Annotated in this window: 48 protein-coding genes, 1 tRNA gene, 3 pseudogenes and 1 riboswitch (1 of these 53 running past the window's edge); of the genes and pseudogenes, 40 read left to right on the top strand and 12 right to left on the bottom strand. The window is 36.6% G+C overall.

The annotated features are described in order from the left end of the window. Positions 1-227: 227 nt before the first annotated feature. Genes BCR22_RS00005 through BCR22_RS00015 form a run of 3 tightly spaced genes read right to left on the bottom strand, consistent with a single transcriptional unit; the run spans position 228 to position 3,498 of the window. Complete coding sequence (locus tag BCR22_RS00005) at positions 228-1,397, bottom strand: FtsW/RodA/SpoVE family cell cycle protein (RefSeq protein ID WP_069652954.1); 1,170 nt, start codon at positions 1,395-1,397, stop codon at positions 228-230. Further along, a complete protein-coding gene (locus tag BCR22_RS00010) occupies positions 1,394-2,575 on the bottom strand; it encodes an FtsW/RodA/SpoVE family cell cycle protein (protein ID WP_069652955.1) in 1,182 nt (393 codons plus the stop codon). Before BCR22_RS00010 ends, BCR22_RS00005 begins: the two co-directional genes overlap by 4 nt. Beyond that, entirely contained in the window at positions 2,572-3,498 is a 927-nt protein-coding gene (locus BCR22_RS00015; protein ID WP_069652956.1) for an LCP family protein, read from the bottom strand. The genes BCR22_RS00010 and BCR22_RS00015 overlap by 4 nt, the downstream gene beginning before the upstream one ends. Before the next feature lie 291 nt (positions 3,499-3,789). Beyond that, positions 3,790-3,959: riboswitch (M-box (ykoK) riboswitch) on the bottom strand. Positions 3,960-4,406: 447 nt separating this feature from the next. Here BCR22_RS00015 and alsS point away from each other — a divergent pair. Then, a complete protein-coding gene (gene alsS / locus BCR22_RS00020) occupies positions 4,407-6,068 on the top strand; it encodes an acetolactate synthase AlsS (protein ID WP_069652957.1) in 1,662 nt (553 codons plus the stop codon). A gap of 13 nt (positions 6,069-6,081) precedes the next feature. Then, complete coding sequence (gene budA, locus BCR22_RS00025) at positions 6,082-6,795, top strand: acetolactate decarboxylase (protein ID WP_069652958.1); 714 nt, start codon at positions 6,082-6,084, stop codon at positions 6,793-6,795. 100 nt (positions 6,796-6,895) lie between these two features. Here the strand turns inward: budA and rnhC are convergent, their stop codons facing one another. After that, complete coding sequence (gene rnhC / locus BCR22_RS00030; RefSeq protein WP_069652959.1) at positions 6,896-7,834, bottom strand: ribonuclease HIII; 939 nt, start codon at positions 7,832-7,834, stop codon at positions 6,896-6,898. 358 nt (positions 7,835-8,192) lie between these two features. Here rnhC and rimP point away from each other — a divergent pair, with 358 nt between their 5' ends. The 23 genes and pseudogenes from rimP to BCR22_RS00135 all read left to right on the top strand — a co-directional run bounded on the left by rimP (position 8,193) and on the right by BCR22_RS00135 (position 32,451). Beyond that, complete coding sequence (gene rimP, locus BCR22_RS00035; RefSeq protein WP_069652960.1) at positions 8,193-8,666, top strand: ribosome maturation factor RimP; 474 nt, start codon at positions 8,193-8,195, stop codon at positions 8,664-8,666. Between the two features lie 124 nt (positions 8,667-8,790). Continuing rightward, positions 8,791-9,972: a transcription termination factor NusA gene (gene nusA, locus BCR22_RS00040; RefSeq protein WP_069652961.1), complete on the top strand. Its 1,182-nt coding sequence runs from the start codon at positions 8,791-8,793 to the stop codon at positions 9,970-9,972. Between the two features lie 18 nt (positions 9,973-9,990). After that, on the top strand, positions 9,991-10,287 hold the full coding sequence (gene rnpM, locus BCR22_RS00045) for an RNase P modulator RnpM (protein ID WP_069652962.1): 297 nt from the start codon (positions 9,991-9,993) through the stop codon (positions 10,285-10,287). Continuing rightward, positions 10,280-10,582 carry a YlxQ-related RNA-binding protein gene (locus BCR22_RS00050; RefSeq protein ID WP_069652963.1) on the top strand — a complete coding sequence of 101 codons (303 nt, stop codon included), beginning with the start codon at positions 10,280-10,282 and terminating at the stop codon, positions 10,580-10,582. The genes rnpM and BCR22_RS00050 overlap by 8 nt, the downstream gene beginning before the upstream one ends. 12 nt (positions 10,583-10,594) lie before the next feature. After that, on the top strand, positions 10,595-13,153 hold the full coding sequence (gene infB, locus BCR22_RS00055) for a translation initiation factor IF-2 (RefSeq protein ID WP_069652964.1): 2,559 nt from the start codon (positions 10,595-10,597) through the stop codon (positions 13,151-13,153). A gap of 33 nt (positions 13,154-13,186) precedes the next feature. Next, positions 13,187-13,537, top strand: coding sequence for a 30S ribosome-binding factor RbfA (gene rbfA / locus BCR22_RS00060; protein ID WP_069652965.1), 351 nt, complete (start codon positions 13,187-13,189; stop codon positions 13,535-13,537). A gap of 196 nt (positions 13,538-13,733) precedes the next feature. After that, positions 13,734-14,987 carry a PcsB-like coiled-coil domain-containing protein gene (locus tag BCR22_RS00065; RefSeq protein ID WP_069652966.1) on the top strand — a complete coding sequence of 418 codons (1,254 nt, stop codon included), beginning with the start codon at positions 13,734-13,736 and terminating at the stop codon, positions 14,985-14,987. A gap of 240 nt (positions 14,988-15,227) precedes the next feature. Then, the gene (truB, locus tag BCR22_RS00070) at positions 15,228-16,148 is read left to right on the top strand and encodes a tRNA pseudouridine(55) synthase TruB (protein WP_069652967.1); all 921 of its coding nucleotides are present in this window, start codon (positions 15,228-15,230) and stop codon (positions 16,146-16,148) included. A 17-nt stretch (positions 16,149-16,165) separates the two neighbouring features. Beyond that, entirely contained in the window at positions 16,166-17,113 is a 948-nt protein-coding gene (gene ribF / locus BCR22_RS00075) for a riboflavin biosynthesis protein RibF (RefSeq protein WP_069652968.1), read from the top strand. A 221-nt stretch (positions 17,114-17,334) separates the two neighbouring features. Continuing rightward, positions 17,335-19,125 (top strand): glycerophosphodiester phosphodiesterase family protein, encoded by a 1,791-nt coding sequence (locus BCR22_RS00080; RefSeq protein WP_069652969.1) that lies wholly within the window; start codon positions 17,335-17,337, stop codon positions 19,123-19,125. 614 nt (positions 19,126-19,739) lie between these two features. Beyond that, positions 19,740-20,891, top strand: coding sequence for a radical SAM family heme chaperone HemW (hemW, locus tag BCR22_RS00085; RefSeq protein WP_069652970.1), 1,152 nt, complete (start codon positions 19,740-19,742; stop codon positions 20,889-20,891). Between the two features lie 249 nt (positions 20,892-21,140). Next, positions 21,141-22,184 (top strand): heat-inducible transcriptional repressor HrcA, encoded by a 1,044-nt coding sequence (hrcA, locus tag BCR22_RS00090; protein ID WP_069652971.1) that lies wholly within the window; start codon positions 21,141-21,143, stop codon positions 22,182-22,184. Between the two features lie 62 nt (positions 22,185-22,246). Next, a complete protein-coding gene (grpE, locus tag BCR22_RS00095; protein ID WP_069652972.1) occupies positions 22,247-22,789 on the top strand; it encodes a nucleotide exchange factor GrpE in 543 nt (180 codons plus the stop codon). A gap of 66 nt (positions 22,790-22,855) precedes the next feature. Then, positions 22,856-24,685, top strand: coding sequence for a molecular chaperone DnaK (gene dnaK, locus BCR22_RS00100; protein ID WP_069652973.1), 1,830 nt, complete (start codon positions 22,856-22,858; stop codon positions 24,683-24,685). A gap of 194 nt (positions 24,686-24,879) precedes the next feature. Continuing rightward, positions 24,880-26,046, top strand: a complete 1,167-nt coding sequence (dnaJ, locus tag BCR22_RS00105; RefSeq protein ID WP_069652974.1) for a molecular chaperone DnaJ — start codon at positions 24,880-24,882, stop codon at positions 26,044-26,046. A gap of 202 nt (positions 26,047-26,248) precedes the next feature. Then, positions 26,249-26,520, top strand: a pseudogene (locus BCR22_RS16060) (hypothetical protein). A 356-nt stretch (positions 26,521-26,876) separates the two neighbouring features. Then, a pseudogene (locus BCR22_RS14760) lies at positions 26,877-27,014 on the top strand (propanediol utilization protein); the annotation flags it as partial. 55 nt (positions 27,015-27,069) lie between these two features. Continuing rightward, a pseudogene (locus BCR22_RS00110) lies at positions 27,070-27,420 on the top strand (cupin domain-containing protein). 406 nt (positions 27,421-27,826) lie between these two features. After that, positions 27,827-28,714, top strand: coding sequence for an energy-coupling factor transporter transmembrane component T (locus tag BCR22_RS00115; protein WP_069652975.1), 888 nt, complete (start codon positions 27,827-27,829; stop codon positions 28,712-28,714). Next, complete coding sequence (locus tag BCR22_RS00120; protein ID WP_069652976.1) at positions 28,687-30,363, top strand: ABC transporter ATP-binding protein; 1,677 nt, start codon at positions 28,687-28,689, stop codon at positions 30,361-30,363. Before BCR22_RS00115 ends, BCR22_RS00120 begins: the two co-directional genes overlap by 28 nt. Further along, positions 30,356-31,042 carry an ECF transporter S component gene (locus tag BCR22_RS00125; RefSeq protein ID WP_083241702.1) on the top strand — a complete coding sequence of 229 codons (687 nt, stop codon included), beginning with the start codon at positions 30,356-30,358 and terminating at the stop codon, positions 31,040-31,042. The genes BCR22_RS00120 and BCR22_RS00125 overlap by 8 nt, the downstream gene beginning before the upstream one ends. Before the next feature lie 25 nt (positions 31,043-31,067). Continuing rightward, the gene (locus tag BCR22_RS00130; RefSeq protein ID WP_069652977.1) at positions 31,068-31,442 is read left to right on the top strand and encodes a DUF4430 domain-containing protein; all 375 of its coding nucleotides are present in this window, start codon (positions 31,068-31,070) and stop codon (positions 31,440-31,442) included. Positions 31,443-32,148: 706 nt separating this feature from the next. Next, the gene (locus tag BCR22_RS00135; protein WP_240485832.1) at positions 32,149-32,451 is read left to right on the top strand and encodes an EVE domain-containing protein; all 303 of its coding nucleotides are present in this window, start codon (positions 32,149-32,151) and stop codon (positions 32,449-32,451) included. A 165-nt stretch (positions 32,452-32,616) separates the two neighbouring features. Here BCR22_RS00135 and BCR22_RS00140 read toward each other — a convergent pair whose 3' ends face one another. Genes BCR22_RS00140 through BCR22_RS00150 form a run of 3 tightly spaced genes read right to left on the bottom strand, consistent with a single transcriptional unit; the run spans position 32,617 to position 35,421 of the window. Further along, positions 32,617-33,840, bottom strand: a complete 1,224-nt coding sequence (locus BCR22_RS00140; RefSeq protein WP_069652978.1) for an ABC transporter permease — start codon at positions 33,838-33,840, stop codon at positions 32,617-32,619. A 15-nt stretch (positions 33,841-33,855) separates the two neighbouring features. Further along, a complete protein-coding gene (locus BCR22_RS00145) occupies positions 33,856-34,548 on the bottom strand; it encodes an ABC transporter ATP-binding protein (RefSeq protein ID WP_069652979.1) in 693 nt (230 codons plus the stop codon). A 12-nt stretch (positions 34,549-34,560) separates the two neighbouring features. Continuing rightward, complete coding sequence (locus tag BCR22_RS00150; RefSeq protein WP_069652980.1) at positions 34,561-35,421, bottom strand: efflux RND transporter periplasmic adaptor subunit; 861 nt, start codon at positions 35,419-35,421, stop codon at positions 34,561-34,563. 207 nt (positions 35,422-35,628) lie between these two features. Between BCR22_RS00150 and BCR22_RS00155 the strand changes: the two genes are divergently transcribed. From BCR22_RS00155 to BCR22_RS00185, 7 genes are all read left to right on the top strand, one after another. After that, a complete protein-coding gene (locus BCR22_RS00155; protein ID WP_069652981.1) occupies positions 35,629-36,363 on the top strand; it encodes a metallophosphoesterase in 735 nt (244 codons plus the stop codon). Between the two features lie 116 nt (positions 36,364-36,479). Beyond that, positions 36,480-38,672: a Tex family protein gene (locus BCR22_RS00160; RefSeq protein ID WP_069652982.1), complete on the top strand. Its 2,193-nt coding sequence runs from the start codon at positions 36,480-36,482 to the stop codon at positions 38,670-38,672. A gap of 2 nt (positions 38,673-38,674) precedes the next feature. Continuing rightward, positions 38,675-39,172 (top strand): SprT family protein, encoded by a 498-nt coding sequence (locus BCR22_RS00165; protein ID WP_141706513.1) that lies wholly within the window; start codon positions 38,675-38,677, stop codon positions 39,170-39,172. Positions 39,173-39,251: 79 nt separating this feature from the next. After that, complete coding sequence (locus BCR22_RS00170; RefSeq protein ID WP_069652983.1) at positions 39,252-39,977, top strand: ElyC/SanA/YdcF family protein; 726 nt, start codon at positions 39,252-39,254, stop codon at positions 39,975-39,977. Positions 39,978-40,061: 84 nt separating this feature from the next. Beyond that, positions 40,062-40,144 (top strand) — tRNA-Leu (locus BCR22_RS00175). Between the two features lie 329 nt (positions 40,145-40,473). Continuing rightward, positions 40,474-40,671: an alpha-amylase family glycosyl hydrolase gene (locus tag BCR22_RS00180; protein ID WP_069652984.1), complete on the top strand. Its 198-nt coding sequence runs from the start codon at positions 40,474-40,476 to the stop codon at positions 40,669-40,671. Between the two features lie 343 nt (positions 40,672-41,014). Then, the gene (locus BCR22_RS00185) at positions 41,015-42,232 is read left to right on the top strand and encodes a pyridoxal phosphate-dependent aminotransferase (RefSeq protein ID WP_069652985.1); all 1,218 of its coding nucleotides are present in this window, start codon (positions 41,015-41,017) and stop codon (positions 42,230-42,232) included. A 104-nt stretch (positions 42,233-42,336) separates the two neighbouring features. Here the strand turns inward: BCR22_RS00185 and BCR22_RS15330 are convergent, their stop codons facing one another. Next, complete coding sequence (locus BCR22_RS15330) at positions 42,337-42,513, bottom strand: hypothetical protein (protein ID WP_167351490.1); 177 nt, start codon at positions 42,511-42,513, stop codon at positions 42,337-42,339. A gap of 195 nt (positions 42,514-42,708) precedes the next feature. Between BCR22_RS15330 and BCR22_RS00190 the strand changes: the two genes are divergently transcribed. From BCR22_RS00190 to BCR22_RS00200, 3 genes are all read left to right on the top strand, one after another. Continuing rightward, positions 42,709-43,536, top strand: a complete 828-nt coding sequence (locus BCR22_RS00190; RefSeq protein ID WP_069652986.1) for a helix-turn-helix domain-containing protein — start codon at positions 42,709-42,711, stop codon at positions 43,534-43,536. A gap of 103 nt (positions 43,537-43,639) precedes the next feature. Beyond that, complete coding sequence (gene nagA, locus BCR22_RS00195; protein WP_069652987.1) at positions 43,640-44,788, top strand: N-acetylglucosamine-6-phosphate deacetylase; 1,149 nt, start codon at positions 43,640-43,642, stop codon at positions 44,786-44,788. A gap of 168 nt (positions 44,789-44,956) precedes the next feature. Beyond that, positions 44,957-45,451, top strand: a complete 495-nt coding sequence (locus BCR22_RS00200; protein WP_069652988.1) for a type II toxin-antitoxin system Phd/YefM family antitoxin — start codon at positions 44,957-44,959, stop codon at positions 45,449-45,451. Between the two features lie 86 nt (positions 45,452-45,537). Here the strand turns inward: BCR22_RS00200 and BCR22_RS00205 are convergent, their stop codons facing one another. The 3 genes from BCR22_RS00205 to BCR22_RS00215 all read right to left on the bottom strand — a co-directional run bounded on the left by BCR22_RS00205 (position 45,538) and on the right by BCR22_RS00215 (position 48,534). Next, entirely contained in the window at positions 45,538-46,287 is a 750-nt protein-coding gene (locus BCR22_RS00205) for a TIGR03915 family putative DNA repair protein (RefSeq protein ID WP_069652989.1), read from the bottom strand. Beyond that, positions 46,277-47,590 (bottom strand): putative DNA modification/repair radical SAM protein, encoded by a 1,314-nt coding sequence (locus BCR22_RS00210; RefSeq protein ID WP_069652990.1) that lies wholly within the window; start codon positions 47,588-47,590, stop codon positions 46,277-46,279. Before BCR22_RS00210 ends, BCR22_RS00205 begins: the two co-directional genes overlap by 11 nt. Before the next feature lie 131 nt (positions 47,591-47,721). Then, complete coding sequence (locus tag BCR22_RS00215; protein WP_069652991.1) at positions 47,722-48,534, bottom strand: Cof-type HAD-IIB family hydrolase; 813 nt, start codon at positions 48,532-48,534, stop codon at positions 47,722-47,724. Positions 48,535-48,719: 185 nt separating this feature from the next. Between BCR22_RS00215 and BCR22_RS00220 the strand changes: the two genes are divergently transcribed. The 4 genes from BCR22_RS00220 (at position 48,720) to BCR22_RS00235 (ending at position 54,682) form a co-directional block, all read left to right on the top strand. Continuing rightward, a complete protein-coding gene (locus tag BCR22_RS00220) occupies positions 48,720-49,313 on the top strand; it encodes a DUF1361 domain-containing protein (RefSeq protein WP_069653199.1) in 594 nt (197 codons plus the stop codon). Positions 49,314-49,393: 80 nt separating this feature from the next. After that, a complete protein-coding gene (locus BCR22_RS00225) occupies positions 49,394-51,658 on the top strand; it encodes a bifunctional metallophosphatase/5'-nucleotidase (RefSeq protein ID WP_069652992.1) in 2,265 nt (754 codons plus the stop codon). A 284-nt stretch (positions 51,659-51,942) separates the two neighbouring features. Further along, positions 51,943-53,349 carry an NCS2 family permease gene (locus tag BCR22_RS00230; protein ID WP_069652993.1) on the top strand — a complete coding sequence of 469 codons (1,407 nt, stop codon included), beginning with the start codon at positions 51,943-51,945 and terminating at the stop codon, positions 53,347-53,349. A gap of 136 nt (positions 53,350-53,485) precedes the next feature. After that, the gene (locus BCR22_RS00235) at positions 53,486-54,682 is read left to right on the top strand and encodes a multidrug efflux MFS transporter (protein WP_069652994.1); all 1,197 of its coding nucleotides are present in this window, start codon (positions 53,486-53,488) and stop codon (positions 54,680-54,682) included. 128 nt (positions 54,683-54,810) lie between these two features. On the opposite strand, the gene BCR22_RS00240 is transcribed toward BCR22_RS00235, so the two are convergent. Then, positions 54,811-55,002 carry a YjzD family protein gene (locus BCR22_RS00240; protein ID WP_069652995.1) on the bottom strand — a complete coding sequence of 64 codons (192 nt, stop codon included), beginning with the start codon at positions 55,000-55,002 and terminating at the stop codon, positions 54,811-54,813. Between the two features lie 108 nt (positions 55,003-55,110). Here BCR22_RS00240 and dnaE point away from each other — a divergent pair, with 108 nt between their 5' ends. Then, positions 55,111-57,671, top strand: partial view of a DNA polymerase III subunit alpha gene (gene dnaE, locus BCR22_RS00245; protein WP_069652996.1) — the 5' portion only. It continues 772 nt past the right edge of the window; 2,561 of the gene's 3,333 nt are visible here — the first part of the coding sequence; its start codon is at positions 55,111-55,113; the stop codon falls past the right edge of the window.

Below are 57,671 nucleotides of genomic sequence, written 5' to 3' on the forward strand. Positions count from 1 at the left end.
ATAGGACATCTTGATTTCCCCTTTTGATTGGTTTTCGTCGACTTAATTCTAAAGGATATCAGGGTGTCTTTTCTAGTATTTTGCATTAAAAAAGATGCCGGTGATTGTTCACCAACATCAGAAAGTATAGAGCCATTTTAAATTGTAACAGAAGAAGGAGGGAGCATAATCGCGACCTCCTTGTTTTGTATCATGTACACTTCTCACTATAGAGTTAAAACAACAGACTAGTTTTTTTCTTTCTGATAATACATCGAAAGAATCAACCCAACCCCAATAAAATTAGCCAAATAAGCTGTACCACCTTGACTAATAAAGGGTAAAGGAATCCCAGTCAAAGGAAGTAAACCAATATTAGAGCCAATATTTTCTAATATGTGAAATAAGAAATACATAATCACACCAGTCGTAATATACGCATAAAACTCTCGTTTTGCATTGAGCGTACAGATCAGCATTTGATAAATGAGATAAAAGAACAGCAAAATCAAGGTACAAGTTCCTATAAAACCATAGGCTTCACCAATCACAGTGAAAATCATATCGGACTCTCTAACAGGAACATAAATTTGTAGATCGGTCAGTCCTTTTCCCAACATCTCTCCAGATCCGATAGCTGTTAACCCACGAGCTTGTTGAAATGAAATGGAGTCTGCATATTCGAAAGGATTCAGCCAAGCATGGATTCGATTAAACTGATAGGGCTGAAAATGAAGATAGGAAAGGATAGCTTGGCCTCGTTCCGTTAAAACCAACAAAATACCGCTAACACCAATCACACCTAAAATCCCAAATCCAACCGTTAAAATTTTCCAAGAACAACCAGAAACAAGCACCACACCAAGAAATATCGAAATAAATACTAAACTTGTACCAAAATCTTTTTGATAAAACATCAAAGCAAAAACAGGTAGACTGACAAGGGATAATTCCCCTAATAATCGGAAATCTTCTTTCAAAGTAGAAGGATTTGAGGCCTTCTGCCGTCTTCTTGTCACGACATAGGCCAACATCAAAATATAGCCAAGTTTCATGAATTCTGATGGCTGAAATGAGAGTGGTCCTAGTCGAATCCAACGTTTGGTACCAGTTGCGGCGGCCATAACTGGGTCGTGAAATTTTATCAGCAAACTCATTAGTAACAGCGATAAACCATAAAGTGTAGGAGTAAATTTCCACAAATATTTAATTGGAATAAACATCGTGATAAACATTGCCACAATGCCTAAGATAGTCCATAGAAGTTGTTTTATCATCAAAGGAGTAATTGATTCAACAGACGGATCTGCATAAAATGCGCCATACTGGGCAATAAAGCCGACAACTATCAAAAGAAAAACAGGTAAAAGAAGCGCATAATTCACAGGTTCACTATTTGGATTTACGTTTTGTCTCATGCCAGTTCTCCTTTTTGCTTCCCTATTTCTCTCATTTCCGTCGCACGGGCATTCAATGCAATACCAAGTGTAATGCTCAATATCAGCAAACTAGATCCACCATAACTGATGAAAGGGAATGTCAATCCTGTCATAGGGATAAACCCTAACAAGCTCCCTACGTTTACGGATACTTGAAGTAAAAGTAACATCCCACAACCAATATAAAGATAGGAGTAATAAAGGATTTTTGATCTTATCGCAAGTAAAAATAAACGAGCAACCATAAAGAATACTAAAAATAAAATCCCTAAAGAAGCAATCAATCCCAGCTCTTCGATACAAATGGCAAAAATAAAATCTGTATCAGCAGCTGGCAGGAACCCCTTTTTTTGAATACTATTGCCTAAACCTAAGCCCCAAAAACCACCATTATGCATGGCATAATAAGCATTTGACGTTTGAAACCCTTTGCCAGTCGGATCAATGAAAGGATTTTGCATCACTTCGAAACGGGTTACTAAATACCCGAATTTTTCAGGCATCCAATTTGTTGGAATCGACAATAAAAGAACGGTTCCTAAACGTTTTATCGCAATGAAACCAATTAAAGCTATCGACATAAATAAAGGAGATAGTCCGCTGGATAAAAACAAGACTAAAACAAGGATAAAAATCATTGACGCTCCAGCAATATTTGGTTGTAAAGCTACAAAAAACATAAAGAACATAGCCACAAATAAAGAACGTTTATGATCTTTGAACCTAAAAGGAACGAGCGTGTCTGTTTTAGCCAAGTTTGCAGCTAAATAAAGAACGAGTACTAAAGGAACTAACTCAGATGGTTGAAACAAAAGTACGCCTAGATTGATCCAGCGCTTAGCACCACCAACACTTGTTCCAATAAAGGGCAAAGCAACAATAGATAAGAACGTCATCGCCAAAATAACATACATCATTTTAGGTTTACGAAGAACGGACAAGTTAATCCGATAAACAAAACTCATACACACGATACTAAAAAGAAAATACATCGTTTGTTTGATTGCTTTACTCGACGTTCCAAGGTCACTATCTAATAATTGATAGGAACTTGAACTATAGACCATTAAAATACCTATGATTGACAAAATAAAATAAGGGATCAAAACATAAAAATCTAAATAGTGCATCTTAGAGAATCTCTTGGATTGTTTCATTTCGCTGCCCCATCATCCAAAAAGCTATGAATAGCTTCTTCATTTTGTTTCTCGTCTATTTCTAAGACACTGCCAGCATCAGTATAATCGTTAAATGACCAGCTCCCTTTAACTGGTACAGATAAAGTTTCAAGCGTTTTGACATTGCCTGATAGAAAATCTTTTGCTAAATCTATAAGAAAATCAGTGGGGATATTCGTATCTAAGTAACCGACCGCTTCGCCCGCTATTTTCGGAAGTTGTAAGAAGGAGACAGCATCTTTAGATTGTTTTGCCAGTGCGTCCATAACTTGTTGTTGTCTTCTTACTCGACCAAAATCGCCCTCTTCATCCATTCGAAAACGAGCATACTGTAATAACGTGTTACCATCCATGAGTTGTTTGCCTTTTTTGATGTCGACATTGTCTAGGTTGATATCTTTTTCTGCATCGATTTCAATCCCTTTTGGATAAAGTTCATTGATTAATTGAACAAAATGAGTAAAATCTGCCGAAATATAATAATTGGTTGGCAAACCAAATGAGTCATTGAGGACCTTTCGTGTTAATTCGGCTCCGCCGTAAGCGTAAGCAGCATTGATTTTCTCTAATCCATGTCCAGGTATTGACACATAAGAATCTCTCATGATTGATATTAATTTTGGTTGTTTTGTTTCACTGTTGTAGTGGGCGACCATTAATGTATCAGCACGTCCGCCATCTTCATCATCTTCACGACCGTCATCACCAATTAACATAATCGTGATCTCTTTCAGATTTGTCTGTTGATCACCAGAGAAGTTAGTATTCTTGCTCTTATTCACTTGGGATTGAGCCATTTTTTTTCCATTATGAAAATTTATTGCGGTGTAACTCCCAATTCCTGTAAAAATCAAGAGAACAAAAAGAATTATACAAATTAACCATTTTATTCCAGTTTTCATAGTTTATTCCTCGCTAATCATTTTAATTGATCATCAAATAAAGTTTGGCATTAGGAATTGATTTAGATGGGGGACAAAAAGATCTTTATACTAAAATAATGAATCACAGTAAGTCAAAATTAAAAGAAGTATCTCTAAACCATTAAATCACAATGAAGAGATGTTTTCTCCTTCGATTTGTATATCCACCTCCTGGAAGTAAAATTCTGTCAACATTATCTATCAAAACAAAAAACCTTCGCTTAGAATAACTCAGCGAAGGTGGATTGATTTCAGCACAAAAAGAGCTTTTCATCATTCTCATCGTTGAGTTTTAGCACTATGAAACGTAAAAAGCAGAGCTTTTAGCTACTTTGTGAAAAGCCTTAATTCGACAATTCCTGTCCTACCCATTCCTGTCTTTCGACATTTTTGAGCAGTAGCCTGTGTTTCCATAGGAGCCTCACCTAACAAGTTATTCAGATCGCCCTAAATATAGTGAATATCTTCGTTAAAGTCAATAAAGTAAATATTAATTTTTTTATAATATGTCGATCTGAAACGGATATACTTGTTATTTAAAGTAGAAAATTCCGTTTTCTAGAGGGGTATAGCGGTCGAGTTGAAAAGAGTGGAAAATGACTACGTACTATTTTCTTTACTCTTTCTTAAACATAGCCTCAAATAATTGCTATCTAATGATTTAGAAAGAATATCGGAAAGCATGAACCTTTATGTTTCGATGTTCTCTTATTTTTTGGGATCAAATGATTAAACAAATAATAGGCAACATGCTATAATTGAAATTGATACAGGTTTTGTAACTGTACTATAAAATACGGTTTTCCTTAATGTAGATTCTTTATATTCTTTTTTGTATAAGGGAATTGGTTTAATGAAACATGATTTCAGAAAGGGTGTAACACGTAATGGATAAAAGCAGAAATGGTGCCGAAGTGATTGTTGAGAGCTTGAAAAATCATCAAGTCGATTATGTCTTTGGAATTCCAGGAGCAAAGATTGATGGTCTGTTTAATGCGTTAGTCGATGATGGCCCAGAATTGATCGTAACGCGTCATGAACAAAATGCAGCCTTTATGGCAGCTGCCGTTGGTCGCTTGACTGGAAATCCAGGTGTAGTTGTTGCAACGAGTGGTCCAGGTGCGAGTAATCTCGCTACAGGGTTAGTAACGGCTACAGCAGAAGGCGATCCTGTACTGGCGATCGGTGGTCAAGTAAAACGAAGAGACTTATTAAAATTAACCCACCAAAGTATGAACAATGCTGCTTTATTCGAGCCAATCACGAAGTACAGTGCAGAAATTCAAGATCCAGAGACCATTTCTGAAGTCTTAGCAAATGCTTATCGATTGGCAAAGTCGTCAAAAAAAGGAGCTAGTTTTATCAGTATTCCGCAAGATGTAGTTGATGCTCCAGTAGAATCTGTCGGCATAAAACCATTGAGTGATCCGAAAATCGGCTCTGCTTCATCAAAAGATATCGACTACCTTTCACAACGGATTCAAGCGGCTGAGCTGCCTGTGTTATTGGTCGGGATGCGTGCCTCTACAGATAAAGAAGCAAAGGCAATTCGCGAAATCGTTGAGAAAACGAACATTCCAGTCGTTGAAACGTTCCAAGCTGCAGGAGTGATTTCTCGAAAATTAGAAGACCACTTCTTCGGACGAATCGGTTTGTTTCGTAATCAACCAGGTGATATGCTATTAAAACGCAGTGATTTGGTGATTGCGGTCGGCTATGATCCAATAGAATATGAGGCTAGAAATTGGAATGCAGAAGGAGATTCGGCGATTATAGTAATTGATGATACACCGGCTGAAATCGACCAATATTTCCAACCGGAACGAGAACTGATCGGCGACATTGCTGAGACATTAACCGTTCTTTTACCAAGTATTGAAGCGAAAGGATTATCTGATAAAGCGATAGGATATTTGGATTCATTGCATGAAAAACTGGTTAAACGAGACGATGTGAAAGAGGGGACAACAAAAGGATTGATTCACCCTCTAGAAGTGATCGAAACATTGCAAAATATAGTAACAGACGATATGACAGTCACTGTTGATGTAGGGAGTCATTATATTTGGATGGCTCGTCATTTTAGAAGTTATGAGCCAAGACATTTACTTTTTAGTAATGGGATGCAGACATTAGGTGTTGCTCTTCCTTGGGCGATTTCAGCAGCATTGGTTCGACCAAACACGCAAATACTATCAATTTCAGGGGATGGTGGCTTTTTGTTTTCTGCTCAGGATCTTGAGACGGCAGTCCGAAAAAAATTAAATATCATTCATTTGATTTGGAATGACGGACGTTATAACATGGTTGAATTTCAAGAGCAACTTAAATATCATCGAATTTCTGGTGTGGACTTTGGACCCGTCGATTTTGTGAAATATGCTGAGGCTTTTGGAGCCAAAGGATTACGCGCTGAGAATGTCCAAGAATTAAAAGCAGCAATTTTAAAAGGAATTGAAACAGAAGGACCTGTTGTGATCGATATTCCAATTGATTACCAAGATAACGAAAAACTTGGCGAAACGATTTTACCAGATCAATTTTATTAGAAAGGTGATAACAATGACAAAAGAAACAGTCTTATATCAGCACGGAACTTTAGGAGCTTTAATGGCAGGCTTGATGGATGGGACTGAAACAATCACTAATATTTTAAAAAAAGGTGATTTTGGGATCGGTACTTTATCCGGTTTAGATGGGGAGTTAATCATTTTAGAGGGGAAAGCTTTTCAAGGAAGGGAAGATGGGGCCTTGGTTGCACTAGATGGCAAACAAGAAACACCTTATGCAGCTGTGACTACATTTAAACCAACAATCACTTTTCCAGTGGCTGGTCCTATAGATTATTCAAAAACAAATAAATTAATCAGCGAACATTTAAAGAGCGAAAACCTTTTTCATGCAATCAAAATTCATGGGAAATTTAAAACAGTCCATATTCGAGTGATGCCCAAACAGCAAAAACCTTATAAACGATTGGTTGAAGTATCCAAAGAACAGCCTGAGTTTGAAAAAGAAATGGTTACTGGCACTATACTTGGCTTCTTCACACCGGAACTATTTCAAGGTGTTGCAGCAGCAGAGTTTCATTTGCATTTTATAGACGACAAGCAAACGTTTGGCGGACACCTGATAGATTTTGAATTGGAATCAGGGGTGATTGAGATTGAACCCATGGACTCATTATTTCAACATTTTCCCAAAAATGATGAAACATTTATTCATACAGCCATTGATTATGCTGATTTAGATAAAGAAATTCAAGAAGCGGAATAGAAAGGGTGTGGGACAAAAGTAAAAATCACTTTTGTTTCACACCCTAGTTGCGAATAAAAGGCGAGAGCAGAAGCAATCCCTTGGGAAATAAGCTTCTGTCTCAGGCTCTTTCATTTTGAAGCAATTTTTTCGCTTTTTCTGTATTTGCAAAATGAAGTTTCACATATTTACTTAGTAATGTCATCCCACCTTTAGCCAACACTTTCGCTGCAACTTTATCAGAAACAGCGCCCGCACCAGAAGGAACTTTCATTCCTAATTCTTTGGATTCTTTATCTAGTTCTTCTAAAAAAGCCGCTCGGCTAATGATTGAAGCCGCTGCTACTGCTACATGATATTGCTCACCTTTTGTAATGAAGAATAATTTTTCATTGACTTGATTTTGTTCACTTCGTACATACTTTTTATAATTGGCTTCAGGTGTAAATTGATCGATCAAAATACCGTCTGGTTTCGTTGGTGCGATGTCGTTCAATAATAAATGGATTGCTTGATTATGTAATGCGACTTTCATATGAACCGCATTATATTTTGGCTGGATCTGATTGTATTTTTCTGGCTCAACAATCAATAGTCTATAAGGAACCAGTTCTTTGATGACTGCTGAAAGTTGTACTATTTGCGGATCAGTCAGTTCCTTGGAATCTCGTACGCCAAGTGCTTTTAGTTTTGCCACCATCGTTTTGTCGACGTAAGCAGCGCAAACTGTTACGGGGCCAAAATAACTACCATTGCCAACTTCATCACTACCTAAGACTGAAAGTTGACTGAAATTAGCAGGTAACGCTGTTGCTTTTTTTGATGTCGATCGACTTGTTCCTTTACTTTCAAGTGAACTGCCCCATTTTGCTGCTATCTTTTCGGCATCCCCCCCTTGAAATACGACTTTACCAGAGGTATAAGCTGTAATCGTTGTATTTCCAACTCTGGCAACGAAATCTGTGTAAGGCACAGTTTTATTTAAACGATTTTTCTCATAATAGACATGCATTTTTTTCATTGTATCTTTGTTTACTTTGATTACTTGTGTTTGTGACATAGGGAGCTCCTTTCAAATCTTCTTATTCATAGTAAAACAAAAGAATGGAAAAGTGAAGTATGTTTCTTTGAGTGAAACACAAAAATAAAGCAAAGATAATAGCGGTGTAATAACGTAGATTTGAGTTTTCAGAAAATCTATGGTAGAATAGCTTATAAGTAATGATACTAGTTTGAGTGAGCGGATTTCTGCTCACTCTTTTTAATGGAATAACATAGAAAGAAAGTATGATAAAACGTCGATTTGCTTGACTTTTGTTGTCTGGTTGTATCAATCGACACTTTCTATGATTTAGCTATACGAATCAGGCTTGCTAAAAATCTAGTACGTTACATAAATCTCGAAGGAGGCGAAAATTTTGAGTAGTGTTGTGGAAACTGTTACCGAGTTAGTCACACCAATCTTAGAAAAACAAAATTTTGAACTTGTAGAAGTAGAGTTTGTCAAGGAAGGAAGAGACTGGTTTCTCCGCGTCTTTATTGATAAAGAAGGCGGTATTGATATCTTAGACTGTGCACTTGTGAGTGAGCAGCTAGATGAAAAGCTTGATGCTATGGATCCTGATCCGATTCCCCAAGCGTACTTCCTGGAAGTGTCCTCACCGGGAGCTGAACGTCCGTTGAAGAAAGAAAGCGACTATGAAAAAGCAGTTGGAGAATACATTCATGTTTCACTCTATCAAACAATCGATGGTGAAAAACAGTTTGAAGGTATTTTAAAAACAATAGACAAAGATCAGTTGACCTTGACAGTCAAAATCAAAACAAGAGTCAAAGACTATACATTTGAACGAAAAAACATTGCAAAAGCTCGTTTAGCAATTCAGTTTTAATTGAGTAAAACACGAAGCAGAACGTTCCAGTTTTGACTTATCACGAGATGCAATAAGCGACTTGATAAAAGTCGAGCAGCTCCGTTCGCCTTTCATTTAGACAGTAGGAGGAAATGATAAAAAAATGAGCAAAGAAATGTTAAATGCACTAGATGCATTAGAAGCTGAAAAAGGTATTTCTAAAGAGATTGTGATTGATGCATTGGAAGCAGCATTAGTTTCCGCATACAAAAGACATTATGGACAAGCCCAAAACGTTGAAGTTGAATTTGACGGTAAAAAAGGGAATATCCATGTTTATGCTGTTAAAGAAGTAACGGAAGAAGTCTTTGATTCACAACTAGAAGTTTCATTAAAAGAAGCGATGGAAGTGAATAAAGCATACGAAATGGGTGATAAAATCCGTTTTGAAGTAACTCCAAAAGATTTCGGTCGTATTGCAGCTCAAACAGCAAAACAAGTTATTTTGCAACGTGTTCGAGAAGCAGAACGAAACATTATCTATAACGAATTCAGTGCGTATGAAAATGACATTATGCAAGGAATCGTTGAAAGACAAGACCGCCGCTACATCTATGTGAACTTAGGAAAGATTGAAGCTGTTTTATCAAAGCAAGATCAAATGCCAAACGAGTTTTATCAGCCTCATGATCGTATTAAAGTATACGTTTCGAGAGTTGAAAATACCTCAAAAGGCCCGCAAGTTTTCGTAAGCCGTAGCCATCCAGATTTATTGAAGCGATTATTTGAACAAGAAATCCCAGAAGTGTATGATGGAATAGTAGAGATTGTCAGCATTGCTCGTGAAGCAGGAGATCGTTCAAAAGTTTCTGTTCGTTCAACTGATTCGAATATCGATCCTGTTGGGACATGTGTAGGACCAAAAGGCCAACGTGTTCAAGCCATCGTTAACGAATTAAAAGGGGAGAATATGGATATCGTTGAATGGAGTGAAGACCCAGCAGTTTTCATCAGCAACGCATTGAATCCAGCCCAAGTAGTAGATGTTATTTTCGACCCGAATAACAATAAAGCTTGTACTGTAGTCGTTCCAGATTATCAATTATCACTGGCTATCGGTAAAAGAGGACAAAATGCACGTTTAGCTGCAAAATTGACTGGCTTTAAAATTGATATCAAACCTGAATCTGAAATGGAGAGTTACTATGCAGAACATGCAGAAAACGAAGAAACTCCTGAAGAAGAAGTACATGATGAGGCGATTGTCGCATCTGATTTAACAGCTGATGAGTACGAAAATATCGAGTTTGAAGAAAAAACAGCCGAAGACGAAGAACAAGTTTAACGATTTGGAGGGAAACAAATGAAAAAAAGAAAAATCCCGATGCGTAAATCTGTTGTTTCAGGCGAAATGAAACCGAAAAAAGAATTGGTTCGAATCACGCGTTCGAAAGATGGCGAAGTCGCAATCGACCCTACAGGGAAATTGCCAGGACGAGGGGCTTACGTTTCACTTGAGCCTAAAGAAGTCCAAGAAGCTTGGGACAAGCACATTTTAGACCGTGTCTTGGAAACGAAGTTGACAGATGATTTCTACCAAGAATTATTGGATTATGTTGAACACCAAAAAGCACGTAATGAGTTGTTCGGCAATGGCTAAAGAAAAGGTACTGAATTTATTAGGTTTGGCTATGAGAGCTGGAAAACTAGTGACCGGTGAAGAGTTAACAATCGGTGATATCCGCAGTAATAAAGCGAAATTCGTTTTTGTTGCTGGCGATGCTAGTGAGAATACAAGAAAAAAAATCAAGGACAAATGTTCTTATTATAACGTTCCTTGCAGTGAGTCGTTTTTACATTCAGAATTAAGTCACGCAATCGGTAGAACGCGCATGGTGATTGGAATCAATGATCAGGGCTTTGCGACGAAATTCAAGGAACTAATCAAAGGTTAGGAAGGTGATTGCATGGGGAAAAAAAGAATTTATGAACTAGCAAAAGAGATGAATCAATCGAGTAAAGATGTTGTCGAAAAAGCACATGCTCTAGGTATGGATGTGAAAAACCATATGGGCGCAATTTCTTCTGAGGACGAATCAAAGCTTCGCAACTCATTTGGAGGAAATAAACCTGCAAATACACAACAAAAACCCGCTGCGAAACCACAAGCGCAAAGTGGTCAAGGGCAAACAAAACCAGCAAATCAAAAGCCAGCTAACCAAAATGGAAATAGACCAAACCAAAATCAAACTAGACCGCAACAACCAAATGGACAACAAAATCGTCCACAGCAAAATAACCAAAATCGTCCAGCACAACAAGGACAACAAAATAATCAAAACCGTAACAACCAAAATCGAAACATGCAAGGAAGCAGCCAAAATATGACTCAAAACCGTACGAATCAAGGACAGCAAAATCGTCCAGCACAATCAGGACAACAAAACAACCAAAATCGTAACAATACACAAAACCGCAGCACGCAAGGAAATACTCAAAACACAAACCAAAACCGTCCTGCTGCAACACAATCAGGACAACAAAATCGTCCACAACAAGGACAAAATAACAGCAACACGCAAGGAAATCAAAACCGAAACAATACGAACACTGGAAACCGCAACAATAGTTTCGGTGGAGGCGGCGGTCAAAACCGTAACCGTAATGGCTACAATAACCAAAACCGTAATAGATTCAATAAAAAAGGCAAAAAAGGCAAATACCAAGAATCAACAAAACCAGCAGTTCCAGCACGTAAATTCCGTGAATTGCCTGATGTACTAGAATACACAGAAGGAATGAACGTAGCAGATATCGCGAAGAAAATTCACCGTGAGCCAGCTGAGATCATCAAAAAACTATTTATGATGGGTGTCATGGTCAATCAAAACCAATCCCTAGATAAAGAAACGATTGAATTGTTGGCAGTAGATTACGGAATGGAACCACAAGAAAAAGTTCAAGTTGATGTCGCAGATATCGATAAATTCTTCGAACCAGAAGCACTAGTTGAAGAAAATCTTGTGACACGTCCTCCGGTTGTAACAATCATGGGACACGTTGACCATGGTAAAACAACATTGCTTGATACGTTACGTAATTCGCGTGTAACCTCAGGTGAAGCGGGCGGTATCACTCAACACATCGGTGCCTACCAAATCGATATTGATGGAAAACCAATTACATTCTTAGATACACCAGGACATGCTGCCTTTACGAGTATGCGTGCGCGTGGAGCAGGTATAACAGATATTACAATCTTGGTCGTTGCAGCAGATGACGGTGTAATGCCGCAAACAGTCGAAGCAATCAACCATGCGAAAGCGGCAGAAGTGCCAATTATCGTAGCTGTAAACAAAGTTGATAAACCAGGTGCTAATCCTGATCACGTAAAACAAGAATTGAGCGAACATGGTTTGATTCCAGAAGAATGGGGCGGAGAAACAATCTTCGTAAACATTTCAGCAAAATTCAATCAAAATATTGATGAATTACTTGAAAACATTCTTTTGATCGCTGAAGTAGAAGATTTAAAAGCAGACCCAACACAACGCGCAATCGGTACAGTAATCGAAGCACGTTTGGATAAAGGGAAAGGTCCAGTTGCGACACTGCTTGTTCAGCAAGGTTCATTACGCGTTGGGGACCCAATCGTTGTTGGGAATACATTTGGACGCGTTCGTGTTATGACGAATGATCTTGGACGTCGTGACAAAGCTGTAGGTCCAGCAACACCAGTTGAAATTACTGGATTAAATGATGTACCACAAGCAGGCGATCGTTTCGTGGTCTTTGAAGATGAAAAAACAGCGCGTCAAGCAGGTGAAGAACGTGGCAAACGTGCACAACTTGAGCAACGTTCATCTACTAATCGTGTAACCTTAGATAATTTGTTTGAAAGTCTAAAAGAAGGCGAATTAAAAGATGTTAACGTCATTATCAAAGCAGATGTACAAGGGACCGCGGAAGCTCTTGCAGCAAGCTTACAAAAAATCGAAGTTGCGGGTGTCCGCGTGAAAATCGTTCACTCGGCTGTTGGAGCAATCAACGAAAGTGATGTAACACTTGCCGCAGCAAGTAATGCGCTTATCATTGGGTTTAACGTTCGCCCAACACCACAAGCAAAACAACAATCAGATCAAGAAGAAGTAGATATCCGTTTACACCGTATCATCTACAAAGCAATTGAAGAAATCGAAACAGCAATGAAAGGGATGCTAGATCCAGAATTTGAAGAAAAAATTACGGGTCAAATGACGGTTCGTGAACTTTACAAAGTATCTAAAGTTGGAACGATTGCTGGTTGTTACGTAACAGAAGGCTCTATCCGTCGTGATAGTGGTGTTCGTGTGATTCGTGACGGAATCGTTATCTTTGAAGGCAAACTTTCTAGCTTGAAACGCTTCAAAGATGATGCCAAAGAAGTGAAACTTGGCTTTGAATGTGGTGCGATGGTTGAAAACTTCAATGATCTTAAAGTTGACGATGTAATTGAAGGCTTTGTTATGGAAGAAATCAAACAATAACACCAAATAAAGTAAGAAAGAAGGAGAAACAGTATGGCAAATTATCGTGACCGCCGAGTAGGTCAAGAAATCATGCGTGAAATCAATGATATATTGAGAAAACGTGTCAGAGACCCACGTGTGCAAGATATTACAATTACCGATGTTCGAGTAACTGGCGATCTGCAACAAGCGACGATTTATTACAGTTTGTTATCTGATCTAGCTTCTGATCACCAAAAAGCGCAACAAGGATTAGATAAAGCAAAAGGATTGATCCGTAAAGAATTAGGACAACGGTTGACATTATACAAAACGCCGGAACTGATTTTTGAAAAAGATGAATCGGTTCAATATGGGAATCACATCGATGAGTTGATTCGTAAATTGAATCAAGGGAACTAGAAAAATAATGTAAAAAAGCCGAAAGGAAGTAATCCTTTTCGGTTTTTTTTTACATTAAATTTGTCACAGAACTGCTTTTTGTAACTATATTGAAAAGAACTGTAATATTTTTATCGATTAAATTAACAAGATTTATGCTATTATTTATAGTGTAAGTTTTAGTGAAGATATGGTTAAAGAAAATGGAGGGTTAATAGTGAAGAAAAAGAATTTGTCATTATTAATAGTTAGTATGGTTACAGTTGCAGGGACAATCTTACCGATTAGTTCGTTAGCAGAGACAACTGATAAAAAAATAGAGCAACAAGACAAAGAAATTTCAGCATTAAAAGAAAAGCAAAAAGATGTAGTTGCGCAAATTGCCTCTTTAGAAGATGAAATTTCTTCAATTTTTGATGAAGGAATAACTTTAAACAAACAAAAAACAGCATTAATCAAAGAATCTGAACAATTAAAAAAAGATATTGCTGCATTAGACGTGCGAATCAACAAACGAACTGAAGCGATTCAAAAACAAGGAAGAAATGTTCAAGTTAACGGACAAGGAACTCAAATTCTTGATATAATTTTAAATTCAGAATCAATCACAGATGCAGTCGGACGAGTTCAAGCAATTTCTTCCATTATGACAGCAAACAATGATTTAATTAAACAACAAAAAGAAGATAAAGCACTGGTTGAAAGTAAAAAATCAGATATCCAAACGAACTTAGCTAATTTAGAAAAAGCAAAGACTCAGCTTGAAAAAGAAAAACAAAATCTTGTTGCAAAACAAGCAGACTTGAATGTTTTAAAAGCAGAAGTAGATTCTGAAACATCGGGTGCGGAAAGCTCAAAAAGTAAATTATTAAAAGAGCAACAAGAAGCGTTAAAAACGCAACTCGCAAATGAAGCGAAAAAGAAAGACGTAAAAAAAGCCGAGACACCTAAAAAAACAGATAAACCATCTACTCAAAGCGAAAGCACTACTGAAACAGCTACTGCTCCAGCAGAGACAGCAGAATCTAACGGGGAAAATTCAAGTAAGCCTGAGGAGAATAACAACGAAAATAATTCAAATAACCAAGGGAATGTTGAATTACCTGAAACTCCTGAAAAACCAGTAACACCGCCAGCAACTTCAGCTGACGCAACATTTCAAGCTTTAAATGCATTACGTACGGCGAACGGGCTGAATCCAGTGAGTTGGGATGCTGGTCTTGCAGCATCAGCTAGTGGAAGAGCAGCAACGATGCAGAATTTTCAAGTCCCATCTGACCATTGGAATCGAGGAGACGAAGTGATTGCATTCATGTTTGCTCCTGGTAACTCCGTAATCATGGCTTGGTATAATGAGACAAACATGCAATCACCATCTGGAACAGGACACAGAGATTGGGAAATGAACCCTAATATGACACGCGTTGGATTTGGTTATGCCGGCGATGTGATTGTAGGACACTCTGCTTAACGTTAATACAATAAACTCTTGAGCGTAAAACAAAACTAGCTAAGCGTTTTGTTTTACGCTTTTTTTTAAGATTGTATAGAGGCTAAAGCGTTTCACAGTACTATATAATCTTGAAACGGGCGCAACGATTTAAGTGAGAATCAGGTGTTTTATGAAAACCCCATTTTTTTTAAATGAATTTCTATTCTCTTCTATGCTATAATAAATCAGTTGATACTTAAATTTTGGAGGAACGATTAAATGGATGGTATTTTACCTTTATGGAAAGAAACTGGCATGACAAGTCATGACTGTGTTTTTAAACTAAGGAAAATTTTACATACGAAAAAAATCGGTCACGGTGGTACTTTAGATCCTGATGTATCTGGGGTTTTGCCGATTTGCATCGGAAAAGGGACAAAAGTTATTGAATATATGGTTGATTCTGGTAAGACATATGAAGGAGAAATTACTCTTGGTTTTTCTACGACAACAGAAGATGCAAGCGGAGAGATTGTTGAAAAAACAACATTATCACACCCTTTTTCAAACGATGAAATCGATGGCGCTATGGAGCAAATGACAGGTGTTATCACTCAAATTCCGCCGATGTTTTCAGCAGTAAAAGTTAATGGCAAACGCCTTTACGAATATGCTCGAAATGGCGAACAGGTGGAACGTCCGGTTAGAAAAGCGATGATTTATTCTTTTGATCGAATAAGTGAGCCTACATTTGATCAAGTACAAGGCACACAAAGTTGGCGTTATAGGGTAGTGTGCGGCAAAGGAACTTATGTTAGGACATTATCAGTTGATACAGGTCTTGCTTTAGGCGTTCCAGCGCACATGTCCGATTTAACACGTACGGCAAGCGGTGGCTTAAAGGCTAAGCAATGTTTGACTCTAGCACAAGTAGCGGAAAAAATGACACAAAATCAACTGAATGACATGCTATTACCGATTGAAACGGCTGTTGAACGATTTCAACGAATCGATTTATCTGATGAACTTTATCAGAAAGTCAAAAACGGAATGCGATTAAGCCCAGCTGAATTGACTTTAAGCGAAATACCTCAAGACTTAGTGGCTTTATTTTATCAAGGTCAAGTCGTGAGTTTATATATGGCTCATCCAACGAAACCCAATGTATTGAAACCTAGTAAAGTATTACGAAATAATTAATAGAAAGAAGTTTTATCATGCAAATTATTCCAATTCGTCATCCTTATAATCCAGAACAAATCCCATCAGATGATGTTGCGATGGTCTTAGGTTTTTTTGATGGTGTTCATCGAGGACATCAGAAAGTAATCGAAACAGGTAAAGCATTTGCGGAAGAAAAAGGCTTAAAATTAGCAGTAATGACATTTAATCAACACCCTTCTATTGTGTTTCAAAAAGTTTTACCTGAAAATATGAAATATTTGAATACCCTAGAACAAAAAGAACAATTGATGGAAAAGCTGGGGGTAGATATTTTGTATGTCATCGAGTTTACTTCAGCGTTTGCTTGTTTAACCCCGCAGGAATTTGTGGACCAATATATTGTCGGATTACATGCTAAAGCGGCGGTTTCAGGGTTTGATTACACATATGGACCTAAAGATATAGCGGATGTTGTGCACTTACCAGGATATGCTAAGGAGCGATTTGAGGTTGTTACAGTAAGCAAGGAAGAATTAGATGGAGCGAAAATTAGCTCTACAAGGATTCGCGAATTGATGGAACAAGGGCGAATGGAAGACGTTACTGTATTGCTCGGTTATGTATATGAAACAGATGGAACGGTTGTTCACGGGGATGCCCGAGGACGCTTGTTAGGCTTCCCTACGGCCAATATCAAAGTAAAAAGTACGGTTCGTTTACCTAGAATCGGTGTTTATGCTGTGAAAATCAAGGTCGGAAATAAATGGTACATCGGTATGGGCTCTATAGGTCATAATGATACTTTTGGTGATGGTCGTGACTTGACAGTGGAAGTTTATATTTTAGATTTCCATCAAGATATATATGGTGAACAAGTAACAGTACGTTGGAATCATTATTTGCGCGATCAAGTCAAGTTTGACGGGGCAGAAAATTTAATCGTGCAACTAAAACAAGATGAACAAGATACAGCAGATTATTTTTTAGAAATGAATCACTAATACTCGCTTTAGAAGAATGCTCATTAGTAACGAATCAGTAAACTGCATAACAGCATCTGTTTAAGAGTCTGTTCATGCAGTTTATTCTTTTAACAAGATATAAAAATAAAATACAAAGTTTATACAAAAAAATGAATTATTCCAACATCAGGTAAAAATAAATTGGTATAATAGAAGTACACTATCTAAATGAAAAGTAATGTTATTTCAAGGGGAAATATATGAAGAAAAAAGAAAAAGATGTAAAAAAAAGTAGAATTTTTAGTCTTCTGACTTTATTTATAGCTCTTATATCAGGAGGAGCCGCTGTTTTCATTTGGTTTTATATCACTATTGATTATCAAGATAACTCTAATCCCTCTTATGATGGTTATCGCGTTTCACCAGTAAGCTTCGACATGACCGCTACTAAATTTTTTAAAGAGGGTAGCCTCCAGAAAGACAATCATGTAAATCCTGAATTTGAAGACTTAGAGATCAACGCTAAAATAAAAAACGATGGAGTGAAATACCCGGCAACAAGGCCTATTTTTCGGCTAGTGAATATGGATAATAAACAGACTGTATATCGAGTAAAAGCTGATTTATCAAGTGTGAAGCATATAGCAAAAGTTGAATTTCCAGCATTTGGGGAGTTAAACGGATCGAATGATTTACAAGTATACCAAGGGGTTTATTATCCTAAAAGTAGCACATGGGAATCGGATATTTTAGTAAAAAAACACCAAGAAGCTGGACGTTATCAGATAAAAATCCTAATAACCAAAGAAAATGGAAAAACGGAACTAGCTGATTTTGGTGAATTTAACGTTGATCAACCAACAATAGAAGCTGAAGTAGATAATGCTCAAATTGGGAAAGGTCAGTTCGATGTAAAGGTGAGAACGAAAAGCATCGCTGATATCGAAAAAATAAACGTTCCAGTTTGGTCAAAAGAAGATCAAAGTGATAAAAAAATATACGAAGGAATCCGACAAGCTGATAATTCTTATAAAGTTCACGTTGATTATGAAGACTTTGATTATAGGAATGGACTTTATCACGCAAATGCAGAACTAATTGCTAAGAATGGTTTAAAAGCTAAATGTGACGCAGGTACAGTAGAAATTGCGCTTAGACGTCCTGTTCGAATTCGGCTTATGCAAGAAACATCTCTTTTTAAAGATAGAAATTTATCAAAAAATGTCCGACTGTTGCCAGCGAATAGCATGGCCTACGTCAAAGGAATCGTCTTTAACTCTGACAAAAAAGTGTATCGAACGACTGAAGGATACATTTCTGCTGAGAATATAGAAATTAGTGAAATGATGGATGATATTCGTTATGTCGCACATCGTGGCAATCACAAGGTGGCACCTGAAAATTCAATCCCTTCTTTTCAGCAATCGGATAGTTGGGGGATCGAGACAGATATTTGGCTTACTAAAGATAAAAAATGGGTCATCATGCATGACAAGACAGTTGACCGCATGACAAATGGAAAAGGAAAAATAAGTGATTTAACATTAGATCAAATAAGGGCTTTGCGCATCGATCAAGGATCCAATAAAGAAAAATATTCTCAAGAACAATTAATTATTCCAACATTGGAAGAGTTTCTTACAATTATGAGTAGTAAAAAAAGTATTCCGTTTATCGAAATGAAAGCAAAAAATCTTGAACCAAGTGATTACGATGATTTAGCCAATATAATTAGTTCATTTGGTATAACGAATAAGGCTATAATCATTTCATTTGATTTTACGAATTTGGTCGAAATGAAAAAGCGTCTTCCTGAAACGCAGGTTCAGTTTCTAGCGAAAACTTTAGATGAACAAATGATTGATCAGGTTAGCAATCTTGGTGGGAATGCTGGGTTAGCTATTAAGTATGAAAGTGTTTTAGGTCGAGCAGACTTGATTGCTAAAGCTCAAAGTAAAGGTTTAACCGTTAATTTATGGGGGGTTCCTCAAAGTGAGTTTAAGAAGATGGAAGCATTAGGCATTAATAATCTAACTACTGACTATGATTAAGCTGTTTTTTTGAAAGGAATAATGTTATCAATGATTTAGAATGGTGCATACTCTTTATTCTGTCATATAGGATATGGGAAAAATACGGAAATGAATAAAAGTAAATTTGAAGGATGCTCTTTCTCTCAAGTCGAAAGAAGGAGTACTTCTTCAAATTTGCTTCTAGTAAACGTTATTAAAAAATGTGAATTGGCAAGTACAAAGAGCATTTATAGGTTAAAAGTAGAAATAAAACATAAACAAGTTCGGAGAGAAAATTTCTTGGACTTGTTTTTATTTCTAAACAGGATAATTCCCGATTCTCATTTTATTCAGAGTTTTATTTACAGCGAGAAAGAGTTTTTTACTAGCTCGTAGTTAAGCAAGAAAGCGATATGATTTAGTCTGTTCAACCATTCGTTAGTTGGTCATTATAGAAGCTTAAAAATATTCAAGAGAGTAAACTAGACAATTTTAGTAGGGGATATGTTAAGATAAGAGACGTGTCCCAAATGAATTACAAGTTTTGGAACAAATAAGTTGATACAATGAAATCTTAAAATAGAAGTGAAATACTTTGGTAAGCTTCCTATAATAAAATCTGTAGCAACTTCGTTTAAACTGGAGGAAGAAAATTGAAAAACGATAAAACATCAGCCTATATACATATCCCTTTTTGTGAGCACATTTGTTACTACTGCGACTTTAATAAAGTCTTTTTAGAAGGGCAGCCAGTAGATGAATATATCCAAAGTCTTTTGACAGAAATTCGTTTGACAAAAGAGCAGTATCCAAGCAAAGATACAGAGACAATATATATCGGAGGGGGCACGCCTACTTCGCTTTCAGCCAAGCAATTAGCTGTTCTGTTAAAAGGGGTACGCGAGTTATTGCCGTTTGATGATAAAAACGAATTTACAGTAGAAGCGAATCCAGGCGATCTAACGCAAGAGAAACTACAAGTAATGAAAGAATATGGTGTAAATCGCTTATCTATGGGTGTTCAGACATTCGACAACCAATTATTAAAAAAAATTGGACGCAAACATACGGCAGAAGATGTCTATGAAACGATGAAATTCTTAGAAAAAGAAGATTTCCTAAATGTTAGTATCGATTTGATTTATGCTTTGCCTGGTCAAACGATGGAGGGGTTTAGAGATACACTGAAACGTGCGATTGAACTTGATTTACCGCATTACTCTTTATATTCGTTGATTTTAGAAAACAAAACAATGTTTATGAACTGGGTACGTCAAGGTCGATTACAATTGCCAGATCAAGAAGTTGAAGCGTTAATGTTTGAGGAAACAATTAGTGCAATGGAAAAGGCTGGACGTCACCAATATGAGGTTAGTAACTTCGCGCTAAAAGGGCAAGAAAGTCAACATAATTTGGTTTATTGGAACAACGATCACTATTATGGATTTGGCGCCGGTGCGAGTGGTTATTTAGGACATACTCGATATCGAAATCATGGTCCGATTCAACATTATCTAAACCCTTTAAGAGATAACCAATTACCAACTGTTGAAACAGAGATTTTGACCGTCAATAATCAAATGGAAGAAGAACTCTTTCTTGGGTTAAGGAAGATGGGTGGTGTTTCGAAAAAACGATTCGAAGAGAAGTTCAATTTACCGTTAAATCAGGTATACAGAGAAACAATCCCGAACTTGATTCAAAAAGGATTGATAAGCGAAAATGAAACACATATCCAACTTACTGAACAAGGTCTTTTTGTTGGGAATGATGTTTTTGAAGCATTTCTTATTGACCAAGAATAAACGTGCACAGTACAACAATAAGAGTGAGATTGGGAAAGAAGTGTTCAATTCCCACCGTTCACTAGGATTCCGTTAGGCTAAGATATGGCTCTTGGGGCTATGTCTTAGCCTTTTTTTGTACATTTTAGCACTCTGATGCAATGAGTGCTAAAAAAGTGAGTTTTTCTCTTGACAATTCAAGAAGAACTTGCTATATTAATAATTGTATTAGCACTTGAATGTCATGAGTGCTAATGAAGGGTGGTAATTATGATAACGGAAAGACAAAAGAATATTTTGCGACTTATCATCCAAGAATATACGAATACAGGTAACCCTGTAGGATCAAAGAAATTAATGGAAGAAGGAATTAAGTCAAGTTCTGCAACGATTCGTAATGATATGAAGGCTCTAGAAGAGAACGGACTATTATTGAAGACACATTCGTCTTCTGGCAGGATTCCTTCAATGGATGGTTATCGCTATTATGTGGATCATTTATTGAGTCCAGCTGAAATCGAACGTGATGAATTAGAAACGATTCGTCATTCATTTGGGAAAGAATTTCATGAGATCAATGATATTATTGAACAATCAGCTGAAATCCTTTCTGATTTAACAAGCTATACTGCTTTTTCGTTAGGTCCAGAAGTGAAAGAAAGACGATTGACTGGTTTTCGAATTGTTCCATTAAATGAACGTCAGATCATAGCGATCATAGTGACGGATAAAGGCAATGTGGAAAGCCAAGTATTTGCGATTCCAGCATCTGTTTCAAGCCAAGACTTGGAAAAGATGACGCAAATCATCAATGATAAATTGGTCGGACAACCATTGCTGACGGTCTATCATCGTTTACGCACCGAAATTCCGATGATTTTACATCGCTATTTCCAAACACCTGACGGCATGATGAACCTATTTGATGCGATGCTGGGACACGCTTTTGAAGAAAAAGTGTTTGTCAGTGGGCGCATGAACCTATTAGATTTTGGTGTACAAGAAGATATCAATCAACTAAAATCTGTGTATTCCTTTATGAAAAATACAGACGCAATCACCCACTTGTTGACGTCTGATGAAGAGACAGATACGCAAATAGCGATCCGTATCGGTTCAGAAATAGGAAACGATTTACTTGATAATATGAGCATGATCACTGCGACTTATGAAGTTTCTGGTCACGGTAAGGGAACCATTGCGTTATTAGGCCCTACAAGCATGCCCTATTCAAAAATGTTTGGTCTGGTAGATGTATTTCGCCATGAATTAGCTTCAAAACTCGGTGCTTACTACCGTTTTCTTGATGAGTAAGTGATGAGTTGAAAATATAGAATTCTAATAATTCTACGTAAATGAGAAGGGAAGTTGCCAGAGTGAGTAATAAAGAAGAAACGAATGAAGAATTACAAGAGGAACACATGGATGCTATCGATGAAACTGGTGTTTCAGAAGAAGAAACAGAAATGACAGAACTTGAAAGTACCAATGCTGAATTATCAGAAATGGAAGACAAGTTTTTAAGAGCTCGTGCTGAAATTGCCAATATGAGCAATCGTTTCAAAAATGAGCGTGAATTGCTTGTTCGTTATCGTTCACAAGATTTAGGAAAAAAATTGCTACCTTCGATCGATAATTTGGAACGTGCGATGGCAATCGAAGTCGATGATGAACAAGGTGCTAGCTTGAAAAAAGGGATCTCAATGGTTCTTGAAGGGTTACAAGCGGCATTAAAAGATGAAGGTATCGAAGAAATCCCGACAATGGGTGAAGTGTTTGATCCTAATTTACATCAAGCAGTTCAAACGATTCCAGCAAGTGACGAAGTCCCTGCTGATACAATCGTCGAAGTGTTACAAAAAGGGTACAAGTTACATGACCGCGTTTTACGAGCAAGCATGGTTGTTGTTGCACAATAACAGCAAGCAATGGTTGTATAATATAAATTGAAAAAAATTAAAATAGAAGATAGGAGATCATTAATTATGAGTAAAATTATTGGTATTGACTTAGGAACAACAAACTCAGCAGTGGCAGTATTAGAAGGCGGAGAAGCAAAAATCATTGCGAATCCAGAAGGTAACCGTACAACGCCTTCAGTGGTATCATTTAAAAATGGAGAAATCCAAGTCGGTGAAGTTGCAAAACGTCAAGCAGTAACAAACCCACACACAATTTCATCAATCAAACGTCATATGGGCGAAGCTGGCTATAAAGTAGAAGCTGATGGCAAATCTTATACACCACAAGAAATTTCTGCAATGATCTTACAATATTTAAAAGGTTTCGCAGAAGATTATCTTGGTGAAAAAGTAGACAAAGCAGTTATCACTGTTCCTGCTTACTTCAACGATGCACAACGTCAAGCAACAAAAGACGCTGGTAAAATCGCTGGTCTAGAAGTAGAACGTATCGTTAACGAACCAACAGCTGCTGCATTAGCATATGGTTTAGACAAAACAGATAAAGACGAAAAAGTATTAGTATTTGACCTTGGTGGTGGTACATTTGACGTATCTATCCTTGAATTAGGAGATGGCGTATTCGATGTATTGTCAACTGCTGGCGATAACGAATTAGGTGGAGATGACTTTGATAACAAAATCATCGATTACATGGTAGCAGAATTCAAGAAAGAAAACGGTGTTGATTTATCTAAAGATAAAATGGCTGTTCAACGTTTGAAAGACGCTGCTGAAAAAGCGAAAAAAGATTTATCAGGTGTAACATCAACACAAATCAGCTTACCATTTATCACAGCAGGAGACGCTGGTCCATTGCACTTAGAAATGAACTTAACTCGTGCGAAATTCGATGAATTAACAAGTGATTTAGTAGAACGTACAAAAACTCCAGTACGCCAAGCGTTGAAAGATGCTGGTTTAAATCCATCAGAAATCGATGAAGTTATTTTAGTTGGTGGATCTACACGTATTCCAGCTGTTGTTGAAGCTGTACGTAAAGAAACGAACAAAGAACCAAACAAATCAGTTAACCCAGATGAAGTAGTAGCTATGGGAGCTGCGATTCAAGGTGGCGTTATCACTGGTGATGTGAAAGATGTCGTATTATTAGACGTAACACCATTGTCATTAGGTATCGAAACTATGGGTGGCGTATTTACTAAATTGATCGATCGTAATACAACGATCCCAACAAGTAAATCACAAGTGTTCTCAACAGCAGCAGACAATCAACCAGCTGTAGACATTCACGTGTTACAAGGTGAACGTCCAATGGCTGCTGACAATAAAACATTAGGACGTTTCCAATTAACAGATATTCCAGCGGCTCCTCGTGGTGTGCCTCAAATCGAAGTAAGTTTTGATATCGATAAAAATGGTATCGTAAACGTACGTGCAAAAGATTTAGGAACGCAAAAAGAGCAAACAATCACAATCAAATCTTCTTCAGGTTTATCAGACGATGAAATCGAACGTATGGTTAAAGATGCTGAATCAAATGCTGAAGCTGATAAAGCCCGTAAAGAAGAAGTTGATTTACGTAACGACGTTGACGCTTTATTGTTCACTGTTGACAAAACATTGAAAGAATTAGAAGGCAAAGTTGATGCTGATGAAGTGAAAAAAGCAGAAGATGCTCGTGATGAGTTGAAAGCAGCTGTTGAAGCGAATGATATCGAACAAATGAAAGAAAAACGCGATTCATTAAACGAAATCGTTCAAAACTTAACAGTAAAACTTTACGAACAAGCAGCGCAACAACAAGCAGCAGAAAATCCTGAAGCTGCACAAGGTGGAGCAGATGATGTTGTAGATGCTGACTTTGAAGAAGTAGAAGGCGACGACAAATAATCCTTGATCGTTAACAAGCTGGCAAAGACCAAAGTCATCGCTTTGGTCTTTGCCTATCTTTATTTATAGGGAAAATTAAGTGAAGCGGTTTTTCTTTTACTTAATATGTGGTATGATTACAACGATGTTTTTATACAAATAAGTTGGCGTCGATCCTTTTTTTAATAAATGGAATAATAGTTGGAGGGGAACTAATGGCTACGAAAAGAGATTATTATGAAGTCCTAGGTTTAGCAAAAGGCGCTTCAGATGATGAAATAAAAAAAGCTTACCGTAAGCTTTCCAAGCAATACCATCCGGATATCAATAAAGAAGCGGATGCAGAAGATAAATTCAAAGAAGTTTCTGAAGCATATGAAGTATTGAGCGATCCTCAAAAGAAAGCGGCTTATGATCAATATGGTCACGCAGGGACAGATCCAAATTACGGCGGAGGTGCTGGTGGTTTTGGCGGCTTTGGCGGTGGAGGATTCTCTAGCAGCGGTTTTGGTGGATTTGAAGATATTTTCGATTCATTCTTTGGTGGCGGATCTCGTAGTGTAGATCCAACTGCGCCAAGACAAGGTGCTGATTTGCAATATACGGTGAATTTGAAGTTTGAAGAAGCTATTTTCGGCGTGGAAAAGGAAATCAAGTACAATCGTGAAGACAATTGTGCCACTTGTGGTGGAAATGGTGCCAAACCAGGGACACATCCTGAAACGTGTCATAAATGTCATGGATCAGGTTCCATTAATGTGGAACGTCAAACACCACTTGGCCGTGTAATGAGTCGTCAAACGTGTGATGTTTGTCATGGAACAGGGAAAGAAATCAAAGAACCGTGTCCAACTTGTCATGGAACAGGACATGAGAAAAAAGCGCACAAAGTGAAAGTCAACGTTCCTGCTGGAGTGGAAGACGGACAACAAATGCGTTTAGCGAATCAAGGGGAAGCTGGCATGAACGGTGGACCATATGGTGATTTGTATGTAGTATTTAGCGTAGAAGAAAGCGATATTTTTGACCGAGAAGGCTCAGAAATCTATTATGATTTGCCATTAAGCTTTGTTCAAGCGGCACTTGGTGATGAAATCAAAGTACCAACTGTTCATGGGGATGTAAAATTAAAAATCCCTGCAGGTACTCAAACTGAAACGAATTTCCGTTTACGAGGCAAGGGCGCACCACGTTTACGTGGCGGAGCTAATGGTGATCAGCACGTGAAAGTTAAACTCATCACACCTAAAAACTTAAACGAAGAACAAAAAGAAGCCTTACGCACTTTTGCTAAAGCTGGCGGTCAAACCGTCAGTGAACAGCAAGAAGAAGGGTTCTTTGATAAGATGAAGGACGCTTTTGGCGGTAAGAAAAAGAAATAAAAATAGTAAAGCTACTCAACCTGTACTGAAATCGGTACAAGTTGAGTAGTTTTTTTGCTAGTCTGATTAGTGGTAAAGTTCGAGTACTGTTCGATACTTTTTTTAATTCGGCTCTAACATGAGATAGATAAAGGCATGCACATTGATCTCCAAAGTCTAATCTAAAATCCAACCAAATGAAGCTTACTTAGCATCTGAATTGGTGATAAGTGCGCCAAGAAATAGTACTGCTGATACAGGGATGGACGTTCTAACACGTGCGCTTGAAGCCTATGTTTCGACTAAAACCAACGTGTTTTCTGATACTTTATGTGAGAGAGTTGTTGTTCTTGTATGGCAGGCATGGCTTTTAATTTAACCTCTCTTGGTCTCAATCATGGTCTCGCTCATGCTACGGGAGCAAAATTAAACGTTCCTCATGGACGATTGAATGTACTACTATTGAGTGAAGTAATTCAATATAATACAGGATGAGATCATTTCAATCACTCTTATAATGAGCAAACTACAGAGAAGTATGCTATTTAGCTAAATTACTTGGCTATGAGAAAGCAACGACAAAATTAGGGATTAAGCATTTGATTCGAGCAATAGAGCAGTTGAAAAAACAACTAGCAATACCAAATAGCCTGAAGTAAGCTCGGAGGTTTTTGAACAATTCAAACGAGAAATTACCGAAGTCTCTTTGCTTGATGGATGTACCCAAACGAATCCTAGGGTCCCTACAAAAAAGCAGAAATCGAACAAATTTTGGACAATGTTAAATAAATTGAGTTTAATCAATCATATAATGTGACATGTAGATCAGAGAAGAAAAAGAGGTGAGCATATTGACTGAAAAACAACGGATGATTTAAGAATATGTTCCTGGAAAACAAATAACATTAGCGCATATTATTGCAAATCCTAATCTAGAAATTTATGAAAAATTAGGATTGATGGATGTGGAAACCAATGCAATTTGTATCTGAACAATTACGCTTAATGGTGGCTACTTTAGCCAATAGTATTCCAATGTTTCAAATGATGAAAGACAGAGATCCGCGCGGTATTTTGTCTATTAAGCTACCTTTGTGAAATGTGTCAGAAGAAGATTGTTTAGATACAGGAAATCCAGAGCACAAAGTATACTGTAAAGACCTAGTGACTTTAAAAGAAAGTCCACGTTTAGGCTGTGGTTTGATGGTAATGGACGATACGACCTTTGAATGGCTATTAGAATATGAAGAAGTGGATTATATTATTCAAGGTCGCTTAGATGTGATTATCGAGGGACGCAGAATTACAGCAGGTAAAGGAAGTCCAATCACGTTCTCCGTTTCTGGACATGCTCGCTTTATTTATGTGACATATCCTGCAGATTGGCAAAAGTAATCAGTCAATGAATAAAAATGGTTTTTAAAGTTAGAGGACAGCTGATTTTTTGAACTATTTTTTTGCATTAAAAAAATCCCGCTTTAAGAAAGGAAGTCCTTTAATGGTGATTGACTTTAAAGGGATAACTTTATATAATAAGAGTGGTTAAACAACAATGAAGTTGTTTAAAACGAGAGATGATTATGTCAATGAAGATATAGCAAAAATAAAAAATAGAAAGTGTCTGGAAGGCTCATGAATCTATGTGCGTATATCCTTACTTTTTATAAAGACATCTTGTATACAAAGGATGTTTGCTGTTCTGACATAATAACATTTCGTTATACTAGTTAATTCAGACAGCACACTTATACAAAAGTGACGGCTGTTTTTTTATTGTTCCAACAAGGAAGAGGAGTTTGAGATGAATCCACATTTTTTTAGGCAAAGACATCCGTTAGTCATTTCCAGCTATTATCTACTGATGTTATTGATTGCTATGAGTACTACAAATCCCTTAATCATTGGTAGCTGTTTTTTTGGAAGTCTATCTTTTCGATTAGTACATTTAAAAAAGGGGAAAAAGCATTCAATTATCTTTCCGTTGATTTTTTTGATTTTGATCACGATCACAAATCCTTTGTTTGTACATAGAGGCGGTACGATTTTATTCTTTTTTCTAGATAAACCGATGACACTTGAGGCATTTGTCTATGGCTTTTTTATGGGAATGATGATTGCTTCCGTCATTTATTTATTTCAAAATTTTCAAACGTCAGTGGATTCTGAAAAATTCTTTTATCTTTTTGGGAAACGATTTCCTAAGTCTGCCTTACTAGTGACGATGGTTTTTCGTTTTATTCCTTTATTTAAAACGTATTACCAAGAGTTGAATCAGGTACAAAAAACGATTCAGCGAACGCAAAAAAGAAGTTTTAGAGAAAAAACTTCCTATGGACTGGACTTGTTTGGCAACTTATTTTCTTGGGCACTGGAAAACGCAATGGATACAGCGAATTCGATGAAAGCAAGAGGATACGGCGTGACGACTAGAAGCAGTCGGACGGTCTATCATTGGAGGATTTTGGATTCATTTTCTTTAGTTATAATAATCAGTTTGGGTAGTCTGTTCATTATGTTGGTTATGCAGGGAAACTATCAATTCAATTTTTATCCATATCAAGAAAATCTGTTATTACTGTTAAAACAACGTTGGTTGGATTATCTAGTGATTTTAGTATTCGCTTTGATACCAACCTTGAATCGAATACGGGAGGTGATCGTATGGACTATCTTGAAATCCAAAATCTGAGTTTTAGTTATGCTGGTAGTGAAAAATTAGTGTTGAATAATGTGTCGCTCTCTATAGAAGAAGGCGACTTTGTGTTGATATGTGGTGCTTCTGGAAGTGGTAAATCGACATTGCTAAAAATGCTAAAACCACAACTGACACCTGCTGGGAAGCAGGTGGGAGACATTTATTTAAACAATGAAAAAGTCACAGTCATTCCAGCTGTTTTTTCAACGAGTAAAATTGGTTATGTGATGCAAAATCCGGAAAACCAAATCGTCACAGATAGCGCTTGGCATGAATTAGCTTTTGGTTTAGAAAATATCGGACTGGAACCTTCTGAAATAAAAAGCCGTGTTGCAGAAATGGTCAACTTTTTAGGGATTCAAGATCTAGTAGACTATCAAACGAAAGATTTATCTGGTGGACAAAAACAACTACTAAATTTAGCGTCTGTTTTAGTGATGAGACCTGATATTTTGATTTTGGATGAGCCTACCACTCAGCTTGATCCAATTGCTTCTCAGAATTTTATTGATGTTTTGATTCGATTAAATAGAGAAATGGGTTTAACTATAGTGTTAGCTGAACATGGCTTGGAATCGGTTTTCTCACTAGCGGATAAAGTGGTGCTTTTGGATAAAGGGGAATTGATTTTTTCTGATGTACCAGCGAACATAGTCGGAAAAATTAAACGTAATCAACGTGAGCTTAGTCGTTTTATAGTTAGTTTGCCAAGTGCAGTTCAACTTTTCCATGCAAGTGGTTTGACAGGACCGAGTCCAATCACTGTGATTGAAGGAAAGCGGTTCTTAGCACAACAATTTCCTAAAAGACCTGTTATAGAAGAGAAAAGAGTGCCAGATCAAAACAAAACGCAAGAAAAAGTGATTCTTCAATTAAAAAATTGCTGGTTTCGTTATGAGAAAAATAGTCGAGATATTTTAGCAGGTGTCGACCTTGATTTAGTTGAAGGAGAAATTTTCTCTCTAGTTGGGGGCAATGGTACAGGGAAAACAACCTTACTTAAAGTCATTGCGGGTATTCAGGAGTGTTATCGTGGCAAAATCACGCTTTTCAATCAACCCCTCAAAAAAAATCAACAGGTAGTGGGGTATTTGCCACAAGAACCACAAATGATGTTTAGTAGAGATTCAGTACTAGATGATTATAACAATTATCTAGAGAGCAAAAAAATGAGTGAACAGGAAAAGCGCAAGCGAATCGATTCGATTGTCAATTTACTTGATTTAAGCGAAATCTTGTTACAGCATCCATTGGATTTAAGTGGTGGCGAGTGTCAGCGTGCAGCCCTTGGAAAGCTTCTTTTGACAGATCCTAAAGTAATACTGTTGGATGAGCCGACAAAAGGGATCGACAATTATGGGAAAAAACAATTGATCGACTTATTGAAACAATTGTCTATGAAAGGCAAAACGATTTTAGTGGTGACACATGATTTGGATTTTGCGGCAGAATTATCGGATCGTTGCGGACTGTTTTTCCAAAATGATTTATTGACAACGGCTAAACCTGCTCAATTTTTTAGCCAACATACTTTTTATACAACAGCTGCTAGCCGAATTTCGCGTGAATTTTTTTCAAATTTAATCACAACTGATGAAGTGATTGCGGCTTATGTTGCCGCTAAAGGAGTGACGAATGAATAAGAAGATAAATCCAATGGTGATCAGAAGTGTTCTTGCGGGGATCTTGATCTTTATAGGAATTGCACTTTTTCAAGCAAGTCAGTATCAAGTTATTTCGATGCTGCTTGTCATAGTTGCGTGTATTCCTATTTATTATCGCTATGAGAAAAAGCAGTTAAATATCAAAGAACTAGTAATGATTGCAGTGGTAACGGCAATCGCTGTTTTAGGTCGATTCTTATTTTATATGGTTCCAGCGATTACTCCTATGACGGCGATCATTATTATTTGTGGGATTTGTTTGGGTTCGGAAGTTGGCTTTTTGGTTGGCTCGCTTTCAGCGATTACATCTAATATGCTGTTTGGGCAAGGGCCATGGACTCCTTTTCAAATGTTCTCTTGGGGGATGATCGGTTTTCTTGCTGGGTTACCGTGGATGCAAAAAGTTCTAGGGAAAAATTATTGGCTTTTAGCGTTATATGGTATTTTTGCGGGTCTGTTTTTTTCCTTTTTTATGGATGTCTGGACTGTCTTTTCAATTGACCGGACATTTTCTTGGCAGAGGTATTTAGCCTTATTACTGACAGCTGTTCCTTATACAGTTTCATATTGTTTTGCAAATGCATTCTTTTCGTGTTTGCTGTTTAGAGTAATCCAGACAAAGCTTCAACGTATTTTAACGAAATACGATATAAAATAAATTAGAGATAAAGGCGGAATGAACGATGAAAAAATTTGTAAAAGTAGCAATGGCTTTAACAGTGATCTTTTTATTAGGTGCATGTGGGAAAACAAATGATGACAAAAAAGAGCAAGATGCCGGAATGAAGGTAACGATCATCTTAAAGGAAGAGGATAAACAATTTGATAAAAAAGAAGTCAAGGTCAAAAAAGATGAATCGCTTCAAACCGTCATGGAAACAAATTTTAAAGTTGAGATGGACAAAGATTTTATCAGCGGTATCGATGGGCATCTCCAAGATGCAAAAGCAAGTAAATATTGGCTATATGATGTGAATGGCAAACAACCAGAAGTAGGTGCAGTTGAGTACTTCTTAAAAGATGGCGATACAGTGACTTGGACGTTGAATAAACTATAGGAGTGACTAGAGGACAAAGCGATTGACAATAACGGTATTGTTTATGGCAGTATCTGTCATTGAATAAAAATTAACTGGTCGATTGTTTTTGATTCACTCCCGGTTTTTGTAGGACAGTCATTTTTAATCCAATTTTAGGGTTTAGTGTGGCCAGTTTTAAGTATTTAGGTGTTATACGAGTCTTGGATCATTATTTTAATCGCGATTCAACTGTCAGGTTTTGTTTGTTAGACTGAACTTGTCAGTCAGACGAAAGAACATAACGGAGGCAAGAATTTAGGAAAACAACTGAAGCGTATGAGTGAACAGACAGAAATTGCGTTAGCTACAAGTGTTTAAGGAGTACCAAATGTTAGGATCGTCAGTTTTTTTATGATGAAGCTAAAAATGTCTATTCTTTTCCATGTTCCAAGGAAATGAAAAATGACTGAATTTCAAAAGAATCCCAAAGTTGCGTTTACAACGATTCCATCTATTACTACACATCATGTTCGGGTGCACTATGCGGATATAAAAAAAGTGAGTTAACAGTTTATGATGTAGCAGAGCAATAGATTCGAAAAATTCCTAGTTATGAACAAAATATTAAGAAAGCTGGTTCTATGCTGGAATTAGTCGAGATTCATTTTAACCACGCAATTGTGATTTTAGGGATGGACAATAGAGAAACAATCAATCTATAAAAATGAAGGAGAGTGGATATAACTTGAATTCGTGGATTGGCGTTGCCTCTAAAAATCATATAGAAATTGGGGTTGCAGGTGGTTTTTGTCAATTATGTCATGGGAAATCAGCGCCATTAAATCGAATGAAGTCTGGGGATTGGTTGATTTATTATACACCAAAACATCATTTTAAAACCAAAGAACCCTGTCAGGATTTCATTGCCATTGGGCAGATTTTACTTGGAAAAGCTTATTCATTCGAAATGGCTCCTGGTTTTATTCCAGTTAGAAGAGATATTGATTTAAAAAAATACTCAATCCGTTCCGTTACAAGCAATTGCTGATTTTCATTTGTGGCAGGAGTATCGATCACGCCTGAGATTTGGCCAATTTCAAATTCCAGAGGAGTTGTTCAACTTGATTGCATCTGGAATGAAAAAAGAAGAATAAAAAAATCAGGACAGAGAAATCACTCTAGTCCTGATTTTATTTTTGAAGTATGAAACATTTTATTCGTAACGTAATGCTTCGATTGGATCAAGCTTCGCTGCTTTTCTAGCAGGATAAACACCAAAGAATATTCCGATAGCGCTTGAAAATAAGAGTACAGCTATAATTGAACCTAGTGTAAACTGCGCAGTGATGTCTAAGACACTTGCTATAGTGACAGCCAAGATCGCACCTAACGTTAATCCAATCAGTCCACCAATTAAGCATAGAATAACGGATTCTGTTAGAAATTGAAATAAGATATTACGATCTGTTGCACCCAGAGCTTTTCTTGTTCCGATTTCTCTAGTTCGTTCAGTGACTGAAACAAGCATGATATTCATCACACCAATGCCGCCAACGAGCAAAGCAATTGCAGCAACAGCCGCAATGAAGTTGATAAACAAACCTAAGACGTTATTCACCTGATCAAGTGCTTGCAAGAAATTTGTTGCAGTATAGACTTTTTCACCAACTGTATTGTGACGCACAGAGAGAATATTTACGATTTGTTTAGAGACTGAATCAATATCATCTTTGGATTTAGCAATAACGGTCAAACTGGTGATTTTAGTTGCATCAGGATTCAAATTATCTGCTGTAGTCAGTGGGATTGAAATATAACCCATCATTTCTTCCTCGTCAAATGCCCCAACCATTTTTTCAACGGTACTTTTGGTTACTCCGATGATTCGAGCACTTATCTGTCCTTTTTGCCCGTGTAAATTGATTTTTTCGCCAACGACATTTTCACGTCCATTGAAAAAATACCGAGCCGTATCAGCGCTAATCACCGCTACTTTGCTGCCTTCAGAGTATTCAGTTGTATTGAAATAGCGTCCGTAGACGATGTCTTTATCCATTGTTTGGTTTGTATATTGTAAATCAGGTGTTCCCGCCATGACCAATGTTGCTTTTGATTTTTCATTTGCTGCACCAACAACTTGGATCGACACAACAGGGGAGAGATGGTCAATTTGCGGGATGCCATCTTTTAATGCTTTGATATCTTTACTGGTAATTTTTTCATTGTCAGTTGCGTCACGGCTAGTAGAAACAGAAATCGTAGAAGCACCTAAATCACTAAAAGTACCAGTTATTTGAGTCGTTGCACCATTTCCAACCGCAAGTATGGCGATGACTGCTGCAATGCCGATAATAATTCCAAGCATTGTCAAAAATGAACGCATTTTGTTCGCTAAAATACTATCGATCGCCATTTTGAAACTCTCAATAATTCCCATGAAAATGACTCCTTTCTATAGCGTTCTTCGTTCCAATACAGATTGGTCATCAATGATTTCTCCATCTCGAAAAGAAACGATTCGCTTTGTATACTGAGCTACATCGGGCTCATGTGTGACCATGACCACAGTTGTACCAGCATCATTTAAATCTTGGAAAATTTTCATGATTTCCAGTGTTGTTTTTGAGTCCAAATTTCCTGTAGGTTCATCAGCCATTAAAACTGCTGGATCATTTACGATAGCACGAGCTATTGCGACACGTTGTTTTTGTCCACCAGAAATCGCATTTGGTCTATGGGCGACACGGTCAGCTAAACCTACTTTTCTCAATGCTTCTAGTGCGCGTTCTTTTCGTTCCTTTGTTGGAATACCAGAATAAACCATAGGTAGGGCAACGTTATCTAGTAAAGACATTCTCGGCATTAAATTAAAGGATTGAAAAACAAAACCAATTTCCTTATTTCTGACATGAGCACTTTCATTACTACTCAAATTAGTAACATCTTGTCCATTTAAGTGATAAGAACCTTCGTCAAATCGATCCAATAAACCAAGAATATTCATCATCGTTGATTTACCCGAACCGCTAGGACCCATGATTGAAGTGAATTCTCCTTCTGCGATATGTAAGGAAACGTGTTTTAATGCTTCTAATTCTTCTCCTCCGGTCCGATAAATTTTTACGACATCTTTTAAATCAATCAATCATTTCACCTTCTATTCTTTGGTTACTTCAGCATTGTTTTTAATATCAGAACTTGGAGAAAGAATAACCGTTTCTCCTTCTTTTAGCCCTTTTTTGACTTCAATCAATTTATCTGATTGAATGCCGATCTCGATTTTTTTCTCTTTAGCAAGACCATCTTTCACGATATAGGTAATGGGTTCGTTTTTATCGTTATAGGTTAAGGCTTCAATTGGTAGGGCAAGCACATTTTCAACGGTGTCCGTAGTGATCGTTACATCAACATCAAAACCAGAAAAGAGTTTTTCTGATGCATGATCAAACGTTACGACAGCACCAAGGCTCGCACTGTTACCGGTTGCGGATTGAGTGCTTTGAGCAGTCGGATCTTTTTCAGAGACTTTTCCTGAAAATGTTTGGTTTCCACTCGTTATTTCTACTTTCTGATCAACAGCTACTGAAGAGGCTTCAGAGTTAGATAAAGCTAATTGAACGTTTAACGTAGAAAGATCATCTAACTGAATCGATGGTTTTCCTTGCTGAGCATTTGTGTCGGCTTGGTTATTCTTGATATTGACTTGCGTGATTGTTCCATCAAAGCCAGCAATTAATTGAAGTCCATTATCATATGTTGCTAAAACGTTCTCTTTTGTTACCTTATCGCCAGTTTTGACAAGCACATCCACAACATTGCCAGTACCAATAAGTGCTTGTGTTTGATTTGGGATCAAGGTTCCAGTTGTGGAAAGTGTTTCAACGATTGTTTCTTTTTTTACTTCTCCAGTTCTAACAGTAACAGCGTTTGATTTTCCTGAATTTCCTTGAACAACTAAGAAAATAATCAAGGCGACAACCAAAACGGCAAGAATACCGAAAATAGTTTTTTTCTTCATAAATTTCAGCTCTTTCCTACTAATTTTATGACATAGTGTCACTTACGCAATTTTACTCTTTTTTTCATGAAAAGTCTAAAATTAATTTCAATTTTTAAATTATTTCTAAATAAAAAATAATCGTGACTTATTTGATCAATAATCTGAAGTACCAGGTGTTTCTTGCGTTATACTAGAGAAAATGAATGGTGAGAAGGAGCTGAAATAATGAAAAAATTTATTTATGCCATCAGTGATATCCATGGCGAATATGAGTTGTTCAATGAGTTGATTCAATACTTTGATCCGAAGATACATCAACTAGTATTAATTGGTGATTTGAATGATCGCGGGCCAAAGACTAAAGAGAGTTTTTTACTTGGAAAAGAGTTAGTCGAGAAATATGGAGCGGTTTATCTTAGAGGAAATCATGAAGAGTACTTTCTTCAGTTTTTAAACAAACCAGAAGATTGGTTTACTAGTTATGTTCGAAATGGTGGCAAAGAGACGATGGAAAGCTTGCTGCACAAAGGCGCGACAGAAGAATATTCTCCAACAGAGATCAGTATGTTGATTCGTAGCCGATATAAAGAGTTAATTGAATTTTTAATGGAACGACCACTGTATTTTGAGTGGGAAGAGTATCTATTTGTTCATGCCGGTGTCGATTTAACGAAAAAAGATTGGCATGAAACAAGTCCTCATGATTTTATCTGGATAAGAGAAGCATTTCATCAAGGCAAAAATCATACTGAGAAAAAAATCGTTTTTGGTCATACCATCACACCTATGCTCCACGGGGATATGGAAACGACTGATTTATGGCAATCGGACAATAAGATCGGGATTGATGGAGGAGGAGTCTTTGGTGGTTCTGTTCATGGTGTGATTTTCGATAAAAATGGAATCGTACAAGATATTGAATATCAAAATTTAAACGGCCCTTGGCAACCTGATTTTTAAACAATTGTATTTTTACAGAACGAGTAAAGACTAGCTAAGCTTTGGACTCGTCCTATATTTCAGCAAGAAAATATGCTAAAATTAAACAGTATGTTAATGAAGAGAGGTATGTAAATATGGCAGAAGCTTATAACCAAGAAGTAGTTGATTTACTTCAGAAAGAATTGTCGGAGTATCGTCCAAAACAAATAAAAACAGTGTTGACTCTATTAAGTGAAGGAAACACTGTTCCTTTTATCGCTCGTTATCGTAAAGAGATGACAGATAGTTTAGATGAAGTGCAAATTCGTGAAATCGAAGAACGTTATATTTATTTAGGTAATTTAGAAAAGCGCAAAGAAGAGGTTCTTCGTTTAATCGACGAACAAGGAAAACTGACGGATGAGTTGGCTAAATCAATTCAAAAAGCGGCAAAAATGCAGCAAGTTGAAGATTTATATCGCCCATACAAACAAAAACGCCGGACTAAAGCAACAATCGCCAAAGAAAAAGGACTAGAACCTTTAGCAGACTGGTTAATGAGTTTTCCAATTCAAGCGGATGTTGTAGCTGAGACAGAAAAATATATTGATGCTGAAAAAGAAATAGATACAGCAGAAAAAGCATTGCAAGGAGCACATGAGATCATTGCTGAAAGAGTATCTGATGAGCCTAAATTCCGTACATGGATTCGTGATTTTACCTTTAAACATGGTCAATATGTTAGCACCGTGAAAGACGAGGAAAAAGATGAAAAAGCGGTTTACGAAATGTACTATGATTTTTCTGAACCTGTTAGCAAAATTGTTTCTCACAGAGTCTTAGCTACAAACCGTGGCGAAAAAGAGGATATCTTAAAAGTTGCTCTTTTAGTAGAAGAAGAAAAAATTAATTCATACTTAGAACGTCAGTTGATTGGCATTAACAAACAATCTCCAACTGCCGTATATGTTGAAACAGCTTATTTAGATAGCTACAAACGATTTATTGGTCCAGCGATCGAGCGTGAAATTCGTAATGAGTTAACGGAAAAAGCAGATGAGCAAGCAATCAAGATTTTTGGTGAGAACCTACGTAATCTCTTATTGCAACCACCTTTGAAAGGCAAAGTTGTACTAGGCTTTGACCCGGCCTACAGAACGGGATGCAAACTGGCGATTGTAGATGCAACGGGTAAAGTGTTAGCTATTCAAGTTATTTATCCACACAAACCCGCTTCAGGTGAAAAACGCGCAGCAGCAGGACCAGCGTTTACCAAGTTGATAGAAGAATACGAAGTTGAAATGGTAGCAATTGGTAATGGAACTGCCAGTCGTGAGTCAGAGTTATTTGTTGCAGAACAATTAAAACAAATCAAACGAGATGTTTTCTATGTGATTGTGAATGAAGCGGGGGCATCTGTCTATTCAGCAAGTGACGTGGCTAGAGCCGAATTTCCTGATTTGCAAGTAGAAGAAAGAAGTGCGGTCAGCATTGCTAGACGGTTACAAGATCCCTTAGCTGAACTTGTAAAAATCGATCCTAAGGCGGTTGGTGTCGGTCAATATCAACATGATGTTTCACAAAAACGTTTAGCAGAACAATTGGATTTTGTTGTAGAAACAGCTGTTAACCAAGTTGGGGTTGATGTAAATACTGCCAGTCCGCAACTGTTACAACATATTTCTGGTTTAAATAAAACAACTGCTCAAAACTTAATGGCTTATCGTGACGAAAATGGTGCATTTACTGCTCGTAATCAAGTCAAAAAAGTGCCTCGATTAGGACCAAAAGCTTACGAACAAGCCATTGGATTCTTACGGATTCCAAATGGAAAAAATATTTTGGATAACACAGGGATTCATCCGGAAAGCTATGACGTTGCCAAAGCAATTTTAGAAAAAGCCAAGGTTCAATTAGGAGAGCTTGGTTCGGGGCAAGCGGCTCAACAGATCAAGGGATTGTCATTGGAACAATTAGAAACGGAATTATCTGTTGGGAGTGAAACCCTAAAAGATATCGTTGCAGCATTAGTTCAACCAGGAAGAGATATGCGTGATGAAATGCCAGCGCCTCTTTTAAGAAAAGATGTCTTATCGATGGAAGACTTAAAACCTGGTATGGAGCTTCAAGGTACAGTCCGAAATGTGATTGATTTTGGTGCTTTCGTTGATATCGGTGTGAAACAAGATGGTTTAGTGCATATTTCGAAACTTAGTACAAAATTTGTTAAACACCCAACAGATATTATTGCTGTAGGAGATGTTGTGACTGTGTGGGTGGAAGCAGTCGACATGAAGAAAGGGCGCATCAGTTTAACGATGTTACCGCAAGCTGAAAGGAAAGAATAACGTTGAAACCTTTTCCTAAAGAAGGAAAACCAACAAAACAAGAGTTATCAGATACCCAACTGCAAGCAATGGTGGAATCAATTTCTTTAGCATTTTTTGACAAAAAGTTTCAGCATCACGCTTTTTTTAACCGACGTCTGAGAACAACAGGTGGTCGATATCATTTAAACTCGCATAACATTGATTTTAATCCAAAAGTTTTCGAGATTTACGGGGAAACAGAGTTGATCAATGTGATCAAACACGAGTTATGCCATTATCATCTGCATTTAGAAGGTAAAGGGTATCAACATAAAGATGCTGAATTTAAATTGTTACTAAAACAAACTGGAGGAAGTCGCTATGTAAGTCCTCTAGTGGATCAAAAACCACAGTCATACCACCAGTATGAGTGTGAAAAATGTCAAACATTGATTTTACGAAAACGGAGAATCAACCTTCAACGCTATGTTTGCGGAAAATGCCATGGTAGGCTAGTAGAAATCAATTCGAGCATATAAAAAGGATATGATGCCGCTTTTTCTTTTTAATAGAAAAGGCGGTATTGTGTTAAATCAAGTAAAAGAATAGAGGAGCATGATGATCGAACATTGGAATACAGTCATTGATTACTTAGCTGCACAAGAACAAATAACAGAAAAGTATGACCTTGCTATCTTAGCTGGCAACAGTTTTCCTTATTTGGCAGATGCGTTTATTCAATTGTATGAACAAGGAACAGCCTCTGAATTCATGATTGTTGGCGGTATTGGGCATGCGACGCTCTTTTTACAGAAAAATCTTAAAAATATCGGTATCAAGGTTAGTGAGGTAAGTGAAACTGACATGTACCTAGAGTATTTTAAACAAAAGTATCACTTCGGTAAGGAACTCTTTTTAACGGAGACGACCTCAACTAATTCTGGTGAAAATGCTCGCTTTTCACTAAATAAGATGAAAAAGGAAGGGCTGAGGCCGAAGTCTGTGTTATTATTGGAAGACCCCATTTTACAAAGAAGAATTAAAGCGACTTTTGAAAAGGAATGGCAAGAGACAAAAGCTAGTTTCACCAATTATGTTCCAGTTATTCCTTATATAAAGTCCATTGAGGACAAGATTATTTTTGAAGAAAACCAACTTAATGGATTGTGGACGAAAGACTATTTTCTTTCATTAGTTCTAGGTGAAATTCCCCGACTTAGAAATGACGATAATGGATATGGACCAAAAGGAATGAATTATATTGGATCAGTTGAAATTCCTAAAAAAGTGAGCAAATCATATGATAAGCTTTGTCAGGTATACGAGTATAGGTACAAACGATGATCATCCATTTGTGGAAAAGTAAAATTTTGAACGATTGACAAAAGCTAAAGCATATTTTATCATATACTTAGTTATGATATAAATGCGGTCATGGCGGAATGGCAGACGCGCCAGCTTGAGGGGCTGGTGGGGGCAACCCCGTGGAAGTTCGAGTCTTCTTGGCCGCATAGTTCAACCCTAAACCTTGTTATATATAGGTTTAGGGTTCTTTTTATCCACCTATTCCTATGACAAAGCATTTATTCTGTAAGGATCCACTTATTTTCATATAAAATAGATAACAGTAGAGAAGAGGGATCGTAGAAAATTTCAAAATAAAAGAAGACTAATATGATGGATTCTCAAGAAGTTTATAGTACTGGTTGTCTTTTAAAAATATGAATAATCTAAGTAAAGTACTAGGTTCTAAAAATAGTTTCTATTTAAATTTAATTTGGTAAGATAAGTTTGTACAAAGCTATTACTATTCTATGCCAAAAGAAGAAAAAAATCAGAGATGACAATCAAACGTGTATGGTGGAAAGTAGCAGTTGGTTATCAAATCTATCTAGCAAGTTTCATGGATACAAGTAACGACGTGATTGTGGACTTAAATGGAATCCGCTCAAAATTGGATTATCTCAAAGAATTAAGTATTGGATTTATCTGGGTCACGTCAATAAAATGGACAGCAGAAGAATATGCTGATTTTTAAAGAGAAAACCCTGGATGGTTATCGTCAATTTTTCAAAGAATTCCCTTTAGCAGACTTACCAAAAACGTTCAGATAGAGGAGGGACTCACAGTTGTATAGTTTGAATATCACATCATTCACCAACACACGATTTTTCTTCCTTATGAAGCAAGGGTATTCAAACATATATAAGTGGCTGTTTTTTATTTTAGTAAGAAGGTTAGTAGGAAGTTTTTCCAGACAAATAAAAATACGTCTATCGGATAGTGAGACTCTTTTTTTGAAAATTTGCAATTTTCCATTGCTTTTTTTTTCTAGGTGGCGTAACTTTAAGTATATAAATTTTGAAAATGAGGGATACAGTATGAGAAATTTTGAAAAATCTAACAAACTTGATGGAGTCAGTTATGATGTACGTGGTCCAGTTTTAGAAGAAGCGGACAGAATGCATGAAGAAGGCATTCGTATTTTGAAACTTAATACTGGTAATCCCGCCCCATTTGGTTTTGATGCTCCGAATGAAGTGGTTCGCGATATGATTATGAATGTTCGTAATTCAGAAGGCTATTCTGATTCAAAAGGAATCTTTTCAGCACGAAAAGCAATTGAACAATATTGCCAAGTGAAGGGTTTCCCAAATGTAACGATCAATGATATTTACACAGGTAATGGTGTTAGTGAATTGATTTCGATGTGTATGCAAGGACTTTTGAATAATGGAGATGAGGTTTTAGTTCCAATGCCTGATTATCCTCTATGGACAGCGTCAATTTCTTTAGCTGGTGGTAATCCTGTTCATTATATTTGTGATGAGCAAGCGGAATGGTATCCAGATATCGATGACATCAAATCAAAAGTGACGACGAATACAAAAGCAATTGTGTTGATCAATCCCAATAATCCAACCGGGGCTTTATATCCTAAGGAAATCCTAGAACAAATCGTTGAGATTGCGAGACAAAATGATTTGATCATTTTTTCAGATGAAATCTATGATCGTTTAGTGATGGATGGATTAACACATATTCCAATTGCAACATTAGCACCAGATTTATTTGTAGTTACTTTAAATGGACTTTCTAAATCACATAGAGTTGCAGGGTTCCGTTGTGGTTGGATGGTACTTAGTGGAAACAAAAACCACGTTAAGGGCTATATAGAAGGATTGAATATGTTAGCTTCGATGCGTTTATGTTCAAATGTACTATCTCAACAAATTATCCAAACTGCCTTAGGTGGCTATCAAAGTGTTGATGATTTGTTGTTGCCAGGAGGTAGAATTTATGAGCAACGGGAATATATTTACAATGCAATCAATGATATTCCAGGTCTATCTGCTGTAAAACCTAAAGCTGCTTTTTATATATTTCCTAAAATCGATACTGCCAGTTTTAATATTTATGATGATGAGAAATTCGTTCTTGATTTTCTTCATGAACATCATATTTTGCTTGTTCATGGTGGTGGTTTCAATTGGACTCAACCAGATCATTTTAGAATTGTTTATCTACCGAAGATGGAAGACTTAAAATTTACAACTGAAAAAATGCGTGCTTTTTTAAGTACTTACAAACAAAAATAACAGGTTGATTTTTGAAACTAAAAAAAGTGACTCAAAACTTTATCAGTTTTGAGTCACTCTCGTTTTAAGAATGTGTTTTGCAAAGAGACGAATAGAAACGATCGTTACTCTGCAGTTTGACAATCTTTTTTACTTATTACCATACGATTTGTGTATTTTTCCTCCATATCCGGACTTGGATCCGAAACAACAACCAAATAAGCATTCTCATATTCTTTCTCGACATAGCCATTATAACTACTTTTGTCCCAACTGAAGTTAATTCTTTTCTCTTGTGTCATAAATAACACCCCTTATTTGCAAAGCAAAATTATTTTAAATCGTCTCCATTTACTGCTAGGTAATGTTCTTGCAGTATATTATGCATTAAAGTACAATAAATGCATAATGCGAATTCGCATATTTTGAACTTTTTTTGATTAACACGATTTTTTTCAAGAAATAGCTCAATTTTAACGTAGCTTAGGAGTGAAAAAATGGATTCTTTTGGAGCAGTTATTAAAGAAATTCGTAAAAATAGAAAACTAACGCAAAAAATGTTATCAGAAGATATTTGTTCGCAAAGTGTATTAAGTAGAATCGAAAATAATGAAGAATTACCGAATGTCGTAGTAATGCAGCAAATTTGTCAACGCTTAGGCGTAACGATGGATCAAATTATGCAATTCAAATCGGATGAAGTTCGTTTGATCACACAAATATTTGAAAAAATAGCTGATTATTTTCGACACAAAGAATATGGAAAAATAATGACATATATGAATGATACTAAAATTGAAGAAAGACTTCATTTGGATACGGATTGGCAACGTTACTATTATTATCTAGGTAGTTGTAAATTTTATCTTTGTAATGATTATGAACAAGCAATACATGATTTAAAAAAAGGATTATCTTACACTTATCAAGCGAATAAAGTAAATTTGTCCGATTTTGAAATTCAAGTAATTAGCTGCATTGGCAGTACGTATAGCAGCATAGGAAAGATCGACGATGCTGAAAAATATTTAAAGTTAAGTATTCATTATTTTCATAAATTACCAAATGAACGAGTAACCGCAGAACTAACAAAGATATTTTATAATTATTCTAAGTTTTTAACAGATCAAAACCGTCTTGAAGAAGCGCAAATATATATCGACCAAGGAATTGTTTGGTCGAGACATAAAAATAGTTACTATTACTTGAGTGAATTGTTTCAGTTGAAAAGTCAATTGCTTGCATTAAAAGGAGAGCCAGATAAAGCAGACGAATATAGGATTTTGTCAGAACAAATCCTACGTATCGAAACAATTAAAATCTAAAGAAAGTTAAGTAAATTTTTCTAGAAAAGGTCTACACCATTCTTGACTTTAACTGATTTTAAGAGTACGTTTAGAGTAGAAAATTAAAGAAAGAAGGATGAAGATGAGAACGTTTATCTTTGCTGAAAAGTTCTTTTTAAAAAGTGATGTAAAAGGACCTGGATATTTAGAAATCACTGATGGTCTATTTGGAAACTTTTATAAAGAAGTTCCTGAAAGTGATGCAAAAATAATCAAAGAAGAAGGCAAATGGATTGCACCAGGGTTAGTGGATACTCATATTCACGGATTTATGAATCATGATGTAATGGATAGTGATACAGAAGGCTTGAAAGTGATGTCTGAAGGGTTATTGTCATGTGGGGTTACTTCATTTTTACCAACAACCTTAACTTCAAGTAAGGAACGCTTAAAAGATGTTGCTAAAACAATCGGAGAAGTACATCAAGAAGTCCCAGGGGCAAAAATACAAGGAATCTATTTTGAAGGTCCATTCTTTACTGAAGAACACAAAGGAGCTCAAAATCCAAGTTATTTTGGTGACCCAGATATAGAAATATTTAATGAATGGCAAGAAGCTTCAGGTGGTTTAATCAAGAAAATCGCTTTGGCACCAGAACGTAAAGGTGTTAAAGAATTTGTCAAAGCTGTAACAGATGAAGGTGTCGTAGTGGCTTTAGGTCATAGTGATGCAACATTGGAGCAAGCAACCGAGGCTGTTGAATCTGGCGCTAGTGTTTTTGTACATGCATATAATGGTATGCGTGGATTGAATCATCGTGAACCTGGAATGGTTGGTGCATTAATGTCATTGAAACATGTTTTTTCTGAATTAATTTGTGACGGACACCATGTTCATCCCAATGCAGCTGATATTTTAATGGAAAAAGCTGGACATGATCATGTCGCTCTGATTACAGATTGTATGATGGCCGGTGGTATGCCAGATGGCAATTATAATCTAGGAGAATTCCCAGTTGTCGTTAAAGAAGGGACAGCTCGTTTAGAATCTGGAAACTTAGCGGGTAGTATCTTGAAATTAAAAGAAGCAATCAAAAATGTTGTTGATTGGGAAATTGCTACACCAGAACAAGCCATTATGATGGCATCTTTAGTGCCAGCAGTGAGTTGCAAAATCGATGAAAAATGCGGTATGATCGCCAGAGGACGCGATGCTGACTTTATCGTATTGAATCCAAATATGGAATTAGATGCAACTTATTTAGACGGGGTAGAACGTTACCGCGCATAATCAAAGAGACAAAAATAGTTCGTTGATTTTAAGAGTGCTACAAAACGGTTGCTACGTTTTGTAGCACTCCTTTTTGTTCGGATTTCAGTTACAAAAAAATACTAATATTAAAAAATTCTTCACACCAAAAATCTGTATGATATAATCACTTGGAAGGGAAGTTGACGAATGAAAAATGTAGAGAAGAAAAACGCATCATTTTCAGTGACAGATGTGAAACAGTCTCCTATGACAATTTTTAAAAAGGCAAAAGAAACAAACAAAGGTGTTTATATTTACAATAGAAACAAAGTTGCTGGTGTGATGTTGACTGTTGAACAATATGAAGCGTTGATCAAGAAAAAAACAATCGAGCAAGATCAAGAGATGAAAGTAACACGATTAAATCAGGAAATTCGTCAAAAAATTGCATTTGGTTCGTTGATATCAACAAAAAATCTAGACGATCATTTAGTATCATTAGGCTTTATAACTAGAAAAAATGAATCTGATGATTATATTGAAATGATGAATGAATTAAATGAAACTGGAAAAATTGACTATTGTTTACAGAAAAAAGAAGACCGTACAACTATTTTTGCGGAAGTGATTGGTGAACAAAGTAATCAATCTCATTTGTCAGATAAATTGATAGTGAAAAAAATCCATCTTAGAGTAGACTGAAATCGTGCTTCGAATTCGAGAGGATGTATACAGAACTTGAGAAAGTTTGTATACATTCTCTTTTTTTGTCGAAATTACCAATCAATTTAGTTGAAATCAATCATATTGCCCCGATACCGCATAGGCAAATGAGAAAGTTGAGTTCGCTCATTATGTCGCTCTTGGATCGTAACAGCTTTGAGAAAGGTACGCCAATTTTCTTGGATCATTTGTTCAGATTCTTGACTGTCAACTGTTGGAGGCTCGCTATTCTCAATAAAATGTATGTGTCCCTGTTCTATAATTCCGAGTAATCGATGTGTTTCATCGTAAATCATGATCTTTTCTTGCGGATATCTTTGTGCGAAATGAGGACATAAGTAGGGCAATGAAAAATGTTTCGGTGTGATGGTACTATACAGTAATGTTCCTACTGATTCAAAACGAATAAAACCCGTAAATAAGTGAACTTCTCTAAATAAAGATTTTAAAGATTTTTCTAAGGCTAAAATTGAAGGATGACCTAAATGATTGGTCAGTAAATCTTTGGATTCCAATGCGATTTGAATTGCATCTAACAAATATCGTTCTTTTTCTTTTAACGAACAATTGAAACCATCAATGATAAACTGAACATTTTCTTTTCTTAAACGTTTGTTTAGACGTTCATACATTTTTTTCGCCAGCGGTTCATCTGTATCTATCCAACGACTGAGAAACAAGTTTTCTACAGCAATATCTTGAGTTAAGATAATGTCAGGAAACTGTTTTTTAATGAAGGCTTGGTAAACTATCGTCAGAAATCCATAAAAACTACCATCATATTCCCAAATTTCGTTGGTTTCTTCAATGTGCATAACGAGATTCCTTTCGCTTTACTGATTCAAAACGTTCGACATCAAATAAAGATAACTGTTCTTGTTTTGATTGGCTGTTTACCTTTTTTAACGTCTCATATTGACGAGATGAAATTAAAGAAGTAATGACCCATTCTGGATCATGGATCAATCCAGGCTGAATCGCACCGTTACAACTAACGAAATATTGAGCTCGTTTGATCACTACGCCTAATTTTTTTAAATCAGAGAGGTGTAATTGATAATAGTTTCTAGCCTTCAGAATATTAAGTGCGCTTTTAGGGCCGATTCCTGGAATTCGTAATAACTGTTCATAAGAAGCAGTCTGAACATCAATTGGAAATTGATCATAATTTTGAACAGCCCAATTGGCTTTGGGGTCTAGATACAAATTAAAATTCGGTTTATCCTCGGATAAAATTTCATCTGCGGAAAAACGGTAAAATCGCATTAGCCAATCTGCTTGATACAACCGATGTTCTCTTAGTAGAGGAGGATCCGTTGTGATTGCGGGTAATAAGGAATCTTGATTTACAGGAATGTAAGCAGAGTAATAAACTCTCTTTAATTCATATTTTTTATAAAGGTTTTCAGCAATTTTTACGATTGCATGATCATTTTCAGGAGAAGCACCGATAATCATTTGTGTCGATTGACCAGCTGGAACAAAGGGTGCAGGGTTTCGTAAAGCAGGAACTTGAGACATTTCATTTTTCATATGTGTGATTTGTTTCATGGGTTTGTATAAAGCAAATGGATCTTTATCAGGAGCTAAGATTTTTAAGCTTTCTCTTGAAGGCAATTCTACATTAACACTCATTCGGTCAGCTAAAAATCCTAATTCTTCAATCAATTTTTCGTCTGCTCCAGGAATTGCTTTTACATGGATATAGCCTTTGAAGCCTTTTTCATGTCGTAAAATTTTTAATGTTTTAATTAATAGTTCACTAGTGTAATCAACGTTTTTTATGATAGCTGAGCTTAGAAAAAGTCCCTCAATGTAATTTCGCATATAAAAATCCATTGTTAAATCTGCGACTTCCTGTGGTGTAAAGGTGGCTCGTGGAATTGAGTTTGATTTTCTGTTGATGCAATAATGACAATCAAAGATACAGGCATTCGTAAATAATAGCTTTAATAGGGACACACATCTGCCATCACTTGTGAAGGAATGGCAGATTCCGGCAGTTGATGTGCTGCCTACTGTGCCTTTTCTTGTGTTATTCGTCACACCACTGCTAGAACAAGAAACATCATATTTTGCTGATTCAGTAAGAATTTCAATCTTTCTTGATAATTCCATGTTTAATCCCTCATTTCTAAATAAGAACAGAACGTATGTTCTTATTTTAGCAAGAGCTTTTGTTTTTGTCAAAGGGGAAAAAATAAAATGACCGGAACACAGAGCGTACGCCTCGTTCCAGTCATTCTCTTTTATTGATTGTTTAAATCTAAATATCGCTCTAAATAATCGGCTAAACCATCTTCATCATTGGTTTTTTCAGTAATATCATTTGCTACGGATTTTATCTTATCTGTTGCATTTTTCATTGCAACGCCCCAACCAACGTAGTCTAGCATTTCTTCATCATTATGTTCATCACCGAACGCAATGATGTCTGATCGCTTCACATCCAGATAATTCGCGACTTGTTCTACACCTTTTGCTTTTTGAATACCCTTAGAAACGATTTCTAAAATAGGTGTAGGCCCACCCCAAGTTCTAACATCAACATAATCTCCATATTGCTTTATTAGCGAATCAGAAACAGATGCTGCTTGGTCTTTGGACGTTCGAACCATCATAGAAGTTGGATCTGTAATCAAATTTTTAGCAGTTAAAAGATTGCTTGGAGTAGCTTCTGAAGCAAAGAATGCTGAATCGAAGTAATCCAAACTATCAATGTAAAATGTTTCTTTATTTTCAGCAGCGACAAAATCAAGATTCAACGCCTTTTTTTGAGCCAAAATATCAAAAACTAAGTCTCTTTGGATTCCCGTTTCTTTTTCATCTGCCCATTTTTTTTCAGGCATATGAACTAGGGCTCCGTTAAAATTGACCATCGGTGTTGTCAAGCCTAATTGGCGATAAAATTGACCGCTCATTCGATAAGGACGACCAGTGACGATACTGACATAGTGACCATGCTTCATCGCTTTTTTTAACGCTTTTTCAGTTGTAGGACTGATCAATGACTGTGCATTTAAAGTAGTACCATCTAAGTCGATTGCAATTAATTTTTTCAAAATCGTTCCTCCCGGAAAACTTTCTTTAACCTAGTCTAGCATAAAAAAAAAGAATGACAAGTTTTCAAGAAAATTTTAGAAAAAAATTATTTTATGATACACTAAATGGAAAAAGGAGTGTGAGGAGTTTGACTCAAACGTATCGCTGGCCGTTACGAATAGCGACAATCATCTATTGTGTCTACATGTTGTTTTTTTCAAATATGTATCATTTTATGGCACTGAATGTCTTGTTGGCTTATATTCCACTGGAGATAAGTTTTCATTTTAAACAGGTCAGTAATCGTCTTTTTATCTTACTAGGGATGTTATGGTTATTGTTTTATCCTAATGCGCCTTATTTGTTCACCGATTTTTTTCATCTCGAAAAGTTATCGCTTTATCGGGGGATGAACCAAGTTTTTATTCTAAATCTGTCTGATTGGTTTTCTTTTAGTCTATTGACTATAGGAATTTGTGTCTATGGTCTTTTTGGGATGGCAACAATCTTTACAACATTAAATGAATGTATTCGAAGAAATAGTTTGCACAAAAAATGGCAAGAATTTTTCTTCTTGTTCCTTGTTACTATACTATCTAGTGTAGCAATTTTTGTTGGACGATTTGACCGATTACATAGTATCCATCTATTTACGAAACCAGTGCAAACGTTAAAGATTATTTTTTTTAATTGGTCTTTTGATAAGTTACTGTTTATCTTTTTATTCACTGGGCTTCAACTAATTTTATTGGCCACCATAGTAGGAATAAACAAAATGAAAACGATAGATACGTTGTAAACGCTATGTTGACAGCGTGTGAGAAAATTGTTACTCTTTAGCTAAGTGTGTTTGGAAATAACTAAAAAGGAGCTATAAAGATGAAAAAGTGGCAAATCACTTTGTTCACTATTTTAAGTACTATCGGGGGAATCAGTACTGTTTTGGAGACTAGCACGATTGCTGGTGCACAAACAGCTAATGAAATAGAGCAAAGTAGTCGAGTGGTTGCAAAAGATTCACAAGCTGAAAAAATTCCTTTTCAAATTTTGGGAATCAATGATTTTCATGGGGCGCTTAATACGACGGGCTCATTCTTTGATGATGCAAACAATAAAGTAGCAAATACAGGAACAGCTCCACTGTTGGCAGGTTATTTGAATCGTGCACAGGAGCAGTTTGAAACTGTTCATCACGGTGGTCAAACAATACGTGTACAGGCTGGAGATATGGTTGGAGCAAGTCCGGCAAGTTCAGGTCTTCTTCAAGATGAACCGACAGTCAACGTATTGAATCAAATGAATTTTTCTGTAGGGACTATAGGGAATCATGAGTTTGATGAAGGACTTCAAGAGTTTAACCGGATTATGATAGGCGAAAATCCCAAAGATGATCCTTACGGTATTTTAATGGCTTATCCAAGAGCCGCTTCAAAAACTGAGATTGTGATCGGAAATGTTGTAAAAAAGGGGACCCAAGAGATTCCTTTCGATTGGAAGCCCTATACAATCAAAGAAGTAGGAACCGCAAAAAATAAAGTAAAAGTCGGATTTATTGGTGTGGTCACTACCGAAATTCCTAATTTGGTTCTAAAGGAACATTATGAATCGTATGATTTTTTAGATGAAGCAGAAACAATTGCTTACTATTCCAGTATACTGAAAGAACAAGGCGTGAATGCGATAATCGTTTTGGGTCATATCCCTGCCACAAGTAAAGCGAATAAAGTGAATGGGGACGCTGCGGTAATTCTAGAAAAAGTTGATAAAATTTATCCCGAGCATAGTGTAGATGCCTTTTTTGCAGCACATAATCATCAATATACAAATGGTGTAGTCAACAAAACAAGAGTTGTTCAGTCTACTGCACAAGGAAAAGGTTATGTGGACCTACAAGGAACCCTTGATCCTCGAACCAATGATTTTGTCACAACCCCTGAAGCGAAGGTCATGCCAGTTGATCCAGCTGCAAAAGACGCGCCTAAAATTGACAAAAAAGTTGAGGCAATCGTAAAGGATGCCGAAGAACGTGTAGCAGAGGTCACGAACAAGAAGATTGGAACAGCTAAAGAAAATGGCGCAATCACTCGTGAACTCAATGCATCAAAAGAATCACCGCTAGGGAATTTAATTACAGATGGTCAAGTTGAGATGGCTAAAGCTCAAGGAATCAATGCAGATTTTGCTATGACAAACAACGGTGGTATTCGTGCTGACTTAGTAGTGAATGAAAATCGTGATATTACATGGGGGGCAGCACAGGCAGTACAGCCCTTTGGGAACATCATGCAAGTGGTCGAAATGACGGGAGCCCAAGTTGAGCAAGTACTGAATGAACAGTATGATGAAGAAGAACGTTATTTCCTACAAATTTCTGGTTTGTCTTATACTTATATAGCATCAGAGAATAAAGACCACCCATTTAAAGTTCAAGATATACTTAAAAAAGATGGTACTCCGATTCAAGCAGATCAAACGTATCTTGTTGTAATCAATGACTTTTTATATGGTGGTGGTGATGGGTTCAAAGGATTTACTGAGGCCAACTTAGTCAATGCTATTAAGCCAGATACAGAAACATTTATTGACTATATCGAAAGTAAAGAAGCTGCTGGAGAACTCATTTTAGCATCAGTTGAAAATCGTAAAAAATTAGCAGAACCAGAAAATCAAATTTCAAATGAATCGGAAGACAAAATCAAAAAAGCAACCATTTTTGATCCATTATATGAAGATGACGAACTTTTGAGAGGTGTAACATTGCCAAATGCGACGATTTTACTCTACGATGGTGAATTTCCCCAAGCGAAAACGAGGACAGCAGAGCTTCCAAAAGCCGATTTAACAGGGCAAGCTGATCCAGAAGGTCGAATTAAAATTAACGTTTCTTCATTAAAACTCCTAGGCAAAAAGAAATTGACTGCGCTAGTATTGGATGAGGCTAAAAATCAAGTAACCTTTCCAATCGAAATTTTACCTAAGAGAGAAATCTTTTTAGAAACGACTAATACTACGGACATTTTTGAAACGAAAACTAAAAAAGAATTACCTAAAACGGGTGAAAAACAAACAATCTTACCATTTTTATTTGGAACACTGACAATAAGTGCGGGTGTTATTATGATGTTAAAAAGGAAAAAACGATAGAATGAAAAAGCCTTACAGTCGCAATACATAATCTGCTACTGCAAGGTTTTTTATACGCTATCAACAATAATGCGGAGAAACACGAACGATTAATACGAAATTCCGAATAAAAGTTAATAATTTGTTGAAATCAATCACACTCTACCTTATACTTTAAAAGTATTCATCAGGGAATCGAAAAATGCACTTATTCATTACAATTAGTTGGCTCAGTAAATAATTTGTTCAATGAGCGAACCGAATCATCCTGATAAAATTTTGTCTAAAGGGAGAGAGTTAATTTCATGGAAAAGTTTTTCAAATTAAAGGAAAACAACACAACTGTTTCAACTGAAATGGTAGCAGGGGTAACGACATTTTTTGCGATGAGCTATATTTTATTTGTAAATCCATCAATCTTATCCCAAACAGGAATGCCATTTCAAGCGGTATTTTTAGCAACAATTATTGCTTCAATTATTGGAACTTTGATCATGGGTCTGTTTGCAAACGTTCCGTATGCTCAGGCACCCGGTATGGGGTTAAACGCTTTTTTTACGTTTACAGTCGTTTTTGGTTTAGGCTATACGTGGCAGCAAGCATTAGCAATGGTTTTTATTTGCGGATTAATCAATGTCCTGATCACCGTAACTAAAATCCGTAAAATGATCATCAAGGCGATACCGGAAAGTATGCAACATGCAATCGGTGGAGGTATTGGAATTTTTGTAGCGTATGTGGGAATTAAAAATGCAAAATTATTAGACTTTACAATTCAAGCAGAACCTACAAAGGGAATGGTTAATGGCAATAGTATTGTTCCAGCTTTGGGTAACTTTAATAATCCAGAAATTATATTAGCAATTATCGGTTTAGTTTTAACTACGGTCTTAGTTGTGTTAAATGTTCGTGGCGCCATTTTGGTTGGTATTGTAGCTACAACAATCATTGCAATCCCGCTAGGAGTTGTTGATTTGTCAGCAATTGATTGGCAAGCAAATTCTTTAGGGAATTCTATCAGGGAATTAGGAACGACTTTTGGTGCAGCATTTGGTGCTGATGGAATGCAGTCATTGTTCAATGATGCTTCGAAAATTCCTCAAGTTTTGATGACGGTTATTGCGTTTAGTTTGTCAGATACATTTGATACGATCGGTACTTTTATTGGAACAGGTCGTCGTACAGGAATATTTTCTAAAGAAGACGAGTTGGCATTGGAAGACAGTAAAGGTTTTTCTACAAAAATGGATAAAGCCTTATTTGCAGATGCGATTGCAACATCGATCGGTGCAGTTTTTGGAACATCTAATACTACGACTTATGTAGAAAGTGCGGCAGGGATCGGTGCTGGCGGGCGGACTGGTTTAACTTCTGTTGTAGTTGCGGCGATGTTCGCTTTAAGCAGTTTGCTTTCACCACTGATTGCGATTGTGCCAGCACAAGCAACTGCTCCAGCTTTGATTTTAGTGGGTGTAATGATGCTTGCTTCATTTAAAGACATCGAATGGACCGATTTAGAAGAAGCAATTCCAGCGTTTTTTGCCTCTATTTTTATGGGACTATGTTATAGCATTTCTTATGGTATTGCTGCAGGATTTATTTTTTATGCAATCGTGAAGGTTGCAAAAGGAAAATTCAGAGAAATTTCACCGATTCTTTGGGTAGTTAATGCCTTATTTATCTTGAACTTCATTATTTTGGCAATTTTATAAGCTACTTTTACTTGATAAAGCCCAACTGTTTTTTTAGACAGTTGGGCTTTTTTTAATGACTTGCGTAAAATTTTTTGAGTGATTAGAATATTTGGAGTATAGTTAATAGTGAAGAACTTGTGAGGTGTGCATTAAGATGAAAATTGATTGGAAAAAGAATTTGATGGTTGCTTGGCTAGGGTGCTTTTTTACTGGGGCAAGTATTAGTTTAGTCATGCCTTTTATTCCTGTTTATGTCGAACAATTAGGAACGCCTAAGAATCAGGTCGAGCTATTTTCTGGACTTGCTATTTCGGTTACTGCATTTGCCGCAGCGATTGTGGCACCTATTTGGGGGAATTTAGCAGATAGAAAAGGTCGGAAGCTGATGATGATTCGAGCAGCAGCTGGTATGACGATCACGATGGGATCTCTAGCATTTGTACCAAATGTTTATTGGCTTTTGATTATGCGCTTTTTTAATGGTATTCTATCTGGATATATTCCAAACGCAACTGCAATGATTGCATCACAAGCACCAAAAGAAAAAAGTGGTTGGGCTTTAGGAACCTTATCAACAGGAGCTATTGCTGGAAATTTGATTGGGCCTTCGATTGGTGGGGCACTCGCTCAATGGTTTGGGATGGAAAATGTGTTTATCATTACTGGAGTAGTGTTGTTGATTACGACCTTACTAACGATTTTTATGGTAAAAGAAGACTTCCAACCAATTGAGAAGAAAGACTTGTTAAGTACAAAAGAGATTTTTGCAAAGATGGACCATGTTTCTATTTTGATTGGTTTATTCATTACAACATTGATTTTACAAATTGGTGTTACGAGTATTAGTCCGATTTTAACGTTATACATTCGTTCTTTGAGTCACGATACTAGCAATATCTTATTCATTAGTGGTTTAATTGTTTCAGTTGCTGGTGTTTCAGCTGTGATTTCTTCGCCAGTTTTAGGGAAATTAGGGGATAAGATCGGTAATCATAAGGTTTTATTAGCTGGTTTGGTTTTATCAATGATCTGTTATCTTCCTATGGCGTTTGTTAAAACTCCCTTTCAATTAGGATTATTACGCTTCTTCTTAGGATTTTCAACGGGAGCATTAATGCCATCTATCAACACGCTGATCAGCAAAATTACGCCATCTGAAGGAGTTAGTCGTGTTTACAGTTATAACCAAATGTTTAGTAATTTCGGACAAGTTTTGGGTCCAATGATTGGGTCCACCGTGGCTCATGGTATGGGGTATAGCGCAGTGTTTATTGTAACAGCTTGTTTTGTACTGGGGAATATTTGTCTATCATTGTTCAATTTCCGAAAAATTTTAAATAAAAGTCTATAAACAGTTGAAAACATAAAAAAACCAGTTACAATGTTTGTAGTAACTGGTTTTTTTATAATCATGATGTTAAGTTATAGACAGTGAGCTAAAAGCGAATAAAAAATTAGCTTAAGTCAGTAGTCTGAGAGTTATTGAGCACTTTTAGTGGTTTCTTTTTTTGGTAATGCAAATTGACCAATTAATAAGATAATCACACCGGTAATCAATGACATAATTGTTGTCAGCATAAAATCATAACTTCCGCCGTTTAAGGCACCGCCGATATAGCCGACCACTTGTCCTAGTAAAAAGGACCACAACAATACAAGAATGTAACGCATGGATTGCACCTCTTTTCTAGCTATAGTTTAGCACAATTTTTATAAATGTAAAGAAATTGAAAGATTCATTTTTATTTTAAAACCATCACACGTAAAAGGAGATGTCCTATGCCCTTTCCACAATTATATACAATCACTTCCTATTCATTACTTTCCAGTACCATTCGTATTCAAGAATTAGTGAAACAAGCAAAAAAACTAGGGTATACAGCTTTAGGAATTACGGATATCAATGTACTTCATGGGGCAATCGAATTTTTTGAAGCCTGTAAAAAGGAAGCTATTAAACCAATTATTGGATTGACGTTAGAATATACCCCACAAAAGTCTGAACAGCTAGCACAGATTGTACTGTATGCAAAAGATTTAGTTGGCTATCAACATTTAATGCGAATCTCAACTGCAAAGATGAATAGCGAAAGAATGTTCTATTTAGATGAAATCAAAGAATATTTCACTCATTTATTTGCTGTGATACCCTCCGATAAAAGCGAAGTGGCTTTTGCCCTAAAAAGAAGTGAAACAGAAGCGGCTGAAAGTTTAGATCAGCTAATCCAATTATTTGAGCCAGACTCTTTTTTTGCGGGGGCCTCATTTACCTGTAATCCGGAAACTGATCCAGCACTTTTTAAGTTTTATGAAGCAAAAAAACAATCACTACTTGCTTTGCAAGAAACACGTTATTTAAATCGAGAAGATGGATTTGCCTTAAACGTATTAGCACACATTAATCAAGGACAACAAATGGCATTAAATGCTGAAGAAACTGAAATTGAAGGACCATTTTATCTAAGAAATCAGGCAGATGTTGCCGAACAATTACATTTGAAAATTAATGAACAAGCCCTTCATAACGCCGAAAAACTTGTTGATTCTTGTAATGTGGAGATTCCGTTGCATCAACGTTTACTACCACATTATCCGATTCCAGAAGGAAGACAAGCAGGAGAATTTTTAAAAGAGTTATGCTTGAAGAAACTGCCTGAACGAATTTCGGATGTTACGGTTGAATATGAAGATCGATTAGCAAAAGAGCTTGATATTATCCATACAATGGGATTTGATGATTATTTCTTGATCGTTTGGGACGTAATGGCATTTGCTCATGACAAAAAAATTGTGACAGGGGCTGGGCGGGGTTCTGCGGCAGGATCTTTAGTATCCTATGTATTATCAATCACAGATGTTGATCCCATTAAATACGACTTACTATTTGAACGGTTCTTAAATCCAGAACGACATTCAATGCCCGATATAGATTTAGATATTCCAGATAATCGTCGTGAAGAAGTGTTGCAATATGTTCGTGAAAAATATGGACACTATCATATGGCACAAATTGCTACGTTTGGTACGATGGCGGCAAAAATGGTTTTAAGAGATGTTGCCAGAGTTTTTGGCCTATCTCAAAGTGAATCAAATCGTTGGTCCAACGCGGTGCCAAGTGCATTGAAAATGACCTTGAAAACAGCGTATGCAGAGTCAAAAAATCTTGTTGAGTTAGTGAATTCTTCGGAGACAAATCGTTTGTTATATGATACGGCTATTCGTTTAGAAGGGTTGCCACGACATGTTTCAACCCATGCAGCTGGAGTGGTGATCAGTGATATAGACCTCTTAGATATCGTCCCGTTACAACCGGGTTCAAATGACATTTTTCTAACACAATTTACTATGAATGACGTTGAGAAAATTGGTCTATTAAAAATGGACTTCTTAGGATTGAGAAATTTATCGATCATAGATAACACAATCAAGTCAATCAAGCGTGTCTATAAAAAAGAAGTGATTTTAAATCAAATTCCTTTAGATGATGAAAAGACGTTATCTTTATTTAGACGAGGAGAAACAAGTGGCGTTTTTCAATTTGAATCAGCTGGTATCAGAAATGTTCTCCGCAAACTCGGTCCAACAAGTATTGAAGATATTGCGGCTGTCAACGCCTTGTATCGTCCTGGTCCGATGCAAAATATCGATTTGTTTATCCGTCGAAAAAAAGGTCAAGAACCAATTGATTATCCCGATGCTGTTTTAGAGCCGATTTTAAAGAATACGTACGGTATTATTGTGTATCAGGAGCAAATTATTCAAGTTGCTTCTACAATGGCAGGCTTTAGTTTAGGACAAGCAGATATTTTACGCCGTGCCGTTAGTAAAAAGAAAAAAGATGTCTTGGATGAAGAACGAAAACATTTCGTTGAAGGGGCGATGAATCAAGGACACAGCAAGGAAATTGCAATGACGATCTACGATTATATTGAGCGATTTGCTAACTACGGTTTTAATCGATCCCATGCGTTTGCTTATTCTTTTATTGGATTCCAAATGGCCTACTTAAAAGTCCATTTTCCAGGGGCTTTTTATGCTGCGATTCTTCATTCAGTAAGGCATAACCCCACTAAAATCAAAGAATATATTGGAGAAGCACGGAAAAACAAAATGGTGATTGTACAACCGTCTATCAATTCTAGTCAATACAGCTTTTACTTAAATAATGATGACCAAATCATGTTTGGTTTTAGCTCATTAAAAGGAATACGGAGAGATTTTATCCAAAATATTATAGATGAGCGTAAAGAACGTGGTCCATTTAAATCGTTTGAGCAATTTTTACTACGTATTGATCGGAAGTGGCTGAAAGCTGATAATATTCAACCGCTCATTGCAAT

Origin of the sequence: Enterococcus plantarum, from assembly GCF_001730295.1 — a bacterium.
Taxonomy (GTDB): Bacteria; Bacillota; Bacilli; order Lactobacillales; family Enterococcaceae; genus Enterococcus_L; species Enterococcus_L plantarum.

Coding starts and splice junctions, on each gene's coding strand:
- BCR22_RS00005 (WP_069652954.1), bottom strand. CDS start 1,397: ATGAGACAAAACGTAAATCCAAATAGTGAACCTGTGAATTATGCGCTT.
- BCR22_RS00010 (WP_069652955.1), bottom strand. CDS start 2,575: ATGAAACAATCCAAGAGATTCTCTAAGATGCACTATTTAGATTTTTAT.
- BCR22_RS00015 (WP_069652956.1), bottom strand. CDS start 3,498: ATGAAAACTGGAATAAAATGGTTAATTTGTATAATTCTTTTTGTTCTC.
- alsS (WP_069652957.1), top strand. CDS start 4,407: ATGGATAAAAGCAGAAATGGTGCCGAAGTGATTGTTGAGAGCTTGAAA.
- budA (WP_069652958.1), top strand. CDS start 6,082: ATGACAAAAGAAACAGTCTTATATCAGCACGGAACTTTAGGAGCTTTA.
- rnhC (WP_069652959.1), bottom strand. CDS start 7,834: ATGTCACAAACACAAGTAATCAAAGTAAACAAAGATACAATGAAAAAA.
- nusA (WP_069652961.1), top strand. CDS start 8,791: ATGAGCAAAGAAATGTTAAATGCACTAGATGCATTAGAAGCTGAAAAA.
- rnpM (WP_069652962.1), top strand. CDS start 9,991: ATGAAAAAAAGAAAAATCCCGATGCGTAAATCTGTTGTTTCAGGCGAA.
- BCR22_RS00050 (WP_069652963.1), top strand. CDS start 10,280: ATGGCTAAAGAAAAGGTACTGAATTTATTAGGTTTGGCTATGAGAGCT.
- infB (WP_069652964.1), top strand. CDS start 10,595: ATGGGGAAAAAAAGAATTTATGAACTAGCAAAAGAGATGAATCAATCG.
- rbfA (WP_069652965.1), top strand. CDS start 13,187: ATGGCAAATTATCGTGACCGCCGAGTAGGTCAAGAAATCATGCGTGAA.
- truB (WP_069652967.1), top strand. CDS start 15,228: ATGGATGGTATTTTACCTTTATGGAAAGAAACTGGCATGACAAGTCAT.
- ribF (WP_069652968.1), top strand. CDS start 16,166: ATGCAAATTATTCCAATTCGTCATCCTTATAATCCAGAACAAATCCCA.
- BCR22_RS00080 (WP_069652969.1), top strand. CDS start 17,335: ATGAAGAAAAAAGAAAAAGATGTAAAAAAAAGTAGAATTTTTAGTCTT.
- hrcA (WP_069652971.1), top strand. CDS start 21,141: ATGATAACGGAAAGACAAAAGAATATTTTGCGACTTATCATCCAAGAA.
- dnaK (WP_069652973.1), top strand. CDS start 22,856: ATGAGTAAAATTATTGGTATTGACTTAGGAACAACAAACTCAGCAGTG.
- dnaJ (WP_069652974.1), top strand. CDS start 24,880: ATGGCTACGAAAAGAGATTATTATGAAGTCCTAGGTTTAGCAAAAGGC.
- BCR22_RS00115 (WP_069652975.1), top strand. CDS start 27,827: ATGAATCCACATTTTTTTAGGCAAAGACATCCGTTAGTCATTTCCAGC.
- BCR22_RS00120 (WP_069652976.1), top strand. CDS start 28,687: ATGGACTATCTTGAAATCCAAAATCTGAGTTTTAGTTATGCTGGTAGT.
- BCR22_RS00125 (WP_083241702.1), top strand. CDS start 30,356: ATGAATAAGAAGATAAATCCAATGGTGATCAGAAGTGTTCTTGCGGGG.
- BCR22_RS00130 (WP_069652977.1), top strand. CDS start 31,068: ATGAAAAAATTTGTAAAAGTAGCAATGGCTTTAACAGTGATCTTTTTA.
- BCR22_RS00140 (WP_069652978.1), bottom strand. CDS start 33,840: ATGGGAATTATTGAGAGTTTCAAAATGGCGATCGATAGTATTTTAGCG.
- BCR22_RS00150 (WP_069652980.1), bottom strand. CDS start 35,421: ATGAAGAAAAAAACTATTTTCGGTATTCTTGCCGTTTTGGTTGTCGCC.
- BCR22_RS00155 (WP_069652981.1), top strand. CDS start 35,629: ATGAAAAAATTTATTTATGCCATCAGTGATATCCATGGCGAATATGAG.
- BCR22_RS00160 (WP_069652982.1), top strand. CDS start 36,480: ATGGCAGAAGCTTATAACCAAGAAGTAGTTGATTTACTTCAGAAAGAA.
- BCR22_RS00170 (WP_069652983.1), top strand. CDS start 39,252: ATGATCGAACATTGGAATACAGTCATTGATTACTTAGCTGCACAAGAA.
- BCR22_RS00180 (WP_069652984.1), top strand. CDS start 40,474: ATGACAATCAAACGTGTATGGTGGAAAGTAGCAGTTGGTTATCAAATC.
- BCR22_RS00185 (WP_069652985.1), top strand. CDS start 41,015: ATGAGAAATTTTGAAAAATCTAACAAACTTGATGGAGTCAGTTATGAT.
- BCR22_RS15330 (WP_167351490.1), bottom strand. CDS start 42,513: ATGACACAAGAGAAAAGAATTAACTTCAGTTGGGACAAAAGTAGTTAT.
- BCR22_RS00190 (WP_069652986.1), top strand. CDS start 42,709: ATGGATTCTTTTGGAGCAGTTATTAAAGAAATTCGTAAAAATAGAAAA.
- nagA (WP_069652987.1), top strand. CDS start 43,640: ATGAGAACGTTTATCTTTGCTGAAAAGTTCTTTTTAAAAAGTGATGTA.
- BCR22_RS00200 (WP_069652988.1), top strand. CDS start 44,957: ATGAAAAATGTAGAGAAGAAAAACGCATCATTTTCAGTGACAGATGTG.
- BCR22_RS00205 (WP_069652989.1), bottom strand. CDS start 46,287: ATGCACATTGAAGAAACCAACGAAATTTGGGAATATGATGGTAGTTTT.
- BCR22_RS00210 (WP_069652990.1), bottom strand. CDS start 47,590: ATGGAATTATCAAGAAAGATTGAAATTCTTACTGAATCAGCAAAATAT.
- BCR22_RS00220 (WP_069653199.1), top strand. CDS start 48,720: ATGTTGTTTTTTTCAAATATGTATCATTTTATGGCACTGAATGTCTTG.
- BCR22_RS00225 (WP_069652992.1), top strand. CDS start 49,394: ATGAAAAAGTGGCAAATCACTTTGTTCACTATTTTAAGTACTATCGGG.
- BCR22_RS00230 (WP_069652993.1), top strand. CDS start 51,943: ATGGAAAAGTTTTTCAAATTAAAGGAAAACAACACAACTGTTTCAACT.
- BCR22_RS00235 (WP_069652994.1), top strand. CDS start 53,486: ATGAAAATTGATTGGAAAAAGAATTTGATGGTTGCTTGGCTAGGGTGC.
- BCR22_RS00240 (WP_069652995.1), bottom strand. CDS start 55,002: ATGCGTTACATTCTTGTATTGTTGTGGTCCTTTTTACTAGGACAAGTG.